The organism is Ruegeria sp. AM2 (assembly GCF_056540685.1).
This window is the reverse complement of the sequence record NZ_JBQFXE010000007.1, coordinates 1-57,671: the sequence shown is the minus strand read 5'-3', so window position 1 is coordinate 57,671 and position 57,671 is coordinate 1. Positions and strand designations below refer to the sequence as shown.

47 protein-coding genes and 2 tRNA genes (1 of these 49 running past the window's edge) are annotated in these 57,671 nt (G+C 56.3%); 33 read left to right on the top strand and 16 right to left on the bottom strand.

Annotation, left to right across the window (positions count from 1 at the left end; genetic code table 11):
* Positions 1-885: the 3' portion of a phosphoenolpyruvate hydrolase family protein gene (locus tag ACR0CR_RS13780; protein ID WP_480599966.1), read on the top strand. 840 nt of this gene lie to the left of the window's left edge; the window shows 885 of its 1,725 coding nt (coding positions 841-1,725); the start codon falls outside the window, past its left edge; its stop codon occupies positions 883-885.
* Between the two features lie 508 nt (positions 886-1,393).
* Here the strand turns inward: ACR0CR_RS13780 and ACR0CR_RS13775 are convergent.
* Together ACR0CR_RS13775 and ACR0CR_RS13770 are read right to left on the bottom strand one after the other, a co-directional pair.
* Positions 1,394-1,470 (bottom strand) — tRNA-Pro (locus ACR0CR_RS13775).
* Between the two features lie 58 nt (positions 1,471-1,528).
* Complete coding sequence (locus ACR0CR_RS13770; protein WP_480599964.1) at positions 1,529-2,644, bottom strand: THUMP domain-containing class I SAM-dependent RNA methyltransferase; 1,116 nt, start codon at positions 2,642-2,644, stop codon at positions 1,529-1,531.
* Positions 2,645-2,929: 285 nt separating this feature from the next.
* On the opposite strand from ACR0CR_RS13770, the gene ACR0CR_RS13765 reads away from it, so the two are divergent.
* Genes ACR0CR_RS13765 through nqrF form a run of 6 tightly spaced genes read left to right on the top strand, consistent with a single transcriptional unit; the run spans position 2,930 to position 8,790 of the window.
* Positions 2,930-4,273 carry a Na(+)-translocating NADH-quinone reductase subunit A gene (locus ACR0CR_RS13765; RefSeq protein ID WP_480600157.1) on the top strand — a complete coding sequence of 448 codons (1,344 nt, stop codon included), beginning with the start codon at positions 2,930-2,932 and terminating at the stop codon, positions 4,271-4,273.
* 5 nt (positions 4,274-4,278) lie between these two features.
* Positions 4,279-5,487 (top strand): NADH:ubiquinone reductase (Na(+)-transporting) subunit B, encoded by a 1,209-nt coding sequence (locus tag ACR0CR_RS13760; protein WP_480599963.1) that lies wholly within the window; start codon positions 4,279-4,281, stop codon positions 5,485-5,487.
* Positions 5,480-6,295, top strand: a complete 816-nt coding sequence (locus tag ACR0CR_RS13755) for a Na(+)-translocating NADH-quinone reductase subunit C (protein ID WP_480599961.1) — start codon at positions 5,480-5,482, stop codon at positions 6,293-6,295. The genes ACR0CR_RS13760 and ACR0CR_RS13755 overlap by 8 nt, the downstream gene beginning before the upstream one ends.
* On the top strand, positions 6,295-6,948 hold the full coding sequence (locus ACR0CR_RS13750; protein ID WP_170710614.1) for an NADH:ubiquinone reductase (Na(+)-transporting) subunit D: 654 nt from the start codon (positions 6,295-6,297) through the stop codon (positions 6,946-6,948). The genes ACR0CR_RS13755 and ACR0CR_RS13750 overlap by 1 nt, the downstream gene beginning before the upstream one ends.
* Positions 6,948-7,556 carry an NADH:ubiquinone reductase (Na(+)-transporting) subunit E gene (nqrE, locus tag ACR0CR_RS13745; RefSeq protein ID WP_050603817.1) on the top strand — a complete coding sequence of 203 codons (609 nt, stop codon included), beginning with the start codon at positions 6,948-6,950 and terminating at the stop codon, positions 7,554-7,556. Before ACR0CR_RS13750 ends, nqrE begins: the two co-directional genes overlap by 1 nt.
* A gap of 10 nt (positions 7,557-7,566) precedes the next feature.
* Positions 7,567-8,790, top strand: coding sequence for an NADH:ubiquinone reductase (Na(+)-transporting) subunit F (nqrF, locus tag ACR0CR_RS13740; RefSeq protein ID WP_480599959.1), 1,224 nt, complete (start codon positions 7,567-7,569; stop codon positions 8,788-8,790).
* Positions 8,791-8,825: 35 nt separating this feature from the next.
* On the opposite strand, the gene ACR0CR_RS13735 is transcribed toward nqrF, so the two are convergent.
* Together ACR0CR_RS13735 and ACR0CR_RS13730 are read right to left on the bottom strand one after the other, a co-directional pair.
* The gene (locus ACR0CR_RS13735) at positions 8,826-9,845 is read right to left on the bottom strand and encodes a GDP-mannose 4,6-dehydratase (RefSeq protein WP_480599958.1); all 1,020 of its coding nucleotides are present in this window, start codon (positions 9,843-9,845) and stop codon (positions 8,826-8,828) included.
* Between the two features lie 98 nt (positions 9,846-9,943).
* Positions 9,944-10,468 carry a CBS domain-containing protein gene (locus tag ACR0CR_RS13730; RefSeq protein ID WP_480599957.1) on the bottom strand — a complete coding sequence of 175 codons (525 nt, stop codon included), beginning with the start codon at positions 10,466-10,468 and terminating at the stop codon, positions 9,944-9,946.
* Positions 10,469-10,591: 123 nt separating this feature from the next.
* Here ACR0CR_RS13730 and ACR0CR_RS13725 point away from each other — a divergent pair, with 123 nt between their 5' ends.
* The 7 genes from ACR0CR_RS13725 to ACR0CR_RS13695 all read left to right on the top strand — a co-directional run bounded on the left by ACR0CR_RS13725 (position 10,592) and on the right by ACR0CR_RS13695 (position 17,887).
* The gene (locus ACR0CR_RS13725; protein ID WP_170658485.1) at positions 10,592-10,777 is read left to right on the top strand and encodes a hypothetical protein; all 186 of its coding nucleotides are present in this window, start codon (positions 10,592-10,594) and stop codon (positions 10,775-10,777) included.
* A gap of 66 nt (positions 10,778-10,843) precedes the next feature.
* On the top strand, positions 10,844-11,869 hold the full coding sequence (locus tag ACR0CR_RS13720; protein ID WP_480599954.1) for an FAD:protein FMN transferase: 1,026 nt from the start codon (positions 10,844-10,846) through the stop codon (positions 11,867-11,869).
* 11 nt (positions 11,870-11,880) lie between these two features.
* A complete protein-coding gene (gene nqrM / locus ACR0CR_RS13715; protein WP_170658487.1) occupies positions 11,881-12,111 on the top strand; it encodes a (Na+)-NQR maturation NqrM in 231 nt (76 codons plus the stop codon).
* 15 nt (positions 12,112-12,126) lie between these two features.
* The gene (locus tag ACR0CR_RS13710) at positions 12,127-13,803 is read left to right on the top strand and encodes a sulfatase-like hydrolase/transferase (RefSeq protein ID WP_480599952.1); all 1,677 of its coding nucleotides are present in this window, start codon (positions 12,127-12,129) and stop codon (positions 13,801-13,803) included.
* Between the two features lie 89 nt (positions 13,804-13,892).
* Positions 13,893-15,410 carry a 2,3-bisphosphoglycerate-independent phosphoglycerate mutase gene (gene gpmI, locus ACR0CR_RS13705; RefSeq protein WP_480599949.1) on the top strand — a complete coding sequence of 506 codons (1,518 nt, stop codon included), beginning with the start codon at positions 13,893-13,895 and terminating at the stop codon, positions 15,408-15,410.
* Positions 15,407-16,537, top strand: a complete 1,131-nt coding sequence (locus ACR0CR_RS13700; RefSeq protein ID WP_480599946.1) for a murein hydrolase activator EnvC family protein — start codon at positions 15,407-15,409, stop codon at positions 16,535-16,537. Before gpmI ends, ACR0CR_RS13700 begins: the two co-directional genes overlap by 4 nt.
* A 6-nt stretch (positions 16,538-16,543) precedes the next feature.
* Complete coding sequence (locus tag ACR0CR_RS13695) at positions 16,544-17,887, top strand: S41 family peptidase (RefSeq protein ID WP_480599943.1); 1,344 nt, start codon at positions 16,544-16,546, stop codon at positions 17,885-17,887.
* Between the two features lie 60 nt (positions 17,888-17,947).
* Here the strand turns inward: ACR0CR_RS13695 and ACR0CR_RS13690 are convergent, their stop codons facing one another.
* The 3 genes from ACR0CR_RS13690 to ACR0CR_RS13680 form a co-directional block, all read right to left on the bottom strand.
* Complete coding sequence (locus ACR0CR_RS13690; protein WP_480599941.1) at positions 17,948-19,474, bottom strand: MFS transporter; 1,527 nt, start codon at positions 19,472-19,474, stop codon at positions 17,948-17,950.
* 96 nt (positions 19,475-19,570) lie between these two features.
* Positions 19,571-19,930: a hypothetical protein gene (locus ACR0CR_RS13685; RefSeq protein WP_480599939.1), complete on the bottom strand. Its 360-nt coding sequence runs from the start codon at positions 19,928-19,930 to the stop codon at positions 19,571-19,573.
* 10 nt (positions 19,931-19,940) lie between these two features.
* Entirely contained in the window at positions 19,941-20,702 is a 762-nt protein-coding gene (locus ACR0CR_RS13680; RefSeq protein WP_480599937.1) for a DUF6478 family protein, read from the bottom strand.
* 243 nt (positions 20,703-20,945) lie between these two features.
* On the opposite strand from ACR0CR_RS13680, the gene ACR0CR_RS13675 reads away from it, so the two are divergent.
* From ACR0CR_RS13675 to ACR0CR_RS13660, 4 genes are read left to right on the top strand one after another with little or no spacing between them, the layout of a single operon-like run.
* The gene (locus ACR0CR_RS13675) at positions 20,946-24,041 is read left to right on the top strand and encodes an ABC transporter transmembrane domain-containing protein (protein WP_480599934.1); all 3,096 of its coding nucleotides are present in this window, start codon (positions 20,946-20,948) and stop codon (positions 24,039-24,041) included.
* The gene (locus ACR0CR_RS13670; protein ID WP_480599932.1) at positions 24,031-24,930 is read left to right on the top strand and encodes a CPBP family intramembrane glutamic endopeptidase; all 900 of its coding nucleotides are present in this window, start codon (positions 24,031-24,033) and stop codon (positions 24,928-24,930) included. Before ACR0CR_RS13675 ends, ACR0CR_RS13670 begins: the two co-directional genes overlap by 11 nt.
* Before the next feature lie 60 nt (positions 24,931-24,990).
* Positions 24,991-25,911 (top strand): acetyl-CoA carboxylase, carboxyltransferase subunit beta, encoded by a 921-nt coding sequence (gene accD / locus ACR0CR_RS13665; RefSeq protein WP_480599929.1) that lies wholly within the window; start codon positions 24,991-24,993, stop codon positions 25,909-25,911.
* A complete protein-coding gene (locus ACR0CR_RS13660; protein WP_480599927.1) occupies positions 25,908-27,182 on the top strand; it encodes a bifunctional folylpolyglutamate synthase/dihydrofolate synthase in 1,275 nt (424 codons plus the stop codon). The genes accD and ACR0CR_RS13660 overlap by 4 nt, the downstream gene beginning before the upstream one ends.
* A 4-nt stretch (positions 27,183-27,186) precedes the next feature.
* Here ACR0CR_RS13660 and zapE read toward each other — a convergent pair whose 3' ends face one another.
* Positions 27,187-28,245: a cell division protein ZapE gene (gene zapE / locus ACR0CR_RS13655; RefSeq protein ID WP_480599925.1), complete on the bottom strand. Its 1,059-nt coding sequence runs from the start codon at positions 28,243-28,245 to the stop codon at positions 27,187-27,189.
* Positions 28,246-28,391: 146 nt separating this feature from the next.
* Between zapE and ACR0CR_RS13650 the strand changes: the two genes are divergently transcribed.
* Complete coding sequence (locus ACR0CR_RS13650; RefSeq protein WP_480599923.1) at positions 28,392-29,630, top strand: MFS transporter; 1,239 nt, start codon at positions 28,392-28,394, stop codon at positions 29,628-29,630.
* Position 29,631: 1 nt separating this feature from the next.
* On the opposite strand, the gene ACR0CR_RS13645 is transcribed toward ACR0CR_RS13650, so the two are convergent.
* The 5 genes from ACR0CR_RS13645 to ACR0CR_RS13625 form a co-directional block, all read right to left on the bottom strand.
* Positions 29,632-30,252: an HAD family hydrolase gene (locus ACR0CR_RS13645; protein ID WP_480599921.1), complete on the bottom strand. Its 621-nt coding sequence runs from the start codon at positions 30,250-30,252 to the stop codon at positions 29,632-29,634.
* 84 nt (positions 30,253-30,336) lie between these two features.
* Positions 30,337-30,792, bottom strand: a complete 456-nt coding sequence (locus tag ACR0CR_RS13640) for a YaiI/YqxD family protein (protein WP_480599918.1) — start codon at positions 30,790-30,792, stop codon at positions 30,337-30,339.
* Positions 30,789-32,249, bottom strand: a complete 1,461-nt coding sequence (gene sthA, locus ACR0CR_RS13635; protein WP_480599916.1) for a Si-specific NAD(P)(+) transhydrogenase — start codon at positions 32,247-32,249, stop codon at positions 30,789-30,791. The genes ACR0CR_RS13640 and sthA overlap by 4 nt, the downstream gene beginning before the upstream one ends.
* Positions 32,250-32,252: 3 nt before the next feature.
* A complete protein-coding gene (fghA, locus tag ACR0CR_RS13630) occupies positions 32,253-33,086 on the bottom strand; it encodes an S-formylglutathione hydrolase (RefSeq protein WP_480599914.1) in 834 nt (277 codons plus the stop codon).
* 103 nt (positions 33,087-33,189) lie between these two features.
* On the bottom strand, positions 33,190-34,119 hold the full coding sequence (locus tag ACR0CR_RS13625) for an AEC family transporter (RefSeq protein ID WP_480599913.1): 930 nt from the start codon (positions 34,117-34,119) through the stop codon (positions 33,190-33,192).
* A 158-nt stretch (positions 34,120-34,277) separates the two neighbouring features.
* Between ACR0CR_RS13625 and ACR0CR_RS13620 the strand changes: the two genes are divergently transcribed.
* Positions 34,278-34,895 (top strand): TetR/AcrR family transcriptional regulator, encoded by a 618-nt coding sequence (locus tag ACR0CR_RS13620; RefSeq protein WP_480599911.1) that lies wholly within the window; start codon positions 34,278-34,280, stop codon positions 34,893-34,895.
* A gap of 15 nt (positions 34,896-34,910) precedes the next feature.
* Here ACR0CR_RS13620 and ACR0CR_RS13615 read toward each other — a convergent pair.
* Positions 34,911-34,995, bottom strand: a tRNA-Leu gene (locus tag ACR0CR_RS13615).
* A gap of 321 nt (positions 34,996-35,316) precedes the next feature.
* Between ACR0CR_RS13615 and ACR0CR_RS13610 the strand changes: the two genes are divergently transcribed.
* From ACR0CR_RS13610 to ACR0CR_RS13555, 12 genes are all read left to right on the top strand, one after another.
* Entirely contained in the window at positions 35,317-35,745 is a 429-nt protein-coding gene (locus ACR0CR_RS13610; RefSeq protein ID WP_480599909.1) for a hypothetical protein, read from the top strand.
* A 3-nt stretch (positions 35,746-35,748) separates the two neighbouring features.
* Positions 35,749-37,758, top strand: coding sequence for a dynamin family protein (locus tag ACR0CR_RS13605; protein ID WP_480599907.1), 2,010 nt, complete (start codon positions 35,749-35,751; stop codon positions 37,756-37,758).
* Between the two features lie 131 nt (positions 37,759-37,889).
* The gene (locus ACR0CR_RS13600; RefSeq protein ID WP_480599905.1) at positions 37,890-39,446 is read left to right on the top strand and encodes a P-loop NTPase family protein; all 1,557 of its coding nucleotides are present in this window, start codon (positions 37,890-37,892) and stop codon (positions 39,444-39,446) included.
* 38 nt (positions 39,447-39,484) lie between these two features.
* A complete protein-coding gene (locus tag ACR0CR_RS13595; protein ID WP_480599903.1) occupies positions 39,485-39,886 on the top strand; it encodes a hypothetical protein in 402 nt (133 codons plus the stop codon).
* A 23-nt stretch (positions 39,887-39,909) separates the two neighbouring features.
* Positions 39,910-40,764: a hypothetical protein gene (locus tag ACR0CR_RS13590; RefSeq protein WP_480599901.1), complete on the top strand. Its 855-nt coding sequence runs from the start codon at positions 39,910-39,912 to the stop codon at positions 40,762-40,764.
* 70 nt (positions 40,765-40,834) lie between these two features.
* Positions 40,835-42,877, top strand: a complete 2,043-nt coding sequence (locus ACR0CR_RS13585) for a dynamin family protein (protein ID WP_480599899.1) — start codon at positions 40,835-40,837, stop codon at positions 42,875-42,877.
* Entirely contained in the window at positions 42,874-44,160 is a 1,287-nt protein-coding gene (locus ACR0CR_RS13580; RefSeq protein WP_480599897.1) for a dynamin family protein, read from the top strand. Before ACR0CR_RS13585 ends, ACR0CR_RS13580 begins: the two co-directional genes overlap by 4 nt.
* A gap of 322 nt (positions 44,161-44,482) precedes the next feature.
* A complete protein-coding gene (locus ACR0CR_RS13575; RefSeq protein ID WP_480599896.1) occupies positions 44,483-46,690 on the top strand; it encodes a serine/threonine protein kinase in 2,208 nt (735 codons plus the stop codon).
* A 201-nt stretch (positions 46,691-46,891) separates the two neighbouring features.
* Positions 46,892-47,908, top strand: coding sequence for an FHA domain-containing protein (locus tag ACR0CR_RS13570; protein WP_480599894.1), 1,017 nt, complete (start codon positions 46,892-46,894; stop codon positions 47,906-47,908).
* Positions 47,908-48,687 carry a PP2C family protein-serine/threonine phosphatase gene (locus tag ACR0CR_RS13565; protein WP_480599892.1) on the top strand — a complete coding sequence of 260 codons (780 nt, stop codon included), beginning with the start codon at positions 47,908-47,910 and terminating at the stop codon, positions 48,685-48,687. Before ACR0CR_RS13570 ends, ACR0CR_RS13565 begins: the two co-directional genes overlap by 1 nt.
* Positions 48,688-48,709: 22 nt before the next feature.
* Positions 48,710-49,972: a type 2 periplasmic-binding domain-containing protein gene (locus ACR0CR_RS13560; protein ID WP_480599890.1), complete on the top strand. Its 1,263-nt coding sequence runs from the start codon at positions 48,710-48,712 to the stop codon at positions 49,970-49,972.
* A gap of 44 nt (positions 49,973-50,016) precedes the next feature.
* Complete coding sequence (locus ACR0CR_RS13555) at positions 50,017-51,123, top strand: peptidoglycan-binding protein LysM (RefSeq protein WP_480599888.1); 1,107 nt, start codon at positions 50,017-50,019, stop codon at positions 51,121-51,123.
* A gap of 376 nt (positions 51,124-51,499) precedes the next feature.
* Here ACR0CR_RS13555 and ACR0CR_RS13550 read toward each other — a convergent pair whose 3' ends face one another.
* Both ACR0CR_RS13550 and ACR0CR_RS13545 read right to left on the bottom strand, forming a co-directional pair.
* Entirely contained in the window at positions 51,500-53,713 is a 2,214-nt protein-coding gene (locus tag ACR0CR_RS13550) for an NADP-dependent isocitrate dehydrogenase (RefSeq protein ID WP_480599886.1), read from the bottom strand.
* 185 nt (positions 53,714-53,898) lie between these two features.
* A complete protein-coding gene (locus tag ACR0CR_RS13545) occupies positions 53,899-55,023 on the bottom strand; it encodes a tetratricopeptide repeat protein (RefSeq protein WP_480599884.1) in 1,125 nt (374 codons plus the stop codon).
* 247 nt (positions 55,024-55,270) lie between these two features.
* On the opposite strand from ACR0CR_RS13545, the gene ACR0CR_RS13540 reads away from it, so the two are divergent.
* Complete coding sequence (locus ACR0CR_RS13540) at positions 55,271-57,577, top strand: Tex family protein (RefSeq protein WP_480599882.1); 2,307 nt, start codon at positions 55,271-55,273, stop codon at positions 57,575-57,577.
* Positions 57,578-57,671: the final 94 nt, after the last annotated feature.

Genomic DNA, 57,671 nt, shown 5'->3' with positions numbered 1-57,671 from the left:
ATGATCCGCGAAGAACTGGACGATCTGGCGTATGAAGACATCCCTGTCCTACTAATCGGCGAAACCGGCACCGGCAAAAGCCGAGCAGCTCAACGATTGCACGCGGCGGGTCCTTCGGCCCGAAGGCAGCTTGTGGTTGTCGACTGTCCGGCATTGGACGGACCCGAAGGTGGCGTTCACCTGCTCGGCAAGGCCGCCGGAACATTTGGCGGAACCAGCAACCAGCGCGGCGCTTTGGAGCAGGCATCGGGCAGCACCATTGTTTTTGACGAAATCACGGCCCTCAGTCCGGATCATCAGGGGAAAATCCTGAAGTTTACAGATGAAAAGACAGTGCAGCGGATCGGAGATTACACGCTGCGCAAAGCAGAGGCCAGGATCATTGCCACGTCGTCACCCGACCTTTTGGCAGAGGTCGAGACCAAAGCCTTTCGGCCGGACTTGTACCACCGGATCTCCGGTCATGAAATCACGCTGCCCCCGTTGCGCGAACGCATAGAGGACATCCCTGAACTGGCGCTGCATATCGGACGGCAGGTGATTAGTGATACGCCGAAATTCTCAAACGCCGCGCTGCGTCTGATGCTGGAGCATGACTGGCCCGGCAACGTGAGAGAGCTGTATTTTGCAGTCCAGCGTGCGGTCCGCAAATCCGACGGTTCAATAATCAACCTTAAAGATATCGAATTCCTGCGCCGCAAACCCGCCCCGGATTCAACGGCGCCCGCCAAAGAAACGCCGGCTGGGCCGCCGGTTTCAGAACGCGACTGGATCGCCGAGGCTTTGGCCCGCAACGGCTTTCGCCGGGCACAGACGGCGCAAGAACTGGGAATGACCACCCGCACGCTTTACAATAAAATCAAGAAACACGGTCTACAGGGTTAGTACGCTCAGTTACTCCGCTCCAACCCTCGCATCGCAATTGGCCGGGAAAGCCGATTAGGTTTGCGTCTTTATGTGCATTGCACTAGGTGCGCGAATTTACGCATTGTCCCAGGTCCTGCTCATAGTCTGACAATACCTCGCTGCGCCTGACGTGACACGAATAAACGGTTTTTTTACTCCGCATTACCTCGACGGCGATAGCGTTCCAATCCCGCCGTTAAACGGCCAATCACTTTCGCATCCAGCGACGCGTGCCAGAGGTGTATTGTCTTCGCTGACAAGCGAAAGCGTCTGGATTGCGTCGCGCTCAATCTGCAGCCAACGATGCAACGCGTGGCAGAATTCATGAGTCGAGCGCAAAGTGCGTTGCTGCTTCAATGCGGGAGTTTTGGACGTAGAGCGGCACACCAACAGTATGTCAGTTTGTGAGAGGCAACTTTAGTTGGCGGAAGGGTAAGTTAACTGGTCAAAAGGCAGAATTTCTCTGCATTTGAAAATTGATTTGATTTGGTCGGAGTGAGAGGATTCGAACCTCCGACCCCTGCCTCCCGAAGACAGTGCTCTACCAGGCTGAGCTACACTCCGACCGTGGCGGGTGATCTATACCCCGGCAATTGGATGTGCAAGAGGGATTCTCGGGGGTTCAGCCCAATGCCAGCGTTCTGTAAAGCCGGACTTTTGTGCCGCCGTGATCAACGACAGGCCCGGGCGGCAGCAAAGGCAGTCTGGTCGAGCGGGCGAGCGCCGCATTGCTGGTCACGATGCCAACGCGCCACCCCTTGAAACGCGACATCAGAACTTTGCCGAGGCTGCCATAGAGAGCCCTCAGACGTTTCTCATCACCAATTCGCGCCCCGTATGGAGGGTTTGCGATTACCAGTCCGGGTGAGGCCTGGGGCGGCTTCATGTCGCTGATCGATCGGTGCTGAAACCTCGTAACTAAGGAAACCCCGGCGTGTTCTGCGTTGGTTGTGGCTGCATCGATAGCGCCAGCGTTTCGGTCCGAGCCGAGAAAGACCTGATCACATTTGGTTTGACTGACGCTCGAACGCATGTGAGCCCAAGCTTCGGCATCGAACCCGGCAAGCTGTTCGAACGCGAAGCGACGAGATCGGCCGGGCAGCAACCCCAATGCGATTTCGGCGGCTTCGATGATGAAGGTCCCGGATCCGCACATGGGGTCAAGAACAGGTTCCGAGCCGTCGAAATCACAGGCGCGCAGAAACATCGACGCCATGGTTTCGCGCATGGGCGCTTTGCCAACCGCAGGTTTGTGACCTCGTTTGTGTAGAAGGTCACCGGAACTATCGATTGAAAAGGTGCAGATATCCTTTTCGATGCGCGCCAGAACACGAAGCGACGCATCATTGGAAATCTGGGCCCCCAGAGTTTCAGAGATTGCGTTTTCCACCCGCTGCCGGGCCGCCCCGGCATGGTAAATCCGAGACTTACGGCAGGTGGCTTCGACCTTTAAGGCGATATCGGGGCGCAAGACTGTGGACCAAGGAAACTTTCGGGCCCTTTTGTCCAATTGAGCCAGATGCACGGCGGGGAATCCACCGATGCGCACCAAAACTTTGTTGGCCCCGCGCAGATGCAGGTTTGCACGCCAGACCTCGGGCCAATCTCCACGACAGGTGACACCGCCGGGAACGATCCGCGCATTGGCAAAGCCCTTTTCAACGGCTTCATCATGCAATGGAACCTCGAGCCCCGGGGTTGCGGCAAGAAAAATTTCCAAGTCATTGGCTGTTGTCATTGCGGCTGCTTACACCGGAAGCCAATCAGGTGCGACACCTTTTCGAGCGGCGTGAATTTGGGCTCATCCTTGGAAAAGGGCATTCCTTCGTCGATTTCCGTCGCAACGGGTTTGCCTTTGGCAGCTTCCCCGCGTAAAGGGACCCTGATCAGAAAGAAGCCTGAAACGGTATGGGGTGCGCAGCCCTGTGCTGCTGGCGGGCTCCCACATTTGCGGCGTTTTGTGGCACTATGCCGGGGTAAAGACGCCACAGTGCAGGAAAAAGGCTTGGAAGACCGTAGCGACATGCAAACTTTCAAACTGAAAAAAGGGTTGGAATTGCCGGTGCAGGGTGCGCCCGAGCAGACAATTCACCCCGGACCAGACTATTCAACGGTAGGCGTTTTGGGCGGCGATTATCTTGGTTTGAAGCCAAAGATGCTGGTGCAAGAGGGCGACGACGTTCAGCGTGGCACCCCTCTGTTCTGTCACAAGGACGCGCCCGAGGCGATGATGGTCGCGCCGATGACCGGTAGGGTGGTTGCCGTAAACCGGGGCGCGCGCCGTGTATTGCAGAGTGTCGTGATTGCTGTTTCGGACGCCAATGACAATGGCGTTGATTTCTCTGGAATCGGCGAGATTGACACGGCCGAGGGTGTGACAGCCAAACTGTGTGCGGCGGGCTTGTGGACGGCGTTCCGTACGCGGCCTTATTCAAAGATGCCGACGCCGGGCGCGACCCCTGCAGCGATCTTTGTCACCGCGATGGACAGTGAGCCTTTGGCCGCGGATGCATCCGTTGTCATCAACGATGCAGGCGACGCGTTCGCATCCGGTCTGGCGGCGATCTCGAAGCTGACCGAGGGCAAGACATATCTGTGCCAAAAGGATGGCGACTCGATTCCGGGCGCGGATGTGTCGGGTGTCGAAGCCATTGCGTTTTCCGGCCCCCACCCGTCGGGTTTGGCGGGCACGCATATTCATTTTCTTGACCCTGTGGCCGGTGAAAAGCATGTCTGGACCATTGGCTATCAAGACGTGATCGCCATTGGTCGTTTGATGCAGACCGGTCATCTCGACCCTAATGTAGTGATTGCACTGACCGGTCCGGGCGCGCGACAGCCGCGCCTGATCCGCACGGCCATGGGAGCCTCGACTGACGACCTGACGCGGGATGAAGTCAATGTGGACGGCACGGCGCGGGTTATCTCGGGCTCGATCCTGTCGGGCAAACAGGCCGAGGGCCCAACAGCCTTTCTTGGCCGCTTCGCCCGCCAAGTGACCATCATCCGCGAGGATCCCGACCAAATCCCGATGGGGTGGATTCGCCCAATGCCGTCGAAATACGCGGTGCAGCCGGTTCTGGGTTCAGCCTTTGCCAAAAAGCTCTACGCATTCACCTCGAACTTGAACGGCGGCCGCCGGGCAATGGTGCCGACTGGCGTATTCGAAGAGTTGATGCCGCAGGACTACCTGCCAACGCAGCTGCTGCGCGCTCTATTGGTGATGGACACGGACACAGCGCAGGCATTGGGGGCGCTGGAATTGGACGAAGAGGACTTGGGCCTTGTGGGCTTTGCATGTCCTGCGAAATATGAATACGGGTTGGCGCTGCGCGACTGCCTGACCAAGATTGAAAAGGAGGGCTGATCCACATGGGTTTGCGCAGCTTCTTCGATCGGATCGAGCCGAACTTTACCAAGGGCGGCAAGTACGAGAAGTATTTCCCCATCTACGAGATGGTCGAAAGCTTTATCTACACTCCGAAAACTGTCACGACCGTTGCCCCGCACGCACGGTCTTACGTGGATATGAAGCGGATCATGACCTATGTCGTGATCGCGACGATCCCTTGCATCCTGTGGGGGATTTATAACACCGGTTTTCAGGCCAATTCCGCGATTGCGGCCTTGGGGCCAGATTCTGCTACGGGTTGGCGGATCGCATTGCTGGAAATGTTCGGGATTTCGCTGAACCCTGACAGCATTTTTGCCAACGTGTTGCACGGTCTGCTGTACTTCCTGCCGATTTACATCACGACACTGGTCGCGGGCGGTATTTTCGAGGTCATCTTCGCAACTGTACGGGGGCATGAAGTCAACGAAGGTTTCCTTGTTACATCAATGCTTTACACCCTGATCCTGCCTGCAACCACGCCGTTATGGCAAGTGACCTTGGGGATTATCTTTGGCGTTGTCATCGGCAAGGAGGTGTTCGGGGGCACCGGAAAGAACTTCCTGAACCCGGCATTGGTCGGACGTGCTTTCCTCTATTTCGCTTACCCTGCGCAAATGTCAGGAGACTCGGTCTGGACGCCGGTTGATGGTTTCTCAGGCGCGACCGCTCTTGGGATCACCGCGGCCGAGGGTGTACAGGCGCTTGCGGCCGACGGGATCACTTGGGCCAACTCGTTCTTCGGACAAATTCAGGGCAGTTTTGGCGAGACATCGACACTGGCCTGTATGATCGGTCTGGCCTTCCTTTTGACGACCAAGATCGCCAACTATCGCCTGATCGTAGGCTGTCTGGCCGGTACGGTTGGCTTCTCGCTGCTGCTGAACCTGATCGGGTCGGACACCAATCCGATGTTTGCGATGCCGTGGTATTGGCACATTGTTTTGGGCGGCTATGCGTTCGGTCTGGCCTTTATGGTGACCGAGCCCGTGTCGGCCAGCCACACCAACATGGGCCGCTATATCTACGGCGCGTTGATCGGTGTCATGGTTGTGATGATCCGCGTCATTAACCCCGCTTTCCCCGAAGGCATGATGCTGGCAATCTTGTTCGGAAACGTCTTTGCACCGCTGATCGACTACTTTGTCGTACAGGCCAACATCAAACGGAGGGCGCGTCGCCATGTCTGATACGCAATCCAACGAACCAAAAGGTGCGCTCGCCAAGTTTCTGGCCGCCTCGCCGGACTCAGTCGGCAAAACGATCATCATCGCGGTTGCTGTGTGCCTTGTGGCATCCATGGTGGTCTCCGCCGCAGCGGTCAGCTTGCGCCCGGTGCAAGAAGCCAACGCGCTGAAGGACAAACAAGTCAACGTTCTGCAGGTCGCAGGCGTCTATGAGCCGGGCGTCGACGTAACCGAGGCCTTCGCCGCGTTCGAGCCGCATGTGCTGGAATTGGCGACGGGCGATTTCTTCGATGACCAATTCGATCCTGCCACGTTTGATGACATCGCTGCGGCCAGCGACCCGGACCTCAGTGTCGCTTTGGCTGATGACCCGGCTGGGATTGGGCGCAAGTCCAAGTACCGCGTGATTTACCTGCTGCGCGACGATGCCGGCGGGCTCGACAAGGTGATCCTGCCCCTGCATGGATACGGCCTGTGGTCCACGCTTTATGGCTTTATCGCGTTGGAAAACAACGGTAACGACATCTTCGGTCTGCAGTTCTATCAGCACGGCGAGACGCCTGGTCTTGGGGCCGAAGTGGACAACCCGCGCTGGAAAGCCCTGTGGAATGGCAAGAAGCTGCGCGACGACAATGGCGATTTGCAGATCACCGTCGCCAAGTCTCAACCCGCAGCCGGACCTGATTTTTACATCGATGCGCTGGCGGGGGCCACGCTGACCTCGGTTGGTGTCGACAACCTGGTGAAATTCTGGATGGGCGATGCGGGCTATGCTCCGTTCCTGGCCAAACTGCAAGCAGGAGAGATTTGATGTCCCAGACCAAGAAAGAGATGCTGGTCGATCCGCTTGTCGACAACAACCCGATCACGCTGCAGGTGCTTGGCATCTGTTCTGCGCTGGCGGTGACTTCGTCGCTGCAGGTGTCGATGGTGATGGCGCTGGCGGTGATCTTCGTGACCTCGTTCTCGTCTTTCTTCATCTCATGCCTGCGCAACCAGATCCCCGGTTCGATCCGGATTATCGTTCAGATGGTGATCATCGCCTCGCTGGTGATTTTGGTGGATCAGATACTCAAGGCATATGCGTTTGAGATTTCGAAAACCTTGTCGGTCTTCGTAGGTCTTATCATTACCAACTGTATCGTTATGGGCCGGGCCGAGGCGTTTGCCATGAAGAACCCCCCCGTTGCGTCGTTTATCGACGGGATGGGCAACGGCATGGGCTATGGCTTGATCCTGCTGCTGGTTGGCTTCATTCGGGAACTTTTCGGCGCAGGCTCGCTGTTTGGCGTCACCATTCTGCAGACCGTCAACAATGGTGGCTGGTACGTGCCCAACGGCATGCTGCTGCTGCCGCCTTCGGCGTTCTTCATCATCGGCCTGATCATCTGGGCCTTCCGCACATGGAAACCAAACCAGGTGGAAGAACGTGAATACAAAATCCAGCAGGTAGAGGCGCACTGATGGAAGGTCTGATTTCACTGGCCGTAAAGGCCATCTTTGTTGAAAACCTCGCGCTCAGCTTCTTTCTGGGGATGTGTACTTTCATCGCCGTGTCCAAGAAGATTTCGACCGCGCTGGGTCTGGGCATCTCGGTCATGGTCGTTCAGGCCATCACCGTGCCTGCGAACAACCTGCTGCTGAATTACCTGCTGAAACCGGGCGCGCTGGCCTGGGCGGGCTTTCCGGATGTGGATCTGACCTTCCTTGGCCTGATCTCATATATCGGCGTGATTGCGGCGATGGTGCAGATCCTGGAGATGGTACTCGATAAGTACTTCCCGCCGCTCTACAACGCGCTGGGGATCTTCCTGCCGCTGATTACCGTGAATTGCGCCATCCTCGGCGGTTCGCTGTTCATGGTGGAACGCGACTACAACTTTGCCGAGGCGGCGACATACGGCTTGTCCTCGGGCTTTGGCTGGGCGCTGGCGATCACTGCAATGGCAGGCGTGCGCGAAAAGCTGAAATATTCAGACATCCCTGATGGCCTGCAAGGGCTGGGCATCACCTTCATCACCGCAGGTCTGATGGCAATGGCCTTCATGTCCTTCTCGGGCGTGAAATTGTAAGGAGGGCGCAATGGAAACCTTTACCCTAGGCGTCGCTCTTTTCACAGTGATCGTGATCGCTCTGGTCGCGCTCATCATGGCGGCCCGGTCCCGGCTGGTATCGACCGGCAATGTGAACATCACCATCAACGGTGAGAAAACGGTATCCGTGCCAGCGGGCGGCAAATTGCTGCAAACGCTTGCGGCCGAGAAACTGTTTGTGCCTTCTGCCTGCGGCGGTGGTGGCACCTGCGCGCAATGTCGCGTCAAGGTGCATTCAGGTGGCGGCTCGATCCTGCCAACTGAAGAAAGCCATATCACCAAGCGTGAAGCTGCTTGCGGCGACCGCCTGTCCTGTCAGGTGGCGGTCAAGCAGGATATGGACATCGAAGTTCCGGAAGAGGTCTTTGGCGTCAAGAAATGGGAATGCACGGTCCGGTCCAATGAAAACGTCGCAACCTTTATCAAGGCCCTGACCTTGGACCTGCCCGACGGCGAAGACGTGAACTTCCGCGCCGGGGGCTACATCCAGATCGAAGCGCCAGCGCACCAGTTGGCCTATACCGATTTCGATGTCGAGGAAGAGTACCGCGAGGATTGGGATCGTTTCAATCTGTGGCAATACAAATCTGTTGTGAGTGAGCCGATTGAACGGGCCTATTCCATGGCCAACTACCCGGACGAGAAGGGCATGATCATGCTGAACGTCCGCGTGGCCTCGCCGCCTCCGGGCGCGGAAGGCATCCCGCCGGGTCAGATGTCCTCTTATATCTTCAACCTGAAACCGGGTGACAAAGTGACGATCTCGGGTCCGTTCGGTGAGTTCTTCGCGCGGGAGACCGAGAAAGAGATGGTGTTCATCGGGGGTGGCGCGGGCATGGCCCCGATGCGCAGCCATATCTTTGACCAGCTCAAGCGGCTAGAGAACCGAAACCGCAAAATCAGCTTTTGGTACGGCGCGCGTTCGAAGAAAGAGATGTTCTTTGTCGAGGACTTCGACACTCTGGCCAAGGAGTTCGACAATTTCGACTGGCACGTCGCCCTGTCGGATGCGCAGCCCGAGGATGACTGGAAAGGCTATACCGGCTTCATCCACAATGTTCTGTTCGAGGAATACCTCAAGAACCACCCGGCGCCGGAAGACTGCGAATACTATATGTGTGGTCCGCCAATCATGAACCAGTCGGTCATCAACATGCTGCTGGACCTGGGAGTGGACCGCGAAGACATCATGCTGGACGATTTCGGCGGGTAATTTGACAAACCGGCGCTGCAAGCGCCGGTTTTTTATTAGGCCGGGACGTTGTAGTACTCGCGATACCAGTCGACAAATTTTGCCAAGCCGGTCCGGATGTCGGTTTGCGGTTTGTAACCGGTCAATTCCTGCAAAAGGCTTGTATCTGCCCAAGTCGCAGGCACATCGCCCATTTGCATGGGCATGTAGTTGCGGATTGCCTTCTTGCCCAATGCATCCTCGATGGCCTCAATAAAGTCGAGCAAACGTACCTTTTCCGAATTCCCGATGTTCACCACACGGAACGGGGCGACAGGCGACAGGCTGTCCCCCGCGGAGATGTCGTCTTTGTTGTCCGGCCGTTCCGGCACCGCGTCAATCAACAGGCGAATACCGCGTACAAGGTCTTCGACATAAGTGAAGTCCCGATACATGTCGCCATTGTTGTAAATGTCGATCGGACGGTCATTCAGGATCGCGTCGGTAAATTTGAAATAGGCCAGATCAGGACGACCCCACGTGCCGTAAACGGTGAAGAAACGGAACATTGTGGTCGGCAGGTTCCACAGATGGGCATAGGAATGCCCCATCGCCTCATTGGCTTTTTTGGTGGCCGCGTAGATCGTCAGTTGCAGATCGGCCTTGTCGATCTCGGTGAACGGCATGTCCTCATTGGCACCGTAGATCGATGAGGTCGATGCCATAAGCAGGTGCTCGATCTCGTGTTGGCGGGCTACTTCCATGACGTTGAATGTGCCAACGACGTTGGATTCGACATAGCTGCGCGGGTTTTCAAGGCTGTAACGCACCCCTGCCTGTGCGGCGAGGTGGATGATGACGTCTGGTTCAAACTCTTCCCCGACCTGTGCGAGACGGTCGTAATTCTCCAAAATATCTTCCGTTGCCGAAAAAGCCGGGTTCTGCAGCAGCATCTGATGACGGCGTTGCTTGAGCGCGACGTCATAATAGTCGGTCATCCCGTCATACCCATGCACGCGAAAGCCTTCTTCCAGCAGCAGCCGGGCGAGGTGGAACCCGATGAACCCGGCGGTTCCGGTGATGAGGACTCGTTTCATGACTTACCCGAGTTTTGTGTCAAACATGACCGTGAGGAAAACGCTCAGCCATTGAACGTCAAGTGGTATTGTCGAAGTGGGCTGGCGGACAGAGATTGCTAGCCGACGATCATCTGCTTCATCTTCAGCGCTTCGTATTCCAGTTCGTTCAAGCGGAAATTCACCACATCACCGATGGTGATGACGCCACACAGATTGCCGTCTTTCAAGACCGGCATGTGGCGAAAGCGTCCTTCGGTCATGGTTTTGAGGACATTCATCATTGGATCATCAGGCGAACAGGTTTGCACATCCCGTGTCATCAGGTCCTCGACAGATTGTGGCAACGTCTGACCCGGAGTTTCGGCCATGCGCCGGACGATATCGCGTTCCGACAGGATTCCCTGCAGCGCTCCGTTCTGGTCCGCGACGACCACCGCTCCGATGCGTTTTTCCTTGAGGATGTCCACGACCGAATGAATGGTGTCATTGGGTCGGACGGAAAAAACCGCGTCCCCTTTCCCTTCCAGCAGTTTCGCGACCGTCGATTGAGAATGAGACAGGTTCGACTCGACCGATTGGCTGTGGGTCGCCGTATCGGCCTTGTCGCCACGGGTTGGTGGCTGGTAAGAGCTTGGAGCCATGAGCGATCTCCTTCTTCAAAGGAATGGATTATTGACACCACCTTACCGCAGGCGCGGGCACTGTATAGGGTGCAATTTCGAATTCCTTTGGCATTCCCGCGATTTGCAGGGTTGGCGGTACTAATGAGCGGATTGTATCTTACGCCACCCGTGGCTGCGCTCATCTTTTTTGTTGTTGTGGTTTGTGGTCATAACTTCCGTATGGCGTGGAAAAACCAACCGCCCGGCTGGCAGAAACGCGCCTGGCTGTTTGGTGTTCCCGCTGCAATTGGCTTGTTTACGCTTGCGTTTCTGCCGCTGGAGATTTGAGCGTTGTTTGACTCTGACCGGGGGCGCTGGCATATGCCGGGCAACATTTTTTCAAGGGGCTGCCTGATGCGCCAACTGACAGCTTTTGCTCTGGTATTGCTTGCATCCGGATGCTGGTTCGACACCGAGCCAGAAATTGTCCGCCTGTCGGGCGAGACGATGGGAACCACCTTCAACATCACAGCTATTGGCGATGATCTGGATGAGGCCGCGTTGGCCCAAGCGGTTGAAAAGACGCTGGCCGAGGTTAACGCGAAAATGTCCAACTGGGACCCAAATTCCGAGGTCTCAGTGTTCTCGGCATCGGGCAGCACAGATGCGATGCCTGTGTCAGACGAATTTGCGCTGGTGATCGAAGCGGCAAAAGATGTGCACGAAAAATCCGGCGGAACCTTCGACGTCACGCTGGGCCCGCTGATCGAACTTTGGGGCTTTGGTCCACGTAAGCCCGAAGACCCGGTTCCGGCAGATGCGGAAATTACGGCGGCGTTGGACAAGGTGGGGCAAGGTCGGTTGCTTGATCTGGACCGTGAGGCGGGCACCTTGGCGAAATCGGACGCAGCGGTTGGGATCAATCTGTCCGCTATCGCCAAAGGCTATGGGATCGACGCCGTGGCGGCGACTCTTCGAGAGGCCGAAATCGAAGACTACATGGTTGAGATCGGCGGTGACTTGGTTGCCAAGGGTGAAAACGACAAAGGCGAAATCTGGCGGATTGGCATTGAAAAGCCTGAGCCCGGCGCGCAGGCCATCCAAATAGTCGTGTCGTTGAACGATCTGGGCATGGCCACGTCCGGAGACTACAAGAATTTCTTCGAACAGGACGGTGTGCGCTATTCCCATATCATCGACCCCACGACGGGGCGGCCCATCACGCACCGCACCACATCCGTGACCGTTCTGGCCGAGAATGCCATGATGGCGGATGCCTGGGCGACCGCGATGCTGGCATTGGGTCAGGACGCGGGGCTGAAACTGGCGGAAGAGCATAAACTTGCCGTGTTTTTCATCTCCAGAGATGTGACAGGCGGGGAAGATGCCTATATCACGGTACAAAGCACCGCGTTCAAAGATCTGCTGGGATCGAACTGAAGGACCGTATCATGAGCACCTTTATTCTGGCCTTCGTTTTGCTTCTGATCATCATGGTCGGGATGTCGCTGGGCGTGATGCTGATGGGCAAAAAGATCAAGGGCAGCTGTGGCGGGCTGAACGCGATCTCAGGCGCTGACAAATGCGTAGTCTGCCACAAGGATATCGACCCGGACAGCCCGTTGCGTGATCAGCTCCAATGCAAACGCGCCAAAAAGATGCTGCAGCAGATGGAAGGCTAGGATAGCTATCTTGGCATGAGCAAAGCCAAGAATATCCTTTTCATCATGTTCGACCAATTGCGCTGGGACTACCTCGGTTGCTATGGGCATCCGCATCTGCACACACCCAATATCGATCGATTGGCCGCAAAGGGCGTGCGTTTTACACGCGCTTATATTCAGTCGCCGATCTGTGGAAGTTCTCGCATGTCGACCTACACAGGGCGCTACGTGCATTCGCACGGTGCATCCTGGAACGGTATTCCGCTGAAAGTCGGCGAGATGACCATGGGGGACCATCTGCGCAAGGCGGGGATGGACTGCTGGCTTGTTGGCAAAACACATATGCGGGCGGATGCCGAGGGAATGGCCCGTTTAGGGTTGGAACCGGACTGCCTGATCGGCGCGCGGGTCGCCGAATGCGGGTTCGATGTGTTCGAGCGGGACGACGGAATGCGGCCTGAAGGCCCGGATGGGTTTTACGATCCCGACGGGTCGAAGCGGTATAACGAATACCTCGCTGACAAAGGATATGAGAGCGACAACCCATGGCATGACTTTGCCAATTCCGGTTTGGATGCGGGCGGCAATGTGTTGTCGGGCTGGTTTCTCAAAAATTCTTCCGAAGCCGCTAATATTGCCGAAGAAGACAGCGAGACGCCCTATCTGACCAACCGCGGCATGGAATTTATGGAGGGTCATGATGGCCCATGGTGCTGTCACCTGAGTTACATCAAACCGCATTGGCCCTATATCGTTCCCGAACCCTATGCCTCGATGTACGGGCCGGAGCATGTTCTGCCCGTGGTTCGATCCGAGGCGGAACGGCAGAACGCGCATCCGGTGCTCAAAGCCTTTATGGACACCAAAATTGGCCAGACCTTCTCGCGTCAAGACGTCCGCGAGGCGGTGATCCCGGCCTATATGGGATTGATAAAGCAGGCGGATGATCAAATGGGGCGGCTGTTTGATTGGATGGAGCAATCTGGTCGAATGCAGGATACGATGATCGTTCTGACCTCGGATCACGGCGATTTTCTGGGCGATCACTGGATGGGCGAAAAGACGTTCTTTCACGATGCTTCCACCAAGATGCCGCTGATCATCTATGATCCGTCCCCCGAGGCGGACGCCACGCGTGGCACCACTTGCGGCGCGTTGGTCGAGTCTATTGACCTTGCTCCGACGTTTGTAGATGTGGCCGGTGGTGAAGTTGCTGACCACATTCTGGAAGGGCATTCGCTATTGCCCATCCTGCACGGTCAGGCACACATAACACCGCGAGAATTCGCGATTTGTGAATATGACTATTCAGCCTCTCCGATTGCCGAGATCATGGATGTCTCGGTCCGAGATGCGGTCATGTTCATGATTGCGACGAAGCGGTGGAAACTAATCCACTGCGAGGGCGGGTTTCGGCCCATCCTGTTTGATCTGGAAAATGATCCGCAAGAGTTGACCGACTTGGGTGACAGCGCGGAACACGTCGAAGTCATCGCTCGGATGTACAACCATTTGTTTGCCTGGGCGCGCAGGCCGTCTCAGCGCACCACGCGGTCTGCGCAGCAATTGATGGACATGCGAACCAAAAGCCGGGGCAAGGGCGTTTTGCTGGGTGTCTATGATGAAAATGACGGTCCGCTGGAACTGACGGTCAAGTATCGTGGCCGTAAGGCACGACCATTTATGGATATCGTCGGAAAGGACGATTAATTCTGCCAGCACCCCGCGAAAAGCTGGTTCAAACCGGAGCGTGCAACGGGTAGAAGACATGCTGAGAGCAGTTACCGGAGACGTCCCAAATGAGCGCGCCGAAACCCGTTGTCCTGTGCATTCTTGATGGATGGGGTCTGTCGGACGACACGACGGCGAACGCGCCGTACCTGGCGAACACTCCGACATTCGATGCGATCATGGCCAATGGACCGCATGCGCAACTGATCACGCATGGTCCGGACGTTGGCCTGCCCAGCGGGCAAATGGGGAATTCCGAGGTCGGGCATACGAATATCGGCGCGGGCCGGGTGGTGGCCATGGATTTGGGCCAAATCGATCTGGCCATTGAGGATGGCTCTTTCCACCAAAACGCAGCCCTGAAGGCGTTCATCGACAAGGTGAAGGCTGCAAACGGGACTGCACACCTGATGGGTGTGGTCTCGGATGGGGGCGTTCATGGCCATTTGAACCACATCATTGCGGCGGCCAAGGCCATCACGGGTGCGGGCGTTCCTGTTGCACTCCACGCAATCACGGACGGGCGGGACGTAGCTCCGAAATCCGCATTCACTTATCTGGCCGAGCTTGAGGCAAGACTTCCCGCAGGTGCGACGATCGCAACGGTCTGCGGGCGTTACTTCGCCATGGATCGTGACAACAGATGGGAGCGGGTGGCAGAAGCCTACAACGCGATGATCAAGGGGCAGGGCAGGGTGGTCGACACGGCGCATGCGGCCGTTGATCATGCCTATAACCAGTCGGAAACCGATGAATTCATCGTTCCGACCGTAGTGAGCGGGTATTCTGGGGTCAAAGACGGTGACGGTTTTTTCTGTCTTAACTTTCGTGCGGACCGAGCGCGCGAAATCCTGAGAGCGATTGGTGAGTCAGGCTTCGCAGAATTCGAAACTGGTCCACGACCAAACCTTTCAGCATTGCAGGGAATGGTGGAGTATTCTGATGGCCACAACGCCTATATGACCACCGTTTTCCCCAAGCGGGACATCAAGAACACCCTTGGCGAATGGGTGGCCAAGCAAGGTTTGCGCCAGTTTCGTCTGGCCGAAACCGAGAAGTACCCGCATGTCACGTTCTTTCTGAACGGCGGCAAGGAAAAGCCGGAAGAGGGCGAAGCCCGATATATGCCGAAATCGCCCAAAGTCGCGACCTATGATCTTCAGCCCGAGATGTCTGCAGCCGAAGTGACCACGAAATTCGTCGAGGCGATCCAAGGCGGCTATGACTTGATCGTCACGAATTATGCCAATCCTGACATGGTTGGCCACACTGGCGATTTATACGCCGCTATCAAAGCTTGCGAGGCGGTGGATCAAGGGTTGGGGCAGGTGATAACTGCCCTGGAAAGGGCCGGTGGTGCGATGATTGTGACGGCCGACCACGGCAATTGCGAGATGATGGTCGATCCTGAAACCGGCGGTCCACACACGGCACATACGCTGAACCCGGTGCCGGTGGCTTTGGTCGGCGGGCCGGACGGAGCTAAGCTGAGATCCGGGCGCCTGTCGGATCTGGCGCCAACCATCCTGGATCTGATGCAATTGCCCAAACCTCCGGAAATGACTGGGGAGAGTTTGCTGTCATGACTCTGCGTCTGGCCTTGGCCGGGGTGCTCGTCTGGTCCGTGCCGGTATTTGCGCAAAGCCCGTCTGAGGCGGCGCTTGAGGCTGCTCAGATGCTCGAAGACGCCTCGGTCGCATTGACCGAGGCCGACAGCGCGCGTGACCGGGTTCGCGCACTGACCGAGACGATTCAGGCCTACGAAGCCGGATTGACAGCCATGCGCGACGGGTTGCGCCGTGCGACGCTGCGCGAAGCACAATTGTCGGCGGAATTGCGTGCGCAGGAGGCGGAAATCGCGCAGTTGCTGGGCGTTTTGCAAACCATTGAGACAACGGCTCCGCCTGTTCTGATGCTGCATCCATCAGGGCCGCTTGGTGCTGCACGGACGGGCATGATGCTGTCCGAAGTAACGCCGGGTCTGAATTCGCAAGCTCGGGAACTTGCGCGGGATGTGCACGAGGTCCAAACCCTGCGGCAACTACAGCAAAGCGCCACTGACACACTGACCGAGGGGTTGACCGGCGTGCAGGACGCTCGTACCCGGTTGAGCGAGGCCATCGCGGACAGAACTGATCTTCCACTGCGCTTCGTCGAAGATCCGGTTCGCACGGCCATTCTGATTTCGTCGACCGAAACGCTTGACGGTTTCGCCAGCGGCTTGTCCGAAATCTCGGAGGGAGAAATCGCCGCGACAGATGCGGATGTTTCGGCGATGAAGGGGCGGATCGCATTGCCGACTCAGGGTGTCATCCTGCACCGCGCGGGCGAGACGGATGCCGCCGGAGTGACCCGGCCAGGCCTTGTATTGGGCACGCGCCCGCGTTCCTTGGTCGTATCGCCCACTGCGGCGACGATCCGCTACAGGGGGCCGCTGCTTGAACTTGGAAATCTGGTCATACTTGAACCTCAGCCGGGATTGCTGTTCGTTTTCTCGGGCTTGCAAGAAGTCTATGGCCAGCCAGGGCAAGTGATCCCCAAGGGCTCTCCGGTCGGATTGATGCCGGGTGAAACCCCGGAAATTGGCGCTATTATGTCAATAAGCAGTGATGGCACTGGAACTGACCGGTCAGAAACGCTCTATATAGAGGTAAGACAAGACAACAGCCCCGTGGATCCGGAAACGTGGTTCCGGACTGACAAGGATGGATAAACGAGTATGAAGAAATTTGTGATGGCCGGAATCGCCGGTACCGTGGCAGGGATCATCGTAACCACTCAGATCGCAGGACCTTTGCTGGCGCAGGAAGCGGAAAGCAAAGCCAGTGTGTACCAACAGCTGGATCTGTTTGGCGATATTTTTGAACGCATCCGCGCGCAATATGTGGAAGAGGTTGAAACTGAAGAGCTGATCGAAGCGGCCATCGACGGCATGTTGACGTCACTTGATCCGCATTCCTCATATCTGTCGCCTGACGATGCTGCACAGATGCGCGTCCAGACGCGGGGCGAATTCGGTGGATTGGGCATCGAAGTCACGCAAGAGGAAGGCTTTGTCAAAGTCGTCTCTCCTATGGATGACACCCCTGCCGACGAGGCCGGAATTGAGGCCGGAGACTTCATCACGCATGTTGATGGCGAAAGCATTCTGGGTTTGACGCTGGACAAGGCTGTTGAGCTGATGCGCGGGCCGGTGGGATCGGAAATTGTGATTACCGTTGTACGCGAGGGTGAGACTGATCCTTTCGATGTCACCATCATACGCGACACAATCAAACTGACGGCGGTGCGTGCGCGCACCGAAGGCACAAGTGTCGTTTTGCGTGTGACAACATTCAATGATCAGACTTACCCCAACCTTAAGGAAGGTTTGGAGGAACAGATTGACGAAGCGGGTGGCGTCGAAAACGTCAACGGTATCGTGCTGGACCTGCGCAACAACCCTGGCGGTTTGCTAACGCAAGCGATCAAGGTGTCCGACGCATTTCTGGATGAAGGCGAGATCGTCTCGACCCGTGGCCGCAACCCAGAAGATGGCGAGCGGTTCAACGCGACCCCGGGCGACCTGACAGGCGGCAAGCCGATTGTTGTACTGATCAATGGCGGTTCGGCGTCAGCATCCGAAATCGTTGCCGGCGCGCTGCAAGATCATCACCGGGCCATCGTGGTTGGGACCAAGAGCTTTGGAAAAGGTTCGGTCCAAACCGTCATGCCGTTGCGCGGGGATGGTGCAATGCGCCTGACAACATCGCGGTATTACACACCGTCTGGCCGCTCGATCCAGGCTCTTGGTGTCAGCCCCGACATCATCGTTGAGCAGCCTCGCGTGAGCGCTGTGGATGAGGAAGAAGATGACACCAATGTGCGGAGCCGGTCAGAAGCCGATTTGCGCGGCAGCTTGAATAACGACAGTCTGAGCGAGGATGAAATCCGCCAGATCGAAGAAGATCGCGCGAAAGCTGAGGCAACCGCGGAACTGCGCGAGCAAGATTATCAACTGGCCTATGCCATTGATATCCTGAAAGGGCTGTCCGCATTCAACCCGACTGGGCCGTCGCAGTAATCCGACGATTGAACAAAGGAACGGGCCGCAAAAAATGCGGCCCTTTTTTGTTGGCGGCAATCAGCCTTCTACCTTGTGCAATTTCTTCTCATCCAGCATGACCGCAAGAAGAATGCCGACTGAGACTGAGAGCATTGCAAATATGAAAGCCATGTTCATTCCGCTGTCAAACGCCGACTGAATCGCGGATTTGACTTTCTCGGCGTCCCCTGACCCGAGTTTCTGCATCACGGCGCGCGCGGAATCCGATGTCAGCGAACTGCCGTTGATCATTTTCTGATCTGCGGCTGACAGATCAATGCCGTCAAATTTTAACTGTCTGCCAAGACTTGAAAGGCTTGTAACGTACATGATGGCCGTCGCGCAGGCGACCGATATTGCGCCGTAGACAAGGTGAACCATGAAACTGAGCCCGCCAACAAGACCGGCGCGCTCGGGCTTGACCGCGCAGACGGCGGCGGTCCCGGACGGACCGACAGTCAAAGTCGCACCTAAGCCAATCATGGCCATACCCGGCAGGATCTGAAAATACCCAAGGCTTTGCGGCAATATGACAATGGTTGCCGATCCGACTGCTGCGCAGACATAACCCGAGAACAGCAATCGCTTGGGTCCAAAATCATTATAGAGCGTGCCCGAAACAATCGATCCCACCGCCAACAAGATGGTCAGGGGGGTCAGCCCCAGCGCCGATTGGAACACCGACCACCCAAGAACTTTCTGCATATATTGCGGAAAGTACAACAAACCCACGAAGGCGGCGGAAACGTTGAACATATTCAGCCCAAGCGTGATCCGAAACTCTCGGTTCTGCATGAGCTGTGGTAGTAAAAGCGGTTCTTTAACCCGTTTTTCCACCCTCGGAAAAAGAACGAACAACACCGCGCTAACAAAGAACAGAAGTAAAATCGGAACAGAGGACCATCCCCAATCTGCACCGACGTCCAACCCGTAAAGCAAGAGCAGAACCGCAAACGACAATACGCCCATCCCGGCAAAATCGATGTGCTCGCCCTGTTTGTGCTGGGTTTCCCGCTCCATAAGAAAAATGGCCACGGTCATTGAAATGGAAGAGAAGATGACGTTGGCCAGAAAAAACAGTCGCCAGTCTCCAAAGTTGACCGCGGCTCCGCTGATCATCGGGCCGAAAACATTACCCGTGGTAACGCCCGCCAAAATCAGGCCCATTACCAGCGCGCGATGTTCTTCCTTGGACACTTTTGTCGCTCCGAAGGCCAATGTACACGGCCAGACACATCCCGCGCCGATACCCTGCAAAGCCCGGGCACCAATCAGGTAGTCCAGACCCGGGGACACATAACAAAGCACAGACGCGAACAGGAAAATCGAGAGGCCGATGATCATCATCTTTCGGTGACCATACATGTCGCCCAGACGTCCGCCTGCCACCATGGTCATCGCGAAGAACAGAGCGTAGATGTTTAACACCCATTGGGTGCTGGTGATATCAGCGTCAAAGCTGCTTTCGATTGCGGGAACCAACATCAAGGCACCTGTGAAATCGATGCCGATTCCAAATCCTGTCACCATCAATGCGATGACTTTTATGATACTGCTGCGTTCCAAATGACCACCTGTTTGAAAAGTACCAAACATGATGCACGGATGAATCAATAAAGATAGATTGACAGTCCAAATATCAGTTTTCGCGCCTTCAAAAGGCTAGGTACCCGGCTTGTGAGTCTGACGGACTACGCGTTTCAACATGTCCAGTTCCGCCCGCAACAAATCAACCTCGGCCAAAAGGCTGTCTGCGGCGAGCAGGCCCGCAATGATTGTAAAGCTTCCAAGAGTGTCCTTGGTCGCCGCATCGCGAATGACTATGCTGTGCACGCCATCCGACAATGCTGTCGCTGGGACAGGTATTTGTACGGCCCATCCTTCGGGCACGGGATCGACCGTAACAGCCTCAATTTGTTCTCCGTGAAGGAACGCTTCGATCGACGGCTGCGTGTCGCTGGTAACAAGCCCTTCCCAAACAGCATTTTCAAACCGGGTCGGTGTCAGGATTGGTGGTTTCATGGCATGACTCTTACATATCGGCGCGGTGGTGACGACAAAACGTCAGATCGCGCAGGTCAATCCTGTTCATCGCGGGGTCTTGAATAATCACATCCAGCCACAATTTCTCTATTCTTCGCTCGTTCAGTTGCAAATGGGCAAGGTCGAAATCCACCGATGATGAGCGGTCCGACACGTCCAGCCCGCGCAGAACCTGTTCAGTGTTGGGTCCATGCTGGATGTTGAGCCTTGTGTAAACTTCGGTCGACCGTTCCGCCGTGATGGCGGCGTCCACGCGCATCAGATGCTGTCGGCTTAGATCCCGAGCGACATCCGCAGGCAGTTCAACTGAAAGCGAAACGAAAGAGCCTGCAAAATTAAAGATTTCCAAAGCAAGACCAAAAGGAGCAAGATCGCGGTCACTGCGGTTTCGGATCTGATGCAGCGAGATTTCGGCCAGATTGCAATCGTGAAACAAGGTAACCTGCCCGTCCATCTTGGCCTTGCGCGGAGCTGACGCCAGACCAGTCCGGTTCAGCGGCTCGCGCCAGATATCAGGACGCCAGGACCAATCGGTACCCAGAGGTTTCGGAAACTGAACAGAGCCGACTAGAGGGCGGGTCAACCGTCCGTCGGCCTTTTTCAGAAATCGGTTCAATGCCAGATTGAGATGCCTTGCCTGATCGCGCTGGTTGCGCAGATCTGGCAAAGCAGCGTCGCCCGCCGATTGGCCGGCCCGCTGCCACCGCGCCAAGGTTTTTCCATTAAGGTAGCGATCCAGAATTCTGTTCATGATCCCTTTTCCCCGAACCCGTTCCGCTCTTTAGATTATCAACAAACCAGGGACAAACCCCGCTGTTAGCATTGGAAATGAAAATTACCCAAAAGTGAACCTTACCGCGCAATGCGAATGGAAACCGCTTGCGGACGCATCCACATTTCTTGCATTAGGATGGGCCGCAGCTTACCGTCTTCTTTCCGCCAGAGCAGACCGGCACTGACCCGGCACAATACGTAGTCACAATGAGGCAGGGGCATGGAACCCACCCTATTTTCTTTCATCTGGAAGCACTCAAAGAAACAACAGTTGGTGCTGCTGGCACTGACGGTTTTGTCGTTTCCGTTTCTATATGCCTCGCTGGAATTGCCGAAACAGATCATCAATGATGCAATTGGCGCCCCTGCGAATACTGTGACGCTGTTGGGATTCACGGTGACTCAGGTTCAATACCTGTTGATCCTCTGCGTTGCGTTTTTGGCCACCGTTGTCGCCAGCGGTCTGATGAAAATGCGCATCAACACGATGAAAGGCATTTTGGCCGAGCGGATGCTGCGACGCCTGCGGTTCACTCTGATCAATCGCACCATGCGGTTTCCGAAATCCTATTTCGCGACCACAAGCCAGGGCGAGCTTGTTTCCATGATTACATCCGAGGCCGAGCCGATGGGCGGCCTGATGGGCGATGCCATTGCCCAGCCGGTGTTCCAATTCGGTCAGATGATGACAATCGTCACGTTTCTGTTCATGCAGAGCGTTTGGTTCGGGCTGGCGAGCATCGCGCTCATCCCGTTGCAGGCCTGGTTGATCCCGAAATTGCAGCGACAGATCAACCTGTTGAATAAAGAAAGAATTCAGGAGGTCCGGCACCTGAGTTCTGAAATTGGTGAAAGCGCAGCCGGTATCAGTGATCTTCGAACCAATGGCGGATGGCGGTATCGGTTGGCCCAGTTCAGCCACAGGTTGGGCACTTTGTTTGAGATCCGGTTCAAGATCTACAACAAAAAGTTCTTCATGAAATTCCTCAACAATCTGATCACTCAGATGACGCCGTTCCTGTTCTATTCCGTCGGCGGGTATCTGGCGATCACAGGCGAGGTAACGGTGGGTGCGCTGGTCGCTGCATTGGGGGCATACAAGGACCTGAGCGGGCCGTGGAAGGATTTGCTGACTTATTATAATCAGGTGCAGGACATGTCGCTGCGATGGGAGGTCGTGACCGAGCGTTTTGCCCCGTCAGACATGATCCCCGAGCATTTGTTCGACGGCGAACCCGAAACCATACCACATCTGACCGGCGATATCGAATTGCGCAACGTGACCGTGCAGGATGACGACGGCAAAACTATTCTCGAGGATATTGATCTGACGATCCCGCAGGGCGCGCGGGTAGCGATCCGGTCGTCCCATGCCTCCGAGCGTGCCGCGCTAGCCCAATTGCTCACGCGGGAACTGTTGCCGGTGCAAGGAGAGGTCCTTGTTGACGGGCACAATTTGAAAGACTTGCACCAATCCGTGATCGCGGCCCGTTTTGGTTATGCCTATTCACGGCCTTACCTGTTTGATGGCACGTTGGGCGACAACCTGATGATGCCTTTGCGCACGCGCCCGCAGCATGAGGCCGAGGCAACAAAATCGCCAACGCGCCGACAGATCGAAGCAGTTCGCGCTGGCAATCCTCCGGATTCGCTCAGTGACGAATGGCTGGACCCTGGGTTGGCAGGGCTAAACAGCGTCGAAGAGATTCGCAATTGGTGGTTCGAACTGGTCGAAGCCATGGGCATTGATGAATTCATGTTCCGGCGCACATTGCGAACGCAATTTGATCCAAAAGTTCACCCGGTTCTGGCGCAAGAAATCGTCGAGCTGCGAGACGAAGTCGCCAAACGTCTTCAGGACAAAGGACTGGACGAATTCGTCTATCGGTTTGATCCCGACAAATTCAACCCGGCTGTACCTCTTGGTGGCAACCTGCTTTTTGCCTCGCCGTCCAAGGATATTGCTCCGGATATTCTGGCGGGCGACGGGAAGTTTCTTTCCATGCTCGCGAGACATGATCTGGATGATGATGCGCTCAGCATTTCAGCGGCCATTCTGGGCATCCTCAATCAGACCTTTGGTCGCGACGGGGCGGATCACCCATTATTTCTTAGGCTAGGCATGTCAAAAGACATGTACCACCGATTGCTGGACATTCAGGAACGCCAAAAGACCAAGGGTGATGATGCGGTCGGCGACAGTGACCGCGCGCTTTTGCTGACCGTGCCATTCATGTTGACGGCCGAACAGATCGGTCCAAGCTTTCCCGAGGAGTACAAAGAGAAAATCCTTTCGATACGGCGGAATCAATCGGAAAAGCTACGCCGGACGATGGGGGACATGTTCCTTCCTATTCGCCCCGATGCATATGTCCCGCGGCTGACCGCCATGGAAAACGCGCTGTATGGGCGCGTGTCACTGATGGCGGGCGCAAAAGCGGATGAGATTGAGGACGTCGTAGCCGAAGCGATGAACGAGGCCGGTCTCCGGCGTCGCGTGGCGGCCATAATCTATGACTTGCCGTCGGGATTGGGTGGGAACAACCTGCCGACGGTGTTTCAAGAACGGGCCGCCTTTTCCCGGGCCGGCATCAAACGGCCTGACATCCTGATCCTCGACAAGATTCTGGCCAGTCACGATTCAGAAAGCCGTCTGAGAACCCGATTGAAATTGCGGGAGTTGCTGCCGGATTCGATCATGATCTTCATGGAGGATCACTTTGCCCATCCTGAAGCTTATGATCTCTTTATTGATGTGAAAGACGGTCGAATTGATGGCGTGTCCCGCACACATGTCGAAACAGAGGATACCGCGTCTGACGACCTTAGCCGCAAGCTCAAGATCATCTCTTCGACCGAGTTGTTTTCACGCCTGGATGGTCGAAACCAACGTTTGCTTGCGTTTTCGGCACAATGGTACGAAGCGGCCGCAGGACAGACCATATTTTCCCGTGGTCAGGTTCCGGACGCGGCATATCTTTGTATTTCGGGGCAGGCGCGTTTGGAGTGGATGGAAGAAAACGGGCAAATGCGCGCGCTTTCAACGATCGAGCCTGGGCGCCTGATCGGTGATCTTGCAATCATTACGGGCGAAACCCGACAACTGGACCTTGTGGCCGACACCGATTGCGCGTTTTTACGGATCGGAGCAGAAGAATTGCGCGCTGTCATCGAAAGTGATGCGGGGGTTGCGGTTCAGCTATTGGTCACTGTCGCAGGATATTTGACGACCGCCGCTGAACGCCTGCGCGACAGCAATACGCCGATCAGCACTGATGACACTATTCCATTGATCAGGACTGACGATGGCGTCTGACGGGCGGAGTACTCCATATTGCCGTCAGGAGCTGTTGCTGGTCGAAGCCCGAAAATATCCGGAAATCTGGCGTCTGCTTGTCGGTCTGGCGATCGTGTTGGCCGTCATCTTCGTGATGAATGCCGTGTTGCTGGCCGTGTTGGCGGGCGTTGGCCCAGAGGAAGAGTTGAACGAGGTGTTTGACGGTTCTTCACCGTTTGCCGTGCTTGTTGTTTTGACGAGTTTCGCCTTCGTCACGCTCGGCGTTTCGTTTGCGGCCCGTGTGGCTCAGCATAGATCGCTGTCTTCGATCTTCGGTCCATGGCAACTGGTGACGGGGCAGTTTTGGAGTGTGTTCAAAGCGTTGCTAGTGCTGGGCGTGGTTATTCTGATCTTACCGCCATATGGCTTTGGAGCACCGCTGAAGCCCAATTTGCCTCTGCCCAGTTGGATCTTGCTGTTGCCGTTGTCGATGGCCGCCGTGCTGATTCAAACCAGCGCCGAGGAAATCCTGTTTCGCGGGTATATGCAGCAAAGTTTGGCCGCGCGTTTTAACTCGCGACTATTTTGGATGGGCGTTCCTGCAATCCTGTTTGCCGTTGGACATTATGATCCCACGGCGACCGGCGAAAATGCGGTGATGGTGGCAGTTTGGGCCTTTACTTTCAGCCTTCTGACTGCGGATCTGACGGCGCGGGCGGGATCGTTGGGTCCTGCTATCGCGTTGCATTTCGTAAATAATCTGACAGCGCTGTTGCTGATTTCCTTACCTGACACCCTCAGTGGCCTAGCCCTGTTCCACCTTCCGTACGATGCCACGGATTCCGAGGCCCTTAGACCCTGGCTAATCGTCGATTTCGCAATCATGATTGTGGGATGGCTGGCGGCGCGGCTTGTGCTAAGGCGCTGATTGCAATTCCTTCCGTTGCGTCTTATTTGACGTCAACGCCGCACAAGCCAAGGTTCCGACATGAACTGGATCACAAACTACGTCCGCCCCCGGATCAACTCGATCTTCTCGCGCCGGGAAGTGCCTGAAAACCTCTGGCACAAATGCGATGAGTGCGGAACAATGCTGTTCCACCGGGAACTGGCTGAGAACCAGAATGTCTGCACACAGTGCGATCACCATATGGCGATCACGCCGCGCGACCGGTTCGGGCACCTGTTTGACGGCGGTATTTTCACCGAGGTTGACGTGCCTGCACCGAACGACGACCCGTTGCAGTTCCGCGATCAGAAGAAATACCCCGACCGGATGAAAGCCGCCCAGAAAAAGACCGGCGAAAAAGAAGCGATGTTGGTCGCGGCGGGTGAGATCGGGCGCACCCCAATCATCGCAGCCGCGCAGGATTTTTCGTTCATGGGTGGATCTATGGGCATGTATGTGGGCAACGCGATCATCGCGGCCGCACAAGAAGCGGTGAAGCTGAAGCGGCCCCTGATCCTGTTCTCGGCTGCCGGCGGTGCCCGCATGCAAGAGGGCATTCTCAGCCTGATGCAGATGCCGCGCACGACCGTCGCGGTGGAAATGCTGAAAGAAGCAAACTTGCCCTACATTGTCGTTTTGACTCATCCCACCACGGGCGGGGTTACCGCGTCCTATGCGATGCTGGGTGATGTACACATTTCCGAGCCTAATGCGCTGATCTGTTTTGCGGGTCCTCGGGTGATCGAACAGACCATTCGTGAGAAATTGCCGGAAGGGTTCCAGCGTGCAGAATACCTGCTGGATCACGGGATGTTGGACCGGGTCACAAAACGAACCGAGATGCGAGAAGAGTTGATCACCATCACACGCATGCTGATGAACCAGGCGCCTGCGGTCAAAGGTGATCTGCCCGCACCCAAACCCGAAGAATCTGCAGCTGAGGAAGCAGGTCAAAAATGACGGGTCAGTCGTCGGACGTCATCCTGGAGAGGATGATGGCGCTGCACCCGAAGATCATTGATCTGACATTGGACCGGGTTTGGCGGTTGCTGGATGCACTGGGCAATCCGCAAATTAAAATCCCACCCGTGATCCATATTGCCGGAACCAACGGCAAAGGTTCGACCCAGGCTATGATCCGCGCGGGCCTCGAAGGGGCAGGGCTAAGTGCGCATGCCTATACGTCGCCGCACCTGGCGCGCTTTCACGAGCGTGTACGTCTGGCAGGCGCGTTGATAACCGAGGCAGATCTGACAGCCGTTCTTGACGAATGCTATGCTGCCAATGGCGGCGCGGATATCACGTATTTTGAGATCACCACATGCGCTGCACTGCTGGCCTTCAGCCGTGTTCGTGCGGACTATACCTTGCTTGAGGTCGGTCTGGGTGGCCGCCTGGACGCCACGAATGTCATTGGTGAACCTGCGGTCACGGTCATTACGCCTGTTTCCATCGATCATGAACAGTTTTTGGGCGACACCCTGGGAAAAATCGCAGCCGAGAAGGCCGGGATAATCAAAGCAGGGGTGCCTTGCATCGTCGGGCCTCAGTCGGATGAAGCTTTGGAGGTCATCGAATACACCGCCGCACGGCTTGGCGCGCCCTTGTTTGTGCATGGCCAGCATTGGCATGTGCATCAGGAAAACGGGCGATTAGTTTATCAGGACGAAACGGGACTTCGCGATTTGCCGATGCCGAACCTGTTAGGCGCACATCAAATTCAGAATGCTGGTGCTGCGCTGGCGGTATTACGGCATTTGAATCTGGGTGATGACGCATACGAGGCCGCGGTTACCAAGGCCGAATGGCCTGCGCGGATGCAGCGGCTCAAATCTGGCCCATTAGTCGACCAGGCCCAAGGGACAGAGCTATGGTTGGATGGAGGCCACAATGCCGCTGCCGGTGTTGCACTGGCGGATGTTCTGGCGGCCTTACCGACGCGCCCGACGCATTTGATTTGCGGAATGCTGAACACGAAGGATGTGACCGGGTATCTCAGGCCACTTTCACAACAAGCGGCGAGCCTGACAGCTGTGTCCATCCCCGGTGAGACGAACACCTTGAGCGCCGAGGAAACGGCGGCGGCTGCCGCAAAGGTAGACCTGCCCGCTCAGGTTGCGGGGTCTGTTTCAGAAGCATTGGACGACATTCTTCACCAAGAGCCGAGTGCACGGATTTTGATCTGTGGTTCGCTGTATCTCGCCGGAAACGTACTTCGCGAAAACGGGTAGGTCGCTATCGGCCCCAATCCTGATCCTGCATCTCACGCAAGCGCGATGCGGTGCGTTCGAACTCGAACGTGCCCTCGCCTTCGACATACAGCATTTCGGGTTCGGCGGCGGCGGAACAAATCAGCCGAACTTTTGCTTCGTACAATGCATCGATCAAGGTCACAAAGCGTTTGGCTTCGTTGAAGTTATTGCGGGACAGTCTGGGGATGTCCTCAAGCACCAAGACCTTTAAAGCCTCGGCAATTGCCAGAAAATCTGCAGGTCCCAGCATACGCCCGCACAGGTCATAGAACGATGCGCGCGCGACCCCATTGCGAAACGCGGGCAGAGTCACTTCGCGCCCTTTGACATTCAGGGACAAGGGTTCCGCAGGCCCGCCAGACAAATCTGTCCAAACCGCCCGAATTTTCGCCCTGGCCTCAGGCCCGATCGGGCAGAAATAGACGGGTGATCCCTTAAGCCTGTTTTGTCGGTAATCGGTTGGCGAGACCAATTCCCAAACCTGAAGTTCTTCCTTGATGTGTTGGATGAAAGGCAGAAACAGTTGCCTGTTCAACCCATCCTTATAAAGGTCATCTGGGTGCCTGTTCGAAGTGGTAACGACGACCACGCCACCTTCGTGCAACAGATCAAACAACCGACCGACGATCATTGCGTCAGTTATGTCGATGATCTGCATTTCATCAAAGGCCAGGACACGCGCCGATTGAATGACCTTTTGCGCGACAGGGATCAGCGCGTCTTCGACCCCATCTGCACGGGCCTGATGCAGACCGCTGTGGATTTCTTGCATAAACGCATGAAAATGCACCCGTCGACATGGGACACCGTCAAGGGTTTCAACAAACATATCCATCAGCATCGACTTGCCGCGCCCGACGCCACCCCAAAGGTAAAGGCCCTTTGGAGACGGTGGAGCCTTGCGAAAAAAGCCGCGTTTGACCGGTTCCTTCAACGCGGAACGAATGCGGTCGAAATGAGGTAGAACCGCTTCTTGCGCGTCGTCTCGCGTTAGGGTGCCTTCCGCTATGCGGGCCTCGTATAGGGCAATCGGATCCGTCATACCCGAGGCATAACCTCCGCCTCTGGTGTTGAAAAGAAACCTTTTCTTCGACACATCAATTTTGCTTATCCAGGCGCGCAAAACTCCTGAATTGACCAGCGATGTGATCCGAACGACAACAGTCGAACCAAAGCCTCGGAGCCCCAATGCCGCAATATAGCCGATTGTTGAACCCGATTCTGGTCGTTGGGTGCATTGTCATTACGGTCAGTTTCGCTGTGCGCGCGTCCTTCGGGGTGTTTCAGATTCCGATTGCGGATGAATTCGGGTGGTTGCGCAGCGACTTTTCCATGGCGATTGCGATTCAGAACCTGGCTTGGGGGATTGGTCAGCCGATTTTTGGGGCCATTGCCGAAAAGATTGGGGATCGTCGCGCAATCATAATCGGGGCCTTGACCTATGCGGCGGGCATGGTCCTGTCCGCTTGGTCGGTGACGCCATTTGGCCATCAGATGTATGCTTGGTTGGTCGGATTCGGTATCGCCGGAACCGGATTTGGGGTGGTGCTGGCCGTGGTAGGGCGCGCCTCGTCTGATCAGAACCGGTCTATGTCGCTGGCGATTGTCACAGCGACAGGCAGCTTTGGTCAGGTGGTCGGTGCCCCCATGGCCGAATGGATGCTTTCATTCATGCCTTGGCAGCAGGTTTTCATTTTGTTCGCGATTGCCATTCTGGCCCTAATTTTGACATTGCCGTTCATGCGCGCGCCTCAGCAAGTCGGAAAAGCCGAGCTTGAAGAGAGCATGGGTGCGATACTGAACAAGGCCATTCGTGACCCCTCATTCTCGCTGATCGCGGTCGGGTTTTTCAGCTGCGGCTATCAGCTGGGCTTTGTCACAGCGCACTTTCCGGCCTTTGTTACCGAGATGTGTGGTCCGATTCAGCCCGGGGGTGTGCTGCATTCCATCGGCATCACGACCACATCAGCACTGGGGGCGATTGCGATTTCGCTGATCGGATTGGCCAATATCGGTGGAACGCTTTTGGCGGGGTGGGCCGGGAACCACTTTCCAAAGAAATACTTGCTGGCTTCGGTCTACACGGTCCGAACCATCGCGGCAGCGGCGTTTATCGTCTTTCCCATCACGCCGTTTTCGGTGATCGTGTTCTCTCTGGTGATGGGATCTTTGTGGTTGGCCACCGTTCCGTTAACCTCAGGCCTCGTCGCACATCTCTATGGATTGCGGTACATGGGCACGCTCTACGGGTTAGTTTTCCTAAGCCACCAGATCGGCAGTTTCCTGGGAATTTGGCTGGGGGGCCGGATGTATGACCAGTACGGCGACTATACCGTAGTCTGGTGGATTGGTGTCGCAATCGGCGCGTTCAGTGCCATCGTTCATTTGCCGATCCGCGAGCCGCGGCCAAATGCAGCGGCGGCTTAAGCTAGGCTGCTTCCTCGGAGGACAACAAGCCTTCGGCGACCAACCGGTCCGCCCATCCCTGCGATGTTTTGAAGTGATGCGTCTGCCAGCCGCGCGCGCGAGCCGTTTCAATGTTCTCCTTCCGGTCATCCGCGAATAGCAGAGAACTCGGCGGCAGGCCGCAATCCGTTTCGACCATTTTGTAGATTGGTTGATGCGGTTTCACGGCTTTCATTCGGCCTGAAACATATTGCCGGTCAAATTCGTTTAAAAACGGGTAAACGGTGGTCGCATAGTCAAAATTCTGAACGCCGAAATTCGTGAGCGCAAACACCGGAACACCATTGGCCCGCAATGCGCGTTGAAGGCGAACAGAATGGGGGATCGCCGGCGAAGCGAGCTCGATCCATTTATCGTGCCACATCCGAATCTCATCGCGCCAGTCTGGGTATTTTTCAGCCCAGTCATAGATCGTATCGGTAAAATGATGCCCTTGATCGACCAGGTCATTCATACCGTGCAGGTCAACCTCGGCGAACATTTCGCGGCGACGGTCCTCACCTATCACCTGATCATAGTAGCGCTCGGGCCGCCATTCGATCAGGACATTTCCGATATCGAAGATGACGGCTTCAATTGGCATGATCTGTTCCTGTTCTGAAAACCCGATTTGACGGACTGAACCAACCGTTAGAGGATTCTGCAAGTCCCGACGGCGTTGATCCGATCAAGGGCGTTGCGCGGCGCGCAGTTCCCGCTCCAAAGCGTCCAGAAACCGCGACCGATCCGCCTTGCTGAACGGCTTTCCGCCCCCGCCTACGCCAAGCGGGTTGGAGGCGCGGATATCGGCCATCAAATCGCGCATGGCAAGTTGTTGGCCTATGTTTGCGGCCGTAAACACCTCGCCATTTGGGCGCAAAACGCGTGCACCAGCTTCAACGCATTTTGCCGCCAGCGGAATGTCCGACGTCACCACGACGTCACCCTTTCCGCATCGCTCTGCGATCCACTTATCCGCCTCATCAGCGCCTTCGGACACGACAACAACTTGCACCAGAGGATTGGGCGAGGGCCTGAGGCCCCCGTTCGAGACCAACTTCATCTCGACCTTGTGGCGGGTGGCGACCCGTTCGGCCTCGGCCTTTACCGGGCAGGCATCGCCATCAACAAAAAGGGTCGTCACGCCTGTTTCGCCCGTTTCTCGACCGGTTTGTCTTTAGCAGCTTTCCGCACCTTGAATTCGTCCGGGATCGGCATGCGGTTGAATGCGTCCAAACCGGCGATTTTATAGGCCTCAGCAAGCGTCGGGTAGTTGAAGGTGTTCTGAACGAAATAGTCTACCGTGCCTTTCAGGTTCAGTACGGCTTGCGCGATGTGGATCAATTCTGTCGCACCTTCGCCTACGATCTGCACACCCAAAACCCGTCGGGTTTTCAACGAAAACAGCATCTTGAGCATACCATGTTCCAGACCCATGATATGCCCGCGGGAAGTTTCCCGGAAGCGTGCCACACCGACCTCATAGGGGATACCGCGTTCTTGCAACTCTTCCTCGGACATGCCGCAGGTCGAGATTTCAGGAACAGAGTATATACCGTAAGGATACCATGGGCTTTCGGGGAGAGTCGGCGTTTCAAGCGCATGGCACGCCGCGACGCGACCCTGTTGCAATGAGGTCGATGCCAACGAGGGGTGACCGATCACATCGCCGGTGGCATAGATATGCGGCACCGAAGTCTGGTAGGTTTTGCGATCCACGTTGATCCGGTTGCGATGATCCGTCTCGATCCCGACAGCATCAAGGTTCAAAGCCGAAGTCGCGCCCATGCGACCTGCTGCGAACAAAAGCATTTCTGCGCGGACATGGCGGCCATTGTCCAACGTGACCTCGACATGAGAACCCGCGTCCTCGATTTTCTCGACCGCAGAACCCAGCCTCAAATCTACACCGTTTTCGCGGATCTGGTGGGTGAAGTCGTGGATCAGTGTCTTGTCGATGAAGTCCAGAAAAGACTCACGCGGCTCAATCAGGGTCACCCGAACATCTAAGGCCGAGAACATGGTGGCGTATTCCACTCCGATCACGCCCGCACCAATCACGCAAAGCGACCGGGGGATGGCTTCCATTTCAAGAAAGTCGTCGCCGTCCACGATGGTTTTGCCATTAAACGGAACATAATCTGGCCGATAGGTTTTGGTGCCTGTTGCAATCAAAAACTTGGCAGCGGTCAAACGGGTGGTTTCCCCGGCATCTGTTGCGACCTCAATCGTTTGCGGGCCGACGAACGTTGCCAGGCCGTTCAATGTTTCAACGTGATTGCGATTGAACTGATGCTCAAGAACATCGACCTCATGATCCAATGTCATGTGCAATCGCGCTTTCAGATCCTCGGCGCGGATCTGGTCCTTGACCCGGTAGGACCGGCCATAAAAGCTGCGTTCGCGCCAGCCCGAAAGGTTCAGAACGGTTTCCCGAAGGGTTTTGGAGGGGATGGTGCCGGTATGAACCGAAACGCCGCCAAACCTGTCCTTGCGGTCAACGACCAGGACCCGCCGCTGCAACTTGCCCGCCTGAATTGCCGCCGACCGTCCCGACGGGCCCGATCCGATGATGATCAGATCATAGTCAAATTTGCCCATGCATCAGTCTCCGTACAGCGCCTCGGCGTGGAAGGTGACGTGGTCCTCCATGAAGGTGGACACGAAGAAATATGAATGATCGTAACCCGGCTGCAATCGAAAGGTGGCTTGTTGGCGACGCTCTGCAATCGCCTGCGCCAAAGTTTCCGGGCGCAACAGGTCGATAAACTGATCATTGGCTCCGGTATCGATCAGAACGGGTCCGTCAAAACCTTGTTCGCGCATCAGAACTGATGAATCGTGCTTTGCCCACGCATCGGGATCGTCTCCCATATATGCGCTCAGTTGTTTGCGGCCCCAATCCGCGCCTGTCGGATTTGAGATCGGTGCAAATGCCGAAACCGAGCGGAAGCGACCCGGCAAGTTCATTGCCAGTGTCAATGCGCCGTGCCCGCCCATGGAATGCCCGGTTATCCCTTGCCGTTCCTCATCAACAGCGAAGTTTTCCGCCAGCAGGGCAGGCAGTTCCTCGGCCACGTAGTCCCACATGCGGAAATGCGGTGCCCAAGGGGTCTGGGTTGCATTGACATAAAAACCGGCGCCTTGGCCCAGGTCATAGTCTTCGTGGTCCGCAACGCCTTCGCCACGCGGCGAAGTGTCAGGAAAGACCAATGCGATGCCCTGTTCCGCAGCCCAGCCTTGAGCCCCGGCCTTAGTCATAGCGTTTTCGTGGGTGCAGGTCAGGCCGGACAGATACCAAAGTACCGGCACCGGGCCATCTTTCGCTTCTGCAGGAAGAAACAAGCCAAAGGTCATGTCGCAGCTGCAGGATGAAGATGCGTGGCGGTAGACACCCTGCACACCACCAAAACACGCGTTTTCAGACAGGGTTTCCATCAGGTAGCCTCCTCAGATTGCGGTTGCGCCATCGCTAACGCTCCGCAGCGCTTACGTAAAGTGCAGTTGAATCGGACAGCGCGTTTTTTGCTGATGAAGAGGATCACATTGCGCTGACCCAGCCAATAACCAGGGGGACGGTCACAATACTGATCATGGTGGAAAGCAAGATGGCCGCTGACGCCCGCTGCGGTGCGACCTGGTAGTGGGCGGCCAGCATATAGACGTTGCCTGCAACGGGTAGGGCAGAGGCCGCAACCGCGACCATCGCCGTGAACGGCGCGACCGGCACCACCCAGATGACCATTGTGGCGACACAAAGCGGATGAAGAACCAGTTTGCAAAAGCTCAGCCAGCCAGCGATCTGAACGCGTTCGGCAGATTTGGTTGCCAGCGAAGCTCCGATGGCGAAGAGCGCGCCGGGAGTGGCCGCCCCGCCCAGAATCGTCAAAAAATCTATCACTGGCGCAGGCACGGGAATGCGCAGAGCAGACCAGATCATCCCCGCTGAGATCGACAGAATCATGGGGTTTCTCAGCAGTCCTGCCCCAATCTGGCGCAACGTGTCTATGTTCAGCCGCCCACTACTTCCTCCATTCATGAGAATGACGATCAGGGAGGAGAAAACCACAAGATCAACGGTCAGCAACAGCATCACCGGCCCGATTGCAGCTTCGGTGAACAACACAGCCAGCATCGGCAGGCCCAGAAAACCCACATTTCCTATTGCCGCGCATTGCGCCTCGACCGCTGCGGTTGGGATTGTCAGACCCCGGCTGTACGCGACCAATGTCGCGACGGAATAGACCGCCGCAGTCCCGATCAGGTAGCCAACGACAAGGCGACCGTCAAATATCTGCTGAAAGGGCAAAGTGGCCGCAAATCGGAACAGCATGGCCGAGAGCGCGAAGAAAAATACGAATTTGGTCAGATATGCGGTCGCCTGTTCAGGAAAGAACCGGCTGCGACCGGCCCAGTACCCAAGGCCGACGATTGCAAAAAAGGGCAGGGTGCGCAAAAAAATCTCGACCATGAACAGGGTGTTAGCACGGATTCTGTTAACTGCAAGCGCAAGGATCACAAGGGTTTGAAGTCACGTCAGCCACTCAAATCCCGGCAAGTCGCGAGAATCGTTGAAACTGAACCACTCGGTTTATAGATTCGCTGTAAAAGCTCAGCCAAGGGGGAACCATGACGCAAGCCGCCACCATCCATCGCACCGGCCGCAAATTCGATCAGGTATTGCGGGGTGCCCGAGAGGTGTTCATGGCGGATGGGTTTGAAGGTGCCAGTGTTGACGACATCGCGCGCGCCGCAGGAGTGTCGAAGGCGACCTTGTATAGTTACTTCCCTGATAAACGCCTGCTTTTTACCGAGGTCGCTCAGACCGAATGCAGCCTGATGGCGCAGCGTATTATCTCGATGATCGATGAGACCAAACCCGCGCGTGAAGTTCTTACAATTGCAGCGACGCAACTCACCGCGTTTTTGTTGTCAGAATTCGCGCAGCAGGTTTTTCGAATTTGCGTGGCCGAACGCGACCGGTTTCCGGAACTTGGTAAGGCGTTTTATGAGGCTGGTCCGCAGAACGGACAAAGGCAGATGGCAGCGTATCTAGAAAAAGCTGTCGCCAAAGGTGAACTAGTGGTTGAAGACGTTCACATGGCAGCTGAACAGTTTTCAGAACTGTGCAAAGTCGGTTTGTGGGGCCGCGCGGCATTCGGCATTCAGACCAGTTTCAGCCAGACTGAAATTGACGCAGTCGCCATGCAAGCGGTCGACATGTTCATGGCCCGTTACGGCGTTTAAACTGAATTGAAAATATGGTGCGGGTGGAGGGACTTGAACCCCCACGCCTTGCGGCGCCAGAACCTAAATCTGGTGCGTCTACCAATTTCGCCACACCCGCAACCCGATGCAGCCGCATCGCATTGAGGCGGTGCATAGCAAAGCTTGTGCGCGAGTGCGAGAGCTAAAATTGGTAATTCGACTGCTTGACGCCCTTGGGATGAAAGGAAATTCAGCAGCGGGGCTGTTTTCAGCTTTAAGTTGATTAAGACTGCTGCAAGCGCAACCACAATTGCGCCACATTTCAACCCCCAAAAAATCTTATTCGCGTCAAAATAACACCCCGGTGTTCGTTGTTGATTGTCAGCAGGAGTTAATGAGTCTTTTCGCCACATGGCACCATACGAGTTCCTGCTCAACTCCAACACAAGGGTCTCTCATCGTGACCGATCATGTTTATACTGCTGCCGCCGAGCAAGACGCTGTTTCGCTTGCTCGTGAAAGTTTCATAGGCGAGCTGAAATCGCTGAACCGGGACTATCCCGGCACAGGGTTTGGCATCGCACTCCGGACACATTCCGGGGAACGGTATCTGATGGCGAATGCCAGAATGCCGCTGCCTGCACATAAGTCTCAGGATTTTCCGACGGGTCGACGCGTGGCCTGTCTTGAAAATGGCGATCGATTCAGCTCGATCGAGGTGTTGGCTGACGCCCATTCCTATGACTCGATATCACCCCGGACCGAAGCTGCGATTCTGGGTAATGCATTGGACTTGATTGCGCGCATCGATTCGACCTCGGGCCTGCCGACCGGTGGAATGCCGGATGTTTCGGCGGCTCATATGGCGGCAACAGGAACCGGAGGATAATAAATGGCGCGCAACGACCACCTTCTGTCCGTGGGAAATGAAGCTCTGTCACCAATGACAGAGGCGATGTCCGCGTTGACGACTCAGATCGACCAATTGACAGAGGTGGCGGATGCGCGCTCCTCGGCGCGTCTGGCCACGCTGAAGACGCGCATGGAGAATTTTAACGCCAGCGTCACATTTGTGGGGCAGGTGAAGGCCGGGAAGTCCTCGATCGTGAATATTCTGGCGGGCAGGCCAAACCTGCTGCCATCCGATGTGAACCCCTGGACGTCCGTTGTCACGACGCTGAACATCAACACCCGCACGCAAGGGGAAACCAGATCGAAATTCACCTTCTTCGAACAAGAAGAGTGGGACAACCTCATGGTTGGTGGCGGTCGCCTGGGCGAGTTGGCGAACCGTGCCGGCGCTGACGATGAGATGGACGATATTCGTCGCCAAATCGGCGAGATGAAGGCGAAATCCGAAGAACGTCTGGGTAAACACTTCGATCTGATACTCGGCCAAAGTCACCAGTACGACTACTTTGACGAGGAACTGATCCAGCGATATGTCTGCCTCGGTGACGAAGACGATCCGGATATCAACCCTAAAACAGGACGGTTTGCCGACGTTACCAAGGCGGCAGAGCTGTTTATGGACATTCCACAATACCCGATTTCGCTCAAACTCTGCGATACGCCGGGTGTGAACGACACATTCATGGTGCGTGAGCAAATCACTCTGCGTAGCCTGCGTGGATCCGAGGTCTGCATCGTTGTTCTTGCGGCCAGCCAGGCGCTGACCACTATGGACATGGCGCTGATGCGGATCATTGCGCAGTTCGAAAACCGGCAGATCATTCTGTTCGTGAATCGGATCGACGAATTGTCTGACCCGGTGAACCAAGTGCCGGAAATTCGCGACCGAATTCAGGACACGTTGAAACAAAACAACATCGACACAAACACCAGCGTCGTTTTTGGCAGCGCGCTATGGGCCGAGGCCGCATTGACCGGAAACCCGGACATTTTGACCGAAGATTCGCGCGAGGCGTTGAATACTTTCTACCTCGCTGCCGGGTTCGGCGATCAGGCTGCCTCGCTGGACAAAATCTGGGCGCTGTCGGGCCTTCCAGACCTTTTGTTGGCCATGAACGAACGGATCGCCGAAGGGGCAGGAACGCGCTTGCTGGATCGCGTGCGTCACCGGGCACGTAACATCGCCAGCCAGATCCGGGCGGGTGCGGTCGCCAAGACGCTTTCGGGTGGTGAAGGTATTGTGCGTGAGCTAGACGGTGCCACTCCGGAAGAGGCGATTACCACCGTATCAGATGAATATGACAAGAAGGTCGCCGAGCTTACGACAAAGCTTCGCACTAAAGTGCTGGAACGGCTTGCGTCGGCCGAGGAGAACTTTGTCAAACGCGCGACCGACTCGCTGATCTCTCATCTGGAGAAAAGCGGAGAACAGGGCACATGGCAATACGATCCCGCGGGTCTGCGCACTTTGCAGAAAGCGGCCTATTTCAGCTTTGCCCGTTCTATGCGTAAAGAGGCCGGGGCGCTTTATTCAACAGCCGCTTCGGACGTTGAAAAACTGTATCACAAACTGCTGGGCAATCATCTGGGCGAGTTCAATATCGAAGCTCCGATTGTCCCACGTGTCCCGCCGCCGCTGGGGATCGGTCGGACTATTGCGCTTGACCTCCAAAGTACGTGGTGGCGGCGATGGTGGCAGCGGCGCAAAGGCTTTGAAGCATATGCTGCAGATTACACGCGCCTGATCGCATCCGAGGCGAATTCGATCACCAAGGATCTCGAAGAAAATCAGATCGCGGCCGTTCTGGAAAACGTCCGGGCAACGCTTGCGGACTTTTTGCAGGAACAGAAAGACACGCTTCTGGCCATTTCCCGCACGGGTGATCAGACCGCAGCAGATGCGGCCATGGCCGCAGGTGTGCAACCGAAGAAGTCGCGCGATGACATTTTGGGCGACATCCTGAAAGACCTCAGTAACGAAGCAGCATAAGAAGAGTTATGGTAAAAGATTCACAAACCCGCTTCGTCTCTCCCAAGGCCTGGAACCGCATCGAGCAGTGGTCCCGCCGCAAACCCGTGTTTGCACTTATGGGGGAATTCAGTGCAGGAAAGTCCACGTTGATGAACTTTCTTCTGCGCAAACAGGCATTGCCCACACAGGTTACGGCCACTCAATTGCCGCCGATCTGGTTCAGCTGGGGAAACCAATCCGCATACATCAAGCGTCACGATGGCAGCACACAAGACATCTCGCTGGACGATCTTGATCAGGTTGGCGTCAATGACGCTCAGTTTGTGCGCATTTTCCTGCAGGCTGATATCCTGGAAGCGGTTGATCTGATTGACACGCCCGGAATCTCGGACCCCAAGATTTCAACAGATGTCTGGAGACGCGCGGTCGGTCAGGCCAACGGGGTTCTGTGGTGCACACACTCTACCCAGGCTTGGCGTGAGACAGAGCGTGCGACCTGGGTCGCGCTGCCTGAGCGTCTACAAAACAATTCGCTCCTCTTGATCACCCGGGCAGATGCGTTGGGTCAGAAAGACCGTCAAAAGGTTCTGCGGCGCGTTAACCGCGAAGCCGGGCACCTGTTCAATCGCACAATTCTGTTTTCCGCGCGCGATGCGATAATCGCGCGAGACAAAACCGGGGACGCGGAAACATGGGCGCGCAGCGGTGGCGGCAAGATGGTCGACAGCTTTCTTGAGATTACCGAGCAGATCATGGACAGCCGTGCTGATCAGTTGGTGCGGTATCAGGTGGACAAATCTTTGTCTGATGGACAGCCAGTCCAGCCGGTGCGGCCAGCTGAATTGAAGGAAGATGCGGACACAAACGAGACACTGAAGCTTGTCGATCCTGTGGAATTCGCACCTGTCGCAGACGGCGATGATGTGATCACCAGTTTCCCGGTACGGCCCTCTCGGGTTGAACGGCGTACCGACGATTCAGAGCGCCCGCGCATAGATGCGGGCGAAGCCGAACGCCTGCGGGCTGAGATGGTGCCTGACGAACTTCCGCCCAAAGACGATCTGCGTGCGCTGTTTGCTGAAAACCCTTCGGACCCTCTGGATCTGAACGCTCTGGCTGATCCCGGGGTCGACGTGGACGAGTTCGACTTCATGGATGAAGACGAAATGGAGGGTCCGGGCCTGATTGTCGTTGGATCGGACGAAGATTCGGGCGCAGAAGATTTGGCCGAGAAAGGCGAAGTACCGGAAGAAGAACTTGCTCAACCAGATCAAGAACCGGAAACATCTTCCGAGATCGAGGCGTCGGTATCATCCATCACGGCCTTGTTGTCCGATCAAAATGCCGAAAACGACCAAGAATACGAACCAGAGCCGGAATCAAACGCCCTGACCCCAGCCCGAGTTGTGTCGATCGCCGAGGATCAACAGGAATCCGCGGATGTGCTAAAAACGTCTGATCAACCAGACGATACTGAGACAAAGGCCGACACGGGCCACCCGCTGAGTGCCTCGGCCATGTGGAGCGAGATTGTCGCCACCAAGTCTCTGCCGGATGACGCCAAGGGTCTGCAAAGCGCATTTGCCGCGTTTTTGAGCGAGTTCGACCAAATCGCCCGCGAACACAGCGCGCGCAGGCAAAAGGATGGCCCTAGCGTCATTCCAAATGCCGGTGAAAATGGCAGGCCGGAATGGCATGTTCTGTGATGTCGTGTTTCATATGAGCCAGATCACAAGGATCCCGGATGTCCATTGAAGCCGCGTTGACATCGGCAATCGATACCATACCCGACTGCATTGCAGCCGGGTATATTGATATGGAAACAGGCATGCTCTTGAGTTCGGTGACCGCAGAGCCGGATCAGGGCGATACGCTGGATACACTGGCTCTGGCCGCCGCAAACCTGTTTCAGGGACGAGGGGTAAGGGCCTTTGAGCAGTTGCTGAAGGATGCGGGAAAGGACAGTGCCGACAATCCGGGATTTGGAGAAATCGCGGTGTTTTCAAATAACCGTCTGCACATATTTCTGCGTACGCAAGCGTTTCCGGATCACGTCATCTGTTACATCTGCAAGGACAGCGCGAACATTGGGCTTGCGCTTACGAAATCACATCTCAGCCTGCCCGGCGTCACGGCCGCGGTTTAGACGGGACCAGAGGGGGTCACGGCATGGTGGATAACGAAATACTGGAAATGCTCGGTGACATTGGGCGGTCGTCGACCGCGCGGATGTCGCCTGCCATATATTTGCAAGGCGACAATGCAAACCTGCGAAGACAGGAGGTACTGGACGCTATCCGCGGCACGATCTTGCCCCGCCGACTGGAGTTCACAGCGGCTGATGGATCCACCCTGGCAATCGAGGTCAACAGTTCGCGCATCACGGATGTCTTTCGCTGCGTTGCCGGGCCGGTGCCTGACTTTGAAACCGAACCGCGCGCTGAACTGACCGGGAAGCTGGCCAAATTGATGTCAGATATTGCCACCGCGCCCGGCCCGTTGGAGCTTGTGTCGAAACGTCCGGATACAACGCTTGAGGCCGACGATGTCGGAATAACCTTTTCCGAGGTCGAAGCAGCGTGTGAGCAAATTGATCTTCCTGCGGAGCCTCGAATTTCCGTGGTGCCGGATACCCCGGTTGAAATCGCTTCGGACAGCACGGAAATTTCTGCGCTTGCAGAACGTTTCTTTGGCTCGACGGGCCGATTTGCCTTTGGCCGGGTATTGCTGAACGACGATGCGAACGACAACTCGCGTTTTGCCGGTTTGTGTGAACCTGAACAGCCTGCGCACCCGGATCAGTCGTTGCTAAGGGCATTTCTAGAGGACTTGTCAGGCTGGCAAAGCGACACGGATACGGCTTTGGACCACCCGCAATTGATTGTCATGCGCCCGTCCGGCGGCCAGGGCGCAGGTGTCGCCGTTCTTTGCGACGGCCACCAAACGGCAGTTGCTTTGCATGACGCCCGAAAACTGGGCGCAGTCGTTAACACTTGGAAATCCTTGCGGGACGCCGCCGAATAACCGCGTTCCTGCCTAATCTTGTCCTTTTTACGTAACTAATCCTAGAATACGAGTGACCAGGGTAAATCTAATGAGTGAAACGAACCGCCGCGAGCTTATTCGCATCGCCAACGACATGAACGGGTCCAGCAACGACGAGACCCGCCACTTTATCTCGCGCATTGTAGATGATCTTTCAAACCTGAAGCCTTCCATTGCGTTTGTCGGTCAGATAAAGGCAGGGAAATCCAGACTTATCAATGGCTTTACTGGGCAGGCGGAATATCTGCCTTCCGACGTCAATCCCTGGACGACAGTTATTACAGACATGCATTTCGGTCACCCATCGGGCCGGGCAAACGGTGCTGAATTTCACTTCTTCGACAATCGTCAGTGGCAGGCTCTGATCGCCGAGGGTGAAGAACTGCGCAACATGTTCCCCGATGAAGAGGACAGTTATAAGCGGGAAATGATCGAAGAGCAGGTCGAGGCGATGAAGACCCGCGCCAAACTTCGCTTGGGGGAAAGCTACAAACATCTGCTTGGGCAGCACCATGATTTGGATGAGCTGAACTCAGACGATTTGGCCCGCTATGTCTGTGCAGGCGATGATCCAACGGACGATGGGGCGTATGATCCGGGTTCGGACCGTGGCCTTTACAGTGACATTACCCGCAAAGCCGAGGTCTATTTTGAACTCGGCCACTTTCCGTATCCGATTACAGTTACAGACACGCCCGGCGTCAACGACCCGCTGCTGATCCGCGAAGAGATTTCGCGGCAATACCTGAAAGAGTCCGACTTTTTCGTCGTGGTCCTGTCGGCCCATCAGGCCCTGTCGCGCGCGGATCTGAAATTGTTCCGTCTGATGCAAGCGCTCGAACTGGGTCAGATTGTGGTGTTCGTCAACCGCGTGGACGAGCTTGGCGGCGGACCCGATGACGCTTCGAAAGTGCGTGCCGATGTTTTGGAGGGGCTTGAAAAGGGTTTAGGCAATGCGGATATCGACGTTCTTATGGGCAGTGCGCAATGGGCCCATTATGCGCTGACCGGCGACGAAACCGGTATTGACCATAATCAGGTTCTGGCGTGGCTAAGGGCCCATCCAGAACAGATGAAGCAATATCTGGACGGCGTCGAAGAGATCAAGCAAGGCCCCGGCCCGATCAGCCGTGATGGTGTGCTGCGATTTGCTGCGATGATTGCCTCTGGCCTTCCCGATTTGCGCCGACATGTCACGCGCGCCCTGACCGATGGTCCGCGAAACGAACAAATGCGTATGGCCTGGCAGCATTTGAACAGCTTTGCGCAAGGCCAGCTTGAGCGCAGCACTGCGCGGCTTCGGGCGTTAGAGGCTGAGCACAAGCCTGCAACCTCGGATTCGGAAGAAAGCAATAAGACTTTGTCCGACCTGCGGGCCCTGATTTCGGAAAAGGCCGAAGCGATCACCAAGGATATGGATGACGTTCTAGACAATCTGCGCGGCGTCATGGACGACACGGTGGCCGAAGCTGTCTCGATTGTTGTGCGGGGTCCAAATGGCCAATCGCCTTTGTTGGCCAAGGACGGTGAAACCGAGCTGAATTTTACCCCGCTGCGCGAGCGTATGCGCGAATTGGTTCAGGGTGCAACGCAGGTTGTTCGCCAGCGTATGCTGAGTGAACTTTACGCCATCGACATGCAAAGCAACGCTGCTTTGCGTGCGCTGCCGGGTTGGCAGGAACCCGTTGACAACCGCATGAACACGAGCGCCGTTCGCTGGTTCCGCCCTGATACCAGTGCGCTGACCCGTGGCATCACGGTTGAACTTCGCGTCACGTGGCTGTCGCGCCTGATCTCGCGCCGCAGCGTCTTGAACCGGGCGGAACGCATGATCGTACAAGAGTTTGAAATGATTGGCGATGATCTGGTGGATACAGCGCATGGCGATTTGTCAGAACGGCTGAAAACCGTACTGGACCATTACCTCGCCTTGTTGACCGGGCATCTGGAACATCGCGTTGACCCCGAAGGAGCCAACGCGCATGCCGACGCGCAACGTGCGGTTGACCAAGCCCGTCGTATCGTGGATGAATTGGAGTCGGTGGTTGGCGCAGCGCCGGCAGACACTCGACAGGCAGAGGCTGCAGAATGATTGAATTTCCCGGAACCGAACAGGAAGTCCGCCAACTGGAGCGCTTTTTGAATACGGCCGAGAAGGAACCCGCCACGGTTGAGCTGGACGAGCTGCGCGCGCGGGCGATTGCGCATGCGGAACGGCTGTCCAACGCGGTATCGATCGGGTTCGCCGGAGAATTTGGGGCTGGAAAATCCAGCCTCGCCAACATGCTGGCCGGTGCAGATATCCTGCCAACTGGTCCGCAGCAGCTAAAACTGCCGCTTGTCATCGTCGCTTTTTCAGAGACGCCGGAAACCACTGTTGGATGGTGGGGCAAAGAACCGAAAGTTTATTCGGGTATCGTTCTTGAAAAGGCCGCTGCCGCCGAGCCAGATTTCATTTCGGTCGGTTTGAACACCCCTGCCCTGCGCGAAATCTCTTTGTTCGATTTGCCTGGTGCTGGTGCGTTGGACGACACATACACTCAGACCCTGGAACTGCTGGAATATGTGGATTGCGCCATTTGGTGCACCAACGGCACCAATGCCTGGCGCGAAACCGAACGGCATTTGTGGTCTCAGGTGCCTCAGAAATTGCGCGACAACAGCCTATTGGCGGTTACACATGCTGATTTGCCACCTGTGCGTGACGCGTTGGACCGCGTTGTGTCCCGGTTGAACAAAAGTAAGGACGGTCTGTTTCAATCCGTTGTTCCTATCGGCACACCGGTGGCTGTTCGGGCCATGGCGCAGGAACCTGAACCGGATTTCGACCTGTGGGAAACCTGCGGAGGTCAAAACCTGGCCGAGCATGTCCTGCGGTTGGCCTGCGCGCATCGCCAGCAGGATCTAGACGCCGCGCGCAAGGACCTGGCCGATCATTTTTTACCCTTCCTCGCAGACCGCGAGGAAAACGTCGAAGGTTCAAGCGAAGATGACGGGCAGGCAGTTTATGCCGGTCTCGAAGCAGCGCTGCCTGTGTTGGACAACCCGATTCATGAAGACTGGCTTGCGGCCATAGCAAGTATCTATGAAGACCTGCGCGAAAACTCTGACATTGAGCCTGCGGCCTTTTTACAAAGCTGCCAGGAAATTGTTGAAGATTTCGCGGAGCGCCTGGAAAGCGGCACAGAGATCGACGCCGAAGCCGATTGGATTCCTGGCGAATTCGAGAAGGCCACTGACCTTCTGCTGCTGCTTCAATTCGAAAGCGGTGAGGCGCGGTTAAAGGATGCCATCAGCATTCTTGCACAGCTCAGCGACAGTCTGGCCTGGGCGGGAAGCACTGTGGCTTCCGCTCCCCCGCGCACCGGCACCTGATTTTCCCGCATGGATTGAGCCATTCAGTCGCGATTCGGTTCGTCCAGAATCACAACGCAATTGTTTCCAATCCATAGACCAACCGGCTTTTTTTGCGGGATAAGCATACATCTTTTTGGACAGGTTATACTATATGTTGTGTAAGAACGGTCTCTACTACTATATATGCTATTTCGCCAAATGTGATCCTTAGTGAAGCCATGAGGCGGCCCCAATAAAGTCAAATTTGAACCGTCTAAAGTTCTGTAAGTGTCCTGCGGTTGTTTTTGGTTGTGAGTTCGCGGGCTGATCGCCCGGTTATCTAAACCGCAAGTCAAGTAACATGGGCGGGAAGACAATGGGCCACAACCACGCAGTTGGTACAGCGGAAGACGAACCTCAGATCGATGGCCTGCGGCCGGGCGCAAAGCTGCTGCGCGGTCAGTATGAGATCATTCGTTTCCTCAGCAATGGCGGCTTTGGCATCACCTATCTGGCGCGCGACAGCCTGGAGCGAGATGTCGTCATCAAAGAATGCTATCCCGGCGCATTGTGCCGCCGCAATGGTGATCTGGTGGAACCGGCGGATTCTGACCACAGTGACGATCTGCGCGCAATCATCGACCTGTTCATTCAAGAAGCCCGAAACCATGCGCGGCTGGTCCACCCCAATATCGTCGATGTCCATCAGGTGTTCGAAGACAACAACACCGCCTATATCGCGATGGATCTGATCCGCGGTTGCGATTTGCTGGATTATGTCGAGAACACTGAAAACGATAGCGGCCCTGAGTTTATCATCCAGGTCACGGAAAAGATGCTTTCGGCGGTGTCCTTCATCCACCAAAGCGGCATGCTGCACCGAGATATTTCGCCCGACAACATTCTAATCGACGAAAACGGCGAACCGGTCCTGATCGACTTTGGGGCTGCACGTGAGCAAGCAGCCAACACCTCGGCCGCGCTGCTAACCCTGCGCGTCATCAAAGACGGGTATTCGCCGCATGAATTCTATGTCCGTGGCGCGGATCAGGGCCCGAGCAGCGATCTGTATGTTTTGGCGGCGACCCTTTACCACGCCATCAGCGGTGAACGCCCGATCGATGGGCAAACCAGATTGAACGCGTTCAACAACGGCAGGCTTGATCCCTACAAACCTCTGACGGGCCGCTTTCATGGCTACCCGGCCGGTTTCCTCGAAGCCATTGACCGGGCGATGGAGGTTCATGCCACCGACCGGGTGCAGACCGCACTGGAATGGTTACGGATGTTCCGCGGTCCGGGCGTGATGTTTGACACTTTTGCGTACCGTCCGGTGTCTGTTATCGTCGGAATGGATCGCAAAGACGAAAAGGCGGAAAAAGAGCGGATCAAAGCAGAAAGCGAAAGCGCCGAGGCGGTGGTGACCGCTCTGCTTGCAGGCAACGCCGATTTGGTTCTGGGCAACGAAGACAAGCCGGACGACAAGCCCGCGAAGTTTAAAGCCGAGGAAACTCCGGTCGCTGTTGATACGGTCGTGAAGAACCGTTCGGGTGGCAGCGGGAAGCTCCTTGTGGGTGTTGCGATTCTCGCAGCTCTCGGCGCGGGCGGCTATCTTTTCATGACGAATGATCAATACACGCCCGAGGACCCGCCCGAGGCGGTATCGACCTCGACTCAGATTCCTGCTGTTGCCGAACCCGAACCTGTCGAGCAGGCAGCCGCAGCGGAAGCAGAGTCGAAAACAGCTGAAATCGAGACTGAGAATACAGAACCAAAGGTGACGCAGAACGAGCCTGTCGAGCAGGTGGCCGCATCCGAACCAGCGGTCGTTGAAACACCGGCACAAGAACCGGTTGCGTCTGACCTGTCAGCGGAAGAAGCCTCCGCTGACGACATTCAAACCGCGGCAGTTCAGCCCGTATCCGAGCCTGAACCGGTCGAGGTACCGACCTCGCCGGTCAACTTGTTGGAAAACCAGTTGGCCTATGCGCATTGGGATGTGGAGATCCCATTTTCATTGTCGAAGCGCCGGGCATCGACCGGAAATGTCTTTGCGATTACATCGGTTAAGTCTGGCACCGACCTTTCGGTAATTGGTGACTGGGTTCAGCGTGGGGCGATGATCTATACGCTGAATGGTGAGCCCGTGCGCGGAGATAGTTCCTTTGCGGCACAGGCATTGGAAGAATTCACCGTCGATCCCGATGGCTATATTCGCACGGCTGCGCGGTATCGTTCGCTTGGCGAAACGCGGCCCCAGAACGGTTTGCTCGCCCTGCCCGCGATGCGCGTGTTTGGCTTGCAAAACGGAGTAACGCTGGAGGCGCGCCATAGCGGGAGCAAAGGTTGGCAAACGGTTGTTTCCGCCATTCCAGAGCAAAGCGCAGGAGGGCTTGTGCCAGGTGATGTATTGCTCAGCGAGAAGCAGACAGGGCTAGAGATCAGCGGACCCGAAAGCCTTGATGCTGTGATGGAAGGTCTGGTCGAGCAGAACCAGCCGCAGGCGCGCCTGACAGTAATACGTAACGGGTCGGAAACAGCTGCCGTTATGCGGCTCGCGCAGGAGTAGTTGACCGGTCTTTTTGTGAAGTTCGCCAGTGTGTGTTTGCTGAGGGAAGCGCCGATGCGCAGCCCTGACGGGGACCGGACCGTCGCGAAAGGTAAAAGTTTCTAAGTTTTTTATCATCAGTCCCTTTGTGCTTTGCGCACAGAGATCGTTGCAGCCCCACGGGGTATTTCCCGTGCCAGAATTCGAAAAGGTGTCGACACCATGTTCAAATACAAAAGCCCTCTCAGCCGGCTTCTCGAAGGCGCCGGCAAAGCCAAGGAAGATGAAGCGGTCGAGGCCCCGGTCGAGCAGGAAGAAAAACCTGAGCCGATCGCAGATTTCAATGCACTTCGCGCTGCACTGGCGGGCGGCAATATGACGTCGGACTCCACTGAAGAAGCCTATGAAGAATCGGATGAATTGATCCCGGAAGAGACAATGCCCGAGTTCGTAGAAGCTGAGGGCGGGGACGTGACCGAAGTTGCGGAATCGGATGCGGTTGTGTCTGACCACGAAGAAGACCAGATCGTGACATTGCATCTGGACGAGGATGAAGCATCCGAAGATGACGCTGCCTCGGTTAACGTGTTTGTTGAGGATGATCCGGTGGAAGACGCCGCTGAAGGCGCGGGCGTGGCGCACGACATCCAGACGGATGCTGAACCGGAAGTTGGAGTGTTGGCTGTAGAAGAAGCCGTGACCGAGCGGGTGGAAGACCCAGCGCCCGAACCGGAAGCAGAGGTCGCTTCTGCAGAACCAGCTTCTGCACCAACAGGCGATCGTCGCGGTCGGGTGAAGACAACATTCCTCGGCTTCGAAAGAGGCGACACACACGTCCAGGACCTGATGGATACGGCCAAACCTGCGGCGAATGCAGCTTCGGCCGAACAGACCTATCCCGTTGGGTGGCTTGTCATCACCGCTGGTCCGGGCCGAGGCGCGTCGATCACTCTGACAGAAGGTCTGATGCAGATTGGTCGCAACGACGATCAGGCCATTCAGCTGGACTTTGGCGATACAGGTATCTCACGCAGCAACCATGCAGTCATTGCGTATGATCCGGAAGACCGCAAATGCTACCTCGGTCATGGAGGCAAAGCCAACCTTGTGCGACTGAACGGTAAGCCGGTTCTCAGCACGATTGCTTTGTCCAGCGGAGATCTCATTCGCATCAGCGATACGTCGATCCGATTTGCCGCGTTCTGCGACGATGGCTTTGACTGGCGGGATGCCGACTAATGCTGGCCAGTCCGGCATATGACATTGCGCTGATCCTTGATCAGGGTCAGCGCGCGACGCAGGAAGATGCCGTCGCCGCGCGGGTGTTTGACTCGGCTGATGTGGGCTATGTTGTGATCGCCGACGGAATGGGCGGCCACGAGGCCGGCGAGGTTGCGTCAGACCTGGTTGTCACCGCTTGGCGCGAGGTGTTCGATGATTTGCTCGACGGACCGGAACTGTCGCAACGCGCCCTGCTCGACGCGTTGCCGATCACCGCAATGCAAGCCAACGCGGCCGTAGGTGCCCATTGCACAGACTACGACATTCGGTTGGGTTCAACCTTGCTTGGCATGTTGGCGATTGATCACCGCGTATTCTGGATCTCAATTGGTGACAGCCCGCTCTACCTGTTTCGCGGCGGTGTTTTGCGTCAGATCAACGAAGACCATTCGATGGCGCCGATCATAGATGCGCAAGTCGCCGAAGGGAAACTGAGCCAGGACGAAGCGCGGGTTCATCCGGATCGCAATCAGCTGACATCAGTCATTATGGGTGCGGCAATTCCAAAAGTGGACTGCCCCGAAGACCCGCTTCTAATAAACAGCTCTGACGTTTTGATTTTGGGCAGCGATGGCCTCCAATTTCTGAGCAACACCGAAATCCAAAACCTTTTGAAAACCCATGCGGGCTCTCCTGCTCGGGACATTGCGGATGCTCTGTTGCGGGCGGTTTTGGCAAAAAATGACCCGGATCAGGACAACATCTCAATCGCAGTTGTCAAACCGGCAAGACATTGAACAAGGCAGAGAAACAGGACAAATGAGAACCCATCTGATCATATCCAGCCTGGCTCTTGCAGCCGCGACGGGGGCCGCGTCGGCGCAAGAAGCGTGCTCGATCTATGAAATCCAGCGCGGCGACAGTTTGCGTGAGCTGGCAATTGCGGCATACGCCACCGAAGACTATCGGTTCATTTATGACGCCAACCGCGAAGTAATCGGGTCAAATCCGAATATTATCCGTGTCGGTGATCTCCTGACGCTTCCATGTCTGGATGAGGTTGGCCGCGAAGTACCTGTCCCGGACACCGAAGCGGGGCGCATCGCCGCCGAAATGGCTTCGGAGCTGGTGAAGGCAGCCGAAGAACGCGCGGAGAAAGCCATCTCTGAGGCCGAAGCACGCGTCGCCGTCGCTGAAGCCGAAGCCAAAGAGGCCAGTGAATCGGCAGTTATCCAAGCCAAGGCAGCCGCAAAAGAAGAAATCGAAGCCGCGCGTGCCGAGGCTGCTGCTTTGATCCGCAACGCGGAAGGCGCAGAGCGTCCGGAGGTCCGCGAACGTCAGTTATTGCTGATCACCGGTGGCAACTACGCCCCGTTTACCGACGAAGCTCTGCCCAATCGCGGTCTTTACACAAGCCTCGTGGAAACCGCTATGCTTCGCGCCGCGCCCGAGCAGGCTTACAAAATCCAGTTTGTGAACGACTGGTCGTCACATTTGGATTTGCTGATGCCGACGCTGGCATTCGACGCCACATTCCCGTGGTCGCGCCCAAACTGTGAAGAAGCCGCCGCGCTGTCGGAAAGCGACCGCACCCGTTGCGAGACCTACAACTTCTCAAACCCGTTCTACGAGGTCGTCGATACCTTTTTCGCCCGCGAAGGTTCGGGTTACGAACAAACGCTGACCTATTCTGATTTCGTGGAAACCACGATTTGTCGCCCCGAAGGCTGGTCATTGTCGCACATGGATGCTGTTGGCCTCTATGAGCCTGTCATCTCGCTGTTGCGACCGGTTTCACCAGACGACTGTTTCCACGCGCTGATGGACGGCACTGCGGATATCGTCGCGATCGAAGCCCACTTGGCCGTCGAAGCGATTGGCCGGCTCGGATACGAACACCGGATTGTTGAAAACCCCAACCTTGCGGCGATCAAATCACTTAACATCATGACCCACAAAGATAATCCGGATGGGGAAGCGATCCTTGAGACGCTCAACCAGGGTCTGGCGATCATGCAGCAATCTGGCGAATGGCGCGACATCGTGTCGACCGCTCTGCGCTATCAAATGGAAAACGGCTGAGGCCCCTGACGGCCCGACTTAACAAAAGTTTGGAGGAATTGGACATGTTAAACACGAAACTGAAGCAAGCAGTATTTTCAGCATCGGCAATCACCGCCCTTAGTGCGGGTGCAGCCGAGGCGCAGGAGGCTTGCAGCAATTACACGGTTCAGGATGGCGATACGATGGCGACCATTGCCATCGCGGCCTATGGCACCTCGAACTATCAGCCGATTTTTAACGCGAACCGGAACGCGATCACCAACCCGGGCAGTCTTGAACCGGGTCTTGTGCTGGCATTGCCCTGTGAGGACGGTAGCCTGCCGAACGGTCAAAGCGCGCAAGAGCTGATCGCCGCGGAAGAACAGCGTGCCGCAAGCATCAAACGTTCCAACGTGTATGCCCCCCCGATCAAGATGGTGGCGGGAAACGGCTGGGAACCGTTTACAACCGAAGCCCTTGGCGGCGGCGGTATCATGACGCGCCTGGCGACAACCAGCCTGCAACGCGCTGGCAACAGCCGTGACTACTCGGTCAGCTTCGTTGATGACTGGAGTTCACACCTGGATACGTTGTTGCCGCTTGGTGCGTTTGACATTTCGATCGCCTGGACTGTGCCTGATTGTACCAACCGAACCTATGAGTGGTCCGATGAGACCGAAGCGCGGTGCACGCAATTCGTGGCGTCGGTTCCGGTATATGACGTCGTTGGCGGCTTTTACACACTGCCTGAAAGCGAATACACCAACGCGACCACTTTTGCCGATCTGGAAGGCTCAACGATTTGCCGTATGGCAGGCTGGAGCATGGTTGTGCTGGAAGAGGTTGGGCTTAACCGCGCCAACACAAATGTGGTGCAGCCCAATTCGGCGCGTGAATGCCTGGACGCCGTATTGACGGGGACCGCAGACGTTGCCGCCTTCGAAGTTGAGCTTTTCGCGTCGACAATGAAAGACATGGGCTTGACCTCGTCTGACATCGTTGAAAACCCATACGTTTCCACCCTGTCATCGATGAGCTTTCTGGCCCACCGCACCAATCCTTTCGCGCGCGAGTACATCGCCATGATGAACAAGGGTTTGAATGAGATGCGCGAGTCCGGCGAGTGGTACGCGATTATCTCGGACACGCTTCGCGAGCAGAATGAGAAACTGAACGCCGCTTCAAACTGATCCCTCGGTTTAAAGCGTTAGCCTGGGCCGGTCTTCGGATCGGCCCTTTTTTCGTTGATTGCAAGGTCAGAACGTCATTGCTGCAGAATGCGTCGCGCAGTGCGCTGTGGGGCTAATTGCAGACTTTGCGCAGTTCAGTCAGCAATTTTGTGCACTTGGCGCAAAAAAATTGGCCGACTACGGGAATCCCCCAATATCCAGATCAATTCCTCGCAATAGTATGAGATTAACAACACCGGTGAGGCGTAAGCCCCACCACTCACTCAGAAAAGGGCTGGCTATGGGGGTCGGCCCTTTTCTTAATGGGCAAACAAAAAAAACCGGCCTGAGGAGGCCGGCTTTTAAGCTCTGATGGGCTGGAACCTGGAGATTTGGCTCAGCCGATAATTGAGTTCAGCGTGGCGCTTGGGCGCATAACCGCAGCGACTTTGGCCGGGTCCGTATGGTAGTACCCTCCAAGGTCCGCGGGCGCGCCTTGAGCAGCTGCCAGCTCTGACAGAATTTGCTCGGCTTTTGCCACCAGCACTGCGGCGATAGGCGCGAACTCTGCTGCTAGATCAGCATCGTCGGCCTGGGCCGCCAGCGCTTCCGCCCAGTAGCGCGCGAACCAGTAGTGACTGTCGCGGTTGTCTGGCTGGCCAACTTTACGGCTAGGCGACTTGTTGTTGTCCAGAATGCCTTGCGTTGCCGCCTCGGCCGCCGTGCCAAGAACGCCTGCTTTGGCGTTGCCCTTGCTGTCAGCCAGGAAGTTCAACGATTCACCCAAGGCACAGAACTCACCCATCGAATCCCACCGCAGGTGATTTTCTTCCACCAACTGCTGCACGTGTTTCGGGGCCGAGCCCCCTGCCCCGGTCTCAAACAGACCGCCGCCATTCATCAATTTGACGATCGACAGCATCTTGGCCGAGGTGCCGAGTTCCAGGATCGGGAACAGGTCCGTCAGATAATCGCGCAGTACGTTGCCTGTGATCGCAATCGAGTCGTTGCCCGCCGTGATCGTCTTCAGCGACTGACGGGTCGCTTCGCGCGGGGCCATGATCAGGAATTTGTCGGCCACGCCCGCCGCCTCAAGCGCAGGTTTGACGTATTTGATCAGTTCGGCGTCGTGGGCACGGTTCGCGTCCAGCCAGAAGATCGCCTCGGACCCGGTCAGGCGCTGACGGTCCATCGCCAACTGGATCCAGTTCTCAATCGGCGCTTTCTTGACGGTGCAGGACCGCCAGATGTCACCCTTTTCAACAGCGTGTTCGTGCAACGTTTCGCCATTGGCCAGAACGATGCGAATTGTGCCATCTGCCGGAGCTTCAAACGTGGTCGGGTGCGAGCCATATTCCTCGGCCTTCTGCGCCATCAGGCCCACGTTCGCGACGGCACCGGCAGTGGCCGGGTTCAGCGCGCCATTGGCTTTGAAGAAGTTGATCGCCTCGTCATAGACGGGCGCATAGCAACGGTCGGGGATCACACAGTTGGTGTCGCCTTTGGCACCGGTTTCGTCCCAGCCCTTGCCGCCCGCACGGATCACCGCAGGCATTGAAGCGTCGATGATAACGTCTGACGGCACGTGCAGGTTGGTTATGCCTTTGTCGCTGTCGACCATATACATGGACGGGCGGTCGCCCTTTAGCGCGTCGATGGCCGCTACGATATCGGCATTGTCCTTCACCCGGTCCAGCAGGTCGCCGAGCCCCGAGTTCGGGTTCACACCCAGCGCCTCAAGTTCGGCCGCCAATTTGTCGAAGACCGGTGCCAGCCACGCGCGCACGGCATAGCCAAAGATGATCGGGTCGCTGACCTTCATCATCGTGGCCTTCATGTGCAGCGAGAACATGGTCCCGTCTTTCTTGGTGTCCTCGATGGCGTCTGCCAGAAAGGACGACAGCGCCTTGACCGACATAAAGGTCGCATCGGCCACGGTACCTTCGTCAAGCGCCCAGCCGTCTTTTAGGACGGTCACGCTGCCATCCTTGCCCACAAATTCAATCTTAGCATCGCCGGCCTGAGCCGCGGTGATCGTGGCGGATTTCTCATTGGCGTAGAAATCATTGCCCGACATAGACGAGACTTTGGTTTTGCTGTCCGACGCCCATTCCCCCATCGAATGTGGGTTCTTCTGAGCGTAATTCTTCACCGCTCGTGCCGCCCGGCGATCGCTGTTGCCTTCGCGCAGAACCGGGTTCACCGCCGAGCCTTTGATCGCGTCATAGCGCGCGCGGATTTCTTTGTCCGCATCGGTCGTCGGTTCTTCGGGATAGTTTGGAATGTCATAGCCCTGCGATTGCAGCTCTTCGATGGCACCGACCAGCTGCGGGACCGAAGCCGAGATGTTGGGCAGCTTGATCACGTTGGCATCGGGTGTCTTCACCAACTCGCCCAAAGCGGCCAGATCGTCGGTGATGCGCTGCGCGTCTGTCAGGTTTTCCGGAAACGTCGCCAGAATGCGGCCCGCCAACGAAATATCCTTGGTTCCAACGCTGACGCCCGCTGCGGATGCGAATTTTCGAATGATGGGCAGGAACGACGCGCTGGCCAGTTCGGGCGCTTCGTCTACAATGGTATACAATATGTCGAAGTTCGATTTATCTGCCATATTCTTTTACCTTTTTTAAGCCTTTCGGGGCGTGCGATCCAAGAGTGTGTGCCGACATTACCGGGCACCGAGCCGCAACAGGGCGATGATGCCCTACGGGTGACTCTGATTTGACAGGGCCTCCCTTAAATCACGATGCGCTTGGGATCAATCGGGTTTGAAGGCGCAAATTGACACGGGGCGACTCAGAACCCGGGATCGTCAGGAAAGACAAGGGAGCTCAGACCGATCTCGGCCTGTTTTTTGGCGACGTATTCTGCAATCAGTGCATCCATCGCTTCCGGCACACCCTCCGACGCGTCTGCAGAAATCAGCAGACCTTCTTTTTCGAACCCGCGCAACGCGATTTCCCGACCTTTCTGACCCGAAGTTGCCAGAAAGGACTTTATCTCGTTTGTCGCAAGTTCAGTCTTCCCGATTCCAGCATAAAATACCGAGCGCGCGATCCAATCCGCATCTTGCCCGACCAAAAGCAGCCCAGGTACTGTTTGATAAAGTCTCTCAAAGAAGTTCTGTTGTCGATTTTGCAATTCCACGTATCGATCGACATTTGCAATCCCATCGTCAGTGTTACCAATCCTAAAGTTAATTACGGCAAGGAAAAAATAGCTGTTCAAAGACTTTGGGAATAGCTCAGCCGCTGTCTTTGCGGCAGTTAGCGCTATGTCCATGTCACCAGAATACTGAAGCTCATAGCCTATCCGATCAGTATAGACCCACTCTTCTTTCGGCCATGTCAATGCAGCTCGATCCAGCAGGCGATCAACCGATTCAAATTCACCCTGACTGAGTTGCAGCTTCACAAGGGCCTGCAACGCACTTTTGTGGTTCGGCGCAATCTCAAGAACTCTTTCATAATCGCGCGTTGCAGACTCAAAATCTCCGCGCTGACGATGCAACTTGGCTTTGTTGTAGAGAACATAGGTGTCGTTTTCGTCGATCCGCAACGCCTGTTCTAAATCGGCATCCGAGGCCTGCAGATCGCCAAGTGCGCTATGCGAATATGCTCTCCAAACAAGCATTCGTGGGTTGTCAGGCGCAAGGGTCAGCGCGTGGTTCGCATCCAACAAGGCTTTGTCATAGGTTTTGGCCCTGTGGTACCCCTCGGCCCGTTTGGAATAGTACAGAAACTGGTATTCCGGTCTCGGGTCTTGCGTTTGGATCAATACAGTGCAAGCCGCGACGGATTTTGACGGTACCTCGTGTCCGCGAACGCACGTTTCAAGCAATTCGTCCGATTTCAACGGCTCGGTATACCACAGCAAAGCAGCGGCGCAGATCATGCTCAAGGCGGCAAGGCGAACTTTCATTCAAACTCGCTTTTAGTCCAATACTCATCTTTAAGTAGTAATGGCTTGGTTGGTTTGCAAGTTAACCAACTTCGCGTTTCTCGTCAGCGGGACGTGCCTTGCGGTCTGTAAAAACAGTGCTTTGGAATTCGGGTATAAGTTGGGCGGATCTGCCCGTTCCGGCGGTTTTTACTTTTTCCAAACACACCCTTTCCCCGAACCTGCAGGGCGACTAGAACGTTCCTCCAGACATTTGACGGAGGCCCCTTTGGACCGTATCGCCCGCACCATCGCCACGGAAATCAACGCCCGACCCACTCAGGTGGACGCGGCAGTCAAGCTGCTGGACGACGGCGCAACAGTGCCCTTCGTGGCACGTTATCGCAAAGAGGCGACCGGCGGGTTGGATGACAGTCAATTGCGGGTCCTGGCGGATCGATTGGCTTATCTGCGCGACCTCGAAGCGCGGCGCGAGACCATTCTCAACTCGATCCGGGATCAGGGCAAACTGACGGATGAACTGACAAAATCCATTGCGCAGGCTGACACGAAGGCTCGGTTGGAAGACATCTATCTGCCGTACAAGCCCAAGCGGCGGACCAAAGCCATGATTGCCCGCGAAAATGGCCTGGAGCCGTTGGCGGATGCTATTCTCGAAAACCGGCAAACGCACCCGGAAACTGTGGCCGAAGGTTACGTGACCGACGCGGTTCCAACGGTCAAAGATGCGCTCAACGGGGCGCGGGACATCGTGACCGAGCGGCTGACCGAGAATGCCGAGCTTCTTGGGCAGTTGCGGTCCTTCATGCAGCGCGACGCTTTGTTGAGTGCGAAGGTGATCGATGGCAAGCAGCAGGAAGGGGCCAAGTTCAGCGACTATTTCGATTATTCTGAACTGTGGTCCAAGGTCCCCTCGCATCGGGCGCTGGCCATGTTGCGTGCGTCAAAAGAGGGGGTCGTTACACTGGATATCGCGCCTGATCCCGACAAAGGCGCGGCGCGCGCCGAGGCCATTGTCGCGGCCTGTCTGCACACCAACAGCGACAATCCCGGTGATGCCTGGTTGCGCAAGGTCGCTGGATGGACCTGGCGTGTGAAGCTGTCTTTATCGATGATGGTCGAACTGATGGCCGAATTGCGTAGCCGAGCGCAAGAGGAAGCCATTCAGGTCTTTGCACGCAACCTCAAGGACCTGCTGTTTGCCGCACCCGCTGGCGCGCGGCCAACCTTGGGGCTGGACCCGGGCATTCGAACCGGTGTCAAAGCCGCGGTCGTGGATGCGACGGGTAAGTTGCTGGCAACCGAAACGCTTTATCCGTTCCAGCCGAGGAACGACAAGGCCGGAGCTTTGGCAGCCATCCTTCAGCTCATCAGTGACCACAAAATTGAGCTGATCGCGATCGGCAACGGCACTGCCAGCCGCGAGACCGAGCGGTTGGTTGGCGAAGCTCTGGCCGCGATGCCAAATTCGGCTCGCAAGCCGAGCAAAGTTGTCGTTTCCGAAGCAGGCGCGTCCGTCTATTCGGCGTCAGAACTTGCGGCACGCGAATTTCCTGATCTCGATGTCTCGCTGCGGGGTGCGGTGTCGATTGCGCGCCGGCTACAGGACCCTCTGGCCGAACTTGTCAAAATCGAACCCAAAAGCATCGGCGTCGGCCAATACCAGCACGATGTTGACCAGCACCGCCTGTCCCAATCTCTGGACGCTGTGATCGAAGATGTGGTGAATGCTGTCGGTGTTGACTTGAATATGGCCTCAGCGCCTTTGCTGTCTCACGTGTCCGGTCTGGGCGCCGGCCTGGCCGAAGCGATCGTGACACATCGCGATATTCATGGAGCGTTCTCCAGCAGGCAGGACCTGTTGAAGGTGGCCCGCCTCGGCCCCCGTGCTTTTGAGCAGTGCGCCGGGTTTTTACGCATCAGGGACGGTTCAGAACCGCTTGACGCATCCTCGGTCCATCCCGAAGCTTACGACGTTGCCCGCCGCGTGGTTGCCGCCTGCGGGCGGGATATCCGGCAAATCATGGGACATGACGGTTCGCTGAACGCGCTGCGCGCAGATCAGTTTGTCGACGAGACGTTCGGCCTGCCGACAGTGCGTGATATCTTTACCGAGTTGGAAAAACCCGGCCGAGACCCCCGGCCCAGTTTTGCGACCGCGTCTTTCACAGACGGCGTTGAAGACATAACCGATCTCAATCCTGGCATGCTGCTGGAAGGAACGGTGACGAACGTTGCGGCTTTTGGAGCCTTCGTCGATATTGGCGTGCATCAGGACGGTTTGGTTCATGTCAGCCAACTGGCCGATCGCTTTGTCAAAGACCCACACGAGGTGGTCAGTACAGGACAGGTGGTCAAAGTGCGGGTGGTCGATGTGGATATTTCCCGTAAGCGCATCGGCCTGACGATGCGCAAGGATGGGGTTAAACCGGCGCCTCGTCAGAAAAGCGGACAAGTGACGGCCGGGAACGTGCCCCCAAAGGACGCGCGAAAAGCAAAGTCCGACAAAGGGTCAAATTCTTCAAACAATAGCGCCTTGGGCGACGCACTCAAAAATGCGTTAGAAAAGAAATAGACGCTCAAGTATGAGCGTACGGTTTTATTGGTATTATTGCGGTTACGTTGTTTTTTGGTGTGCTTGGCTGATTTTTTGGGGTGCGTTTGTTTTT

Excerpts from the sequence above, each read along its gene's own strand:
- ACR0CR_RS13770 (WP_480599964.1), bottom strand. The coding sequence starts at position 2,644 with ATGACAACAGCCAATGACTTGGAAATTTTTCTTGCCGCAACCCCGGGG.
- ACR0CR_RS13765 (WP_480600157.1), top strand. The coding sequence starts at position 2,930 with ATGCAAACTTTCAAACTGAAAAAAGGGTTGGAATTGCCGGTGCAGGGT.
- ACR0CR_RS13760 (WP_480599963.1), top strand. The coding sequence starts at position 4,279 with ATGGGTTTGCGCAGCTTCTTCGATCGGATCGAGCCGAACTTTACCAAG.
- ACR0CR_RS13755 (WP_480599961.1), top strand. The coding sequence starts at position 5,480 with ATGTCTGATACGCAATCCAACGAACCAAAAGGTGCGCTCGCCAAGTTT.
- ACR0CR_RS13750 (WP_170710614.1), top strand. The coding sequence starts at position 6,295 with ATGTCCCAGACCAAGAAAGAGATGCTGGTCGATCCGCTTGTCGACAAC.
- nqrE (WP_050603817.1), top strand. The coding sequence starts at position 6,948 with ATGGAAGGTCTGATTTCACTGGCCGTAAAGGCCATCTTTGTTGAAAAC.
- nqrF (WP_480599959.1), top strand. The coding sequence starts at position 7,567 with ATGGAAACCTTTACCCTAGGCGTCGCTCTTTTCACAGTGATCGTGATC.
- ACR0CR_RS13735 (WP_480599958.1), bottom strand. The coding sequence starts at position 9,845 with ATGAAACGAGTCCTCATCACCGGAACCGCCGGGTTCATCGGGTTCCAC.
- ACR0CR_RS13730 (WP_480599957.1), bottom strand. The coding sequence starts at position 10,468 with ATGGCTCCAAGCTCTTACCAGCCACCAACCCGTGGCGACAAGGCCGAT.
- ACR0CR_RS13725 (WP_170658485.1), top strand. The coding sequence starts at position 10,592 with ATGAGCGGATTGTATCTTACGCCACCCGTGGCTGCGCTCATCTTTTTT.
- ACR0CR_RS13720 (WP_480599954.1), top strand. The coding sequence starts at position 10,844 with ATGCGCCAACTGACAGCTTTTGCTCTGGTATTGCTTGCATCCGGATGC.
- nqrM (WP_170658487.1), top strand. The coding sequence starts at position 11,881 with ATGAGCACCTTTATTCTGGCCTTCGTTTTGCTTCTGATCATCATGGTC.
- ACR0CR_RS13710 (WP_480599952.1), top strand. The coding sequence starts at position 12,127 with ATGAGCAAAGCCAAGAATATCCTTTTCATCATGTTCGACCAATTGCGC.
- gpmI (WP_480599949.1), top strand. The coding sequence starts at position 13,893 with ATGAGCGCGCCGAAACCCGTTGTCCTGTGCATTCTTGATGGATGGGGT.
- ACR0CR_RS13700 (WP_480599946.1), top strand. The coding sequence starts at position 15,407 with ATGACTCTGCGTCTGGCCTTGGCCGGGGTGCTCGTCTGGTCCGTGCCG.
- ACR0CR_RS13695 (WP_480599943.1), top strand. The coding sequence starts at position 16,544 with ATGAAGAAATTTGTGATGGCCGGAATCGCCGGTACCGTGGCAGGGATC.
- ACR0CR_RS13685 (WP_480599939.1), bottom strand. The coding sequence starts at position 19,930 with ATGAAACCACCAATCCTGACACCGACCCGGTTTGAAAATGCTGTTTGG.
- ACR0CR_RS13680 (WP_480599937.1), bottom strand. The coding sequence starts at position 20,702 with ATGAACAGAATTCTGGATCGCTACCTTAATGGAAAAACCTTGGCGCGG.
- ACR0CR_RS13675 (WP_480599934.1), top strand. The coding sequence starts at position 20,946 with ATGGAACCCACCCTATTTTCTTTCATCTGGAAGCACTCAAAGAAACAA.
- ACR0CR_RS13670 (WP_480599932.1), top strand. The coding sequence starts at position 24,031 with ATGGCGTCTGACGGGCGGAGTACTCCATATTGCCGTCAGGAGCTGTTG.
- accD (WP_480599929.1), top strand. The coding sequence starts at position 24,991 with ATGAACTGGATCACAAACTACGTCCGCCCCCGGATCAACTCGATCTTC.
- ACR0CR_RS13660 (WP_480599927.1), top strand. The coding sequence starts at position 25,908 with ATGACGGGTCAGTCGTCGGACGTCATCCTGGAGAGGATGATGGCGCTG.
- zapE (WP_480599925.1), bottom strand. The coding sequence starts at position 28,245 with ATGACGGATCCGATTGCCCTATACGAGGCCCGCATAGCGGAAGGCACC.
- ACR0CR_RS13650 (WP_480599923.1), top strand. The coding sequence starts at position 28,392 with ATGCCGCAATATAGCCGATTGTTGAACCCGATTCTGGTCGTTGGGTGC.
- ACR0CR_RS13645 (WP_480599921.1), bottom strand. The coding sequence starts at position 30,252 with ATGCCAATTGAAGCCGTCATCTTCGATATCGGAAATGTCCTGATCGAA.
- sthA (WP_480599916.1), bottom strand. The coding sequence starts at position 32,249 with ATGGGCAAATTTGACTATGATCTGATCATCATCGGATCGGGCCCGTCG.
- fghA (WP_480599914.1), bottom strand. The coding sequence starts at position 33,086 with ATGGAAACCCTGTCTGAAAACGCGTGTTTTGGTGGTGTGCAGGGTGTC.
- ACR0CR_RS13625 (WP_480599913.1), bottom strand. The coding sequence starts at position 34,119 with ATGGTCGAGATTTTTTTGCGCACCCTGCCCTTTTTTGCAATCGTCGGC.
- ACR0CR_RS13620 (WP_480599911.1), top strand. The coding sequence starts at position 34,278 with ATGACGCAAGCCGCCACCATCCATCGCACCGGCCGCAAATTCGATCAG.
- ACR0CR_RS13605 (WP_480599907.1), top strand. The coding sequence starts at position 35,749 with ATGGCGCGCAACGACCACCTTCTGTCCGTGGGAAATGAAGCTCTGTCA.
- ACR0CR_RS13600 (WP_480599905.1), top strand. The coding sequence starts at position 37,890 with ATGAACTTTCTTCTGCGCAAACAGGCATTGCCCACACAGGTTACGGCC.
- ACR0CR_RS13595 (WP_480599903.1), top strand. The coding sequence starts at position 39,485 with ATGTCCATTGAAGCCGCGTTGACATCGGCAATCGATACCATACCCGAC.
- ACR0CR_RS13590 (WP_480599901.1), top strand. The coding sequence starts at position 39,910 with ATGGTGGATAACGAAATACTGGAAATGCTCGGTGACATTGGGCGGTCG.
- ACR0CR_RS13585 (WP_480599899.1), top strand. The coding sequence starts at position 40,835 with ATGAGTGAAACGAACCGCCGCGAGCTTATTCGCATCGCCAACGACATG.
- ACR0CR_RS13580 (WP_480599897.1), top strand. The coding sequence starts at position 42,874 with ATGATTGAATTTCCCGGAACCGAACAGGAAGTCCGCCAACTGGAGCGC.
- ACR0CR_RS13575 (WP_480599896.1), top strand. The coding sequence starts at position 44,483 with ATGGGCGGGAAGACAATGGGCCACAACCACGCAGTTGGTACAGCGGAA.
- ACR0CR_RS13570 (WP_480599894.1), top strand. The coding sequence starts at position 46,892 with ATGTTCAAATACAAAAGCCCTCTCAGCCGGCTTCTCGAAGGCGCCGGC.
- ACR0CR_RS13565 (WP_480599892.1), top strand. The coding sequence starts at position 47,908 with ATGCTGGCCAGTCCGGCATATGACATTGCGCTGATCCTTGATCAGGGT.
- ACR0CR_RS13560 (WP_480599890.1), top strand. The coding sequence starts at position 48,710 with ATGAGAACCCATCTGATCATATCCAGCCTGGCTCTTGCAGCCGCGACG.
- ACR0CR_RS13555 (WP_480599888.1), top strand. The coding sequence starts at position 50,017 with ATGTTAAACACGAAACTGAAGCAAGCAGTATTTTCAGCATCGGCAATC.
- ACR0CR_RS13550 (WP_480599886.1), bottom strand. The coding sequence starts at position 53,713 with ATGGCAGATAAATCGAACTTCGACATATTGTATACCATTGTAGACGAA.
- ACR0CR_RS13545 (WP_480599884.1), bottom strand. The coding sequence starts at position 55,023 with ATGAAAGTTCGCCTTGCCGCCTTGAGCATGATCTGCGCCGCTGCTTTG.